Here is a 57,671-nt window from a genome sequence, read left to right as displayed (position 1 = left end):
TTGTCGACACGCTGGTTGACGCGGTGCGGAAGAACGTTTCGGATATCGTGCTGCTCGGCGTGAAGCCAACGCGCCCCTCCGAGTCGTACGGCTACATAGTGCCCGATCCCCGAAGCTTTGCGGAAGCGGGAGCTGCGATGCGCGTGGCGTCGTTCAAGGAAAAGCCCTCGCGCGAGGATGCCGAACGGCTTATCTCCGAAGGCGCATTATGGAATTGCGGCGTCTTTGCGTTCAGGCTCGGCTACATCCGCGCCATCACCGCGCGCTACACCGAGGCGACATCGTATGACGATCTCGCTGCTTCGTACGGCGATCTTCCGAAGAGAAGCTTCGATTACGAGGTGGTCGAACAGGCCGATTCGGTGTCTGTTGTGAGCTACGACGGCATGTGGAAGGATCTCGGCACCTGGAATACCCTGGCCGAAGAGATGCGCGATTCCCAAGCGGGAAGGGTTGTCAGCAACGACATCCCGAACACCCACGTTATCAACGAACTGAACATACCGCTGGTCGCTTTGGGAATAGAGAACGCCGTGATCGTGGCAACGCCCGACGGGATACTGGTTTCGGACAAGGCGGCAAGTGCGAGCATGAAGCCCTACGTCGAGCACGCAGCCGAAGGCCGTGCCATGTACGAAGCGCGCAACTGGGGCGATTACCGCGTGCTCGATCACGCCGTGTACGGTTCGGGCGCCCGCTCTCTTACCAAGTATCTGAGGATTAGCGCGGGAAGCCAGATCAGCTACCAGCGCCACCGTCTTCGGGAAGAGATATGGACGGTGGTCGATGGTACCGGCGAGGTGGTTGTCGAGGGTGATGTTCGCCCCGTTCGCCAAGGCGATGCGGTGAGCATTCCTCGCGGCTCGCTGCACGGTATCAGGGCTTTGAGCGATCTACATATCATCGAGGTGCAGATCGGCTCTTCGCTGACGGAAGACGATATCGAGCGATTCGGGTTTTACTGGGATTGAGCGCGCCGAAGGCGAGCGTGTCCGAGCGGCCGCATGCGCTTGTCCGCTTTCCGAGGCGTCGGAAAAAGGGAATGTATTAGGTGGTTGTTCTCGCTTCGGTTAGTCATGCTATAATCCGATGCAAAACGCACCCGATCAAACACACGAGGCTGAAATGAACCGAAAACGCAAAAGCAGCTTCTTCGCAGCTGCATTATCCCTAACCGTCGCATTTACCCTGGTAGTCGGTATCCAGCCTGCGTGGGCTGTGGTCGAAGGCGACCAATCGCTTCTCTCCGACGAGGAGATTGCCGCCGCCATCGAAAGCGGTGATGTGGTATCGCCCGAAGACCAGGAGGCCGCATCGCGCTCGGCGGAGCCGCTCGCGGCGGTCGAGGGCGGCGCCATGAAGTCGTTTTCCGGTGCAAACCGCTATGAGACCGCCGCTCTTCAGGCAACTTACGGATGGCAGACGTCCGACTACGTCGTCATTGCCGGGGGAGAGGGCTGGCCCGATGCTCTGACGGCATCGAGTTTGGCGGGGGCACTCGACTGCCCCGTTCTGCTTGCGCCCAAAGCGGCTCTCGATTCGGGTACGGCCAACGTCCTTTCTTCGCTTCAGGTTAAAAATGCCATCATCGTCGGCGACGAGAACTCGGTGTCGAAGGCGGCTTCCGACGCCATTGAGGGGCTCGGCATCGCCGTCGAGCGGCTCGGCGGCGCCGATCGTTTCGAAACCCAGATGCTGATCTACGACTACGGTTTGGATCGCGGGTTCTGGAAGGGCGACTACGTTGTCGTTGCTTCGGGCGTGTCTCCCTCAGACGCGCTATCCGTCTCGCCGATCGCGTTTCGGTCGTGCGCCCCGGTGTTCCTGACCGATGCAGCCTGCTCGTTGAACGACAGCCAGCAGACGGCCCTTGCAGAGGCGGGCGCGCAGGGCGGATTCGGCTCGGCGCTCATCATGGGCGATACGAACCGCGTATCGAAGGCGGCTGAGAGCCTCGTCTCATCGGTTTCGGCGGGATCTGAGCGCTTTGCGGGAGCCGATCGCTACGATACGAGCGTTCGGGTTGCGAAATGGGGCGTGTCCGCGGGGGTTTTGGCGGGCTGGAACGGCGTTGCGTTCACGACGGGGCAAAAGCCGCTCGATGCGCTTGGCGGCGGCGCCCTGCAGGGTCGGGAGGCATCCCCGCTCGTTCTCGTCGATGACGGCTGGTGCGGCTATGCGATGCAGAACATGGGAGCGGTGAGCTCGGTCAAGGTGTTCGGCGACCGCTATTCGGTATCCGGATCGATCAGGATGGAAATAGCCGACAATGTGAGCGGCATGACCTATGCGGACATCCCCGGGCTCAAGGTGTACATCGATGCCGGCCATGGGTGGAATTCGAGCAACAACGGCGTGATGGATTACGGCGCAAGCGGCAACGGCCTGACCGAATGGTCGCTGACCGAGGATCTAGCCAAACGGGTCGGCGCGAAGCTCGAAAACGATTACGGCATGGATGTGTACGTAAACACCACGGGGGGCTGGTACAAGCTTCGCCAAACCGATGCCTACAACCGCGGGTGCGATCTGTTCATCTCCATTCACTTCAATGCAGCCGGCGGTTCGGGCACTGAGTCTTACATTCACACGTACAATGCGAATTGGAAATCAGCCGATTTACAGGCGAAGGTCCATCCTGCTCTCGTCAAGGCGATGGGCTTGAAGGATCGGGGGAAGATGCGTGCCGAGTTCGCCGTGTGCGGAGGCAAGCTGCCGGCGGTTCTGCTCGAGGTTTGCTTCATCGACAATGCAGGCGATATCGGCAAATACCAGGGAAGAAAAGATGCCGTTGCGTCGGGAATCGCCGCGGGCATCGCCGGTTAACGAATGTGTGGGAGGGATACCCGATGACGAATCGGAGTGCAAGCTTTTTCGGTCGCAAACCGCTGCAGGCGCTGCTGGCATGTCTTTTGATCGCAGGCGCAGTGCCTGCATCGGCATATGCCGACGACGGCTTCCCGTCTGCCGAATCGGCACCGGAAGGCGTTGAATCGGGTGCCTCGGAAACATCCGACGAGGCGTTCGGCGGCGAGGCCGATCCGTCTTCCCCGCGCGAACCCCTCGATCAAAGCGATGCTGAGAGCGGTTTTTCGTCTGACGAGCATGCCTACGATCAGAGCGAGGAACATCCCTATGCAAGCGAGATAACCGACGAGGAGATCGCTTCGCTCCTTTCGGATTCCGCCACCGATCGGGAGAATCGGGTTTCGCCGCTCTCCCTCGATGCGCTTGCCGTAAACGAAGTGGCCGCTGCGGGTGCGGTGCGACCCTTCTCGGGCGCCGATCGCTACGAAACCGCAGCCATGCAAGCTGCCTACGGATGGCAGAGTTCCCGCTTCGCCGTCGTGGCGGGGGGAGAGGGCTGGCCCGACGCGCTCTCTTCGTCGAGCCTTGCCGGCGCTCTCGATTGCCCTGTTCTCCTGACGCCGAAAACGGGTCTCGCGACAAGCACGGCCGAGGCGCTTGTTTCGCTCGGCGTCGAACGAGTCGTTATCGTCGGCGACGAGAACTCGGTGTCGAAGGCGGCTTCCGACGCCATTGCGGGACTCGGCATCGCCGTCGAGCGGCTCGGCGGCGCCGATCGTTTCGAAACCCAGATGCTGATCTACGACTACGGCCTCGATGCGAGCCGCAACGCCAAGGGCGAGGTGCTTTGGAAGAGCGATCTCGTCATTTTGGCTTCGGGCGTATCTCCCTCCGACGCTTTGTCTGTTTCCCCTGTGGCGTTTCGCGCCCGAGCGCCGATTTTCCTGACCGACGAATCCTGCTCGATGAACGATGTCCAGAGGGCAGCGCTCACGCAGGCCGCAGCCCGTGCGCCCTTCGGCGCCGCGCTCGTCATGGGCGACACGAACCGTGTATCGCGGGATGCCGAGGCTTTCGCTTCGTCGGTCGCCGGGGGCGCGAAGCGCTTCGCGGGGGCCGATCGCTACGATACGAGTGCGCAGGTTGCAAGCTGGGGCGTTGCGAACGGCTATCTGAAATGGGATGGCGCTTCCTTCGCAACCGGCGGCAACCCCGCCGACGCGCTCGGCGGCGGAGCCCTGCAGGGCAGGGAAGGCTCCGCTCTCTTTCTGGTCGATGACGGCTGGTGCGGCTATGCGACGAGAGCGCTTTCGGGCAAGGGCGTGGGCTACGTGAAGTTCTTCGGGGGCACGCCGTCCGTTTCTTCGGGCGCACGCGTTGCGATCGTTTCGAGCTTGAACCTTGCGAAGATATCCTATACCGATTACGGCATCACGCTGAGCAGGCTTGCCGATCTCGAAGTTGCCGCAGTGGCGGGATACGCGTCGAGGTACAACAAAGCCGAAGCGCTTGAAAGCCTGGATCCTAACAACTTCGCCTTCGGCACGAGATACTACTACCAATTCGCCGTCCTGACCGACGGGTATTCGGGAATGGTTTCGGCCTCCCAGCTCGATTCTTTCATCGCTTCGCAGGCGAAGGGCAGAAACGGCATGCTGGCCGGATGCGGAGAGTACTTCATCGAGGCGGCGAACGCGTACGGCATGAACGAGGTGTACCTGCTGTCGAACGCCATCCTCGAAAGCGGCTGGGGCACGTCTGATTTGGCGAAAGGCTATTATTACGGCGGCGGCACCATCGACGGAAAGCGCTATGCCGCGGGAACGTACTACAACTTCTTCGGCATCGGGGCTTACGACAATTCCCCCTTGAGCGGGGGAAGGAAGATGGCCATCACCCAGGGGTGGAACTCGCCGAGAAAGGCGATCCTCGGCGCCGCGAAGTGGATATCCAACAACTACCATAAGCCCACGGTGGCTTCGGGGGCTGTCTCGGGACCCCAAAACACCCTGTACCGCATGAAGTGGGATGTCCAAAGAGCGGTTTCCACGGGAGCCGTCTGGCACCAATACGCGACGAGCCGCACTTGGGCTACCGGCATTTCGAGCGTCATGTACGATTGCTACACCCACAACCGCATCCCCATGGATAAGGCGGGCCTCCGCTTCGACGTGCCGCGGTATCGCTAGCGGAGTTGCGGAAACGCTTTAGGGCGCTGCGCCCGAAGCGGCTGATTCGAACCGGCGCCGTGCCGCTCTTGCCGGGCATCGATTGCGGGTATGGTATCCTAACGATGCCATGTAATAGCATGATTTTCAATGACTGGCGCGGTACTAGAATCAATATTCAGATGGGGTTTTATGGATTTTCCAGAAGCGGGCATGCGCAACGATCGGTTGAAAAACGGCATACTCTTTTCGCTGTACTTCCTATGCATCGTCGTCGGGGAGGCGGGGCTTCTCGCTTCGATCTGCTTTCACTACGGGGCGGGATGGTTTACCTTCGACACTGCTTTGGCCGTTGTGTTCTTGGCTTTCGCCATAGTGCTGTTTTTCATGCTGTGGGGCAGGGCATGCAGAAAAGACCAAACGTTGTTCGTGCTTGTCGCAGCTCCTCTTTTGGTTGGATTTGCCCTGTTTATGATGCCTTTTGCAGTGCCGGATGAGTTTACTCACATCAATAGGGTTTTCGACAACCGCTCCACGTGTCCCCTGACGACGCCCGCCCAGCTGCTCGATGCGTATACCTGGATCGGTTCCTACGACGTCCTCGGTGGATTCATGTCTGCCGATTTCGACTATTCCCTTACCAAGGAGACGGAGTATTGCGCCGCCTCGTATTCGACGGTAAACTACCTCCCCCCTGCCTTGGTTGTTGCCGTGGGCAAGTTCTTCGGCATAAACGGTTACGTTTTGATTTTTGCGGCTAGGTTGTCCAATGCGGCCCTGTACCTGGTCGCGTGCTACTGGATGATCGGCAAGCTGCCGTTCGGCAGGAAGTTCGCATTCGTGTTCCTGCTCAATCCCATGCTTCTCCAGCAGGAGGCGTCATGCTCGGTCGATGCGCTGTGCAACATCGCCATCTTCGGGTTCGTCGTTCAGCTCATCGCCATGCGCTTCGACGAGAGGTCCTCTCTGCCTGTTCGAGAATGGGTTGTGCTGGCTGCCTTCATCGCTTTGGTCACCGTGTGCAAATACGCGTATTTGCCGTTGGTTCTATCCTCGGTGGTGCTTTACCCCAAGATCAAGACAAGGGCGGTGAGGATCGCCGTACCCATTGCCGCCTTGGTGCTTGCGGCGGGGGCCCTTGCCTTCATCTCGCTCAGATACGGTACGCTTGTAGCGAAAGCCGCTCAGGCGATTTGCTCCGATTCGTTCCTCGGCGTTTTGGGGGCAACCGTTTTCGAAGAGGGCATGACCGTCGTATGGCAGTTCTCGGGAGGCAACCTTGGCTGGCCGTACATGAACCATGCCGGCACGATCGTTTCCGTGTACGTTCCCGTGTGTTGGATTGTTTTCTTGGTTGCATTGGGCCTTTCGGTTTTGGCGAGCTTCGACGAGAGGATTCGCTTCAAACGTTGGGAGCGCGCGGGTCTTGTCGTGCTCGGCCTGCTCGAGTCGCTGCTTCTCTACATTGCGCTGGGGGAGGGCTTCTCCGGACCCGGTCCGATAACCTGGCTGCAAGGACGCTACTTCATTCCTCCGGTGTTCCTGATGCTGTTCGCCCTTATGCTAACGAGGAAAACGCCGTTCGAAAAGATTCCCATGAAGGCGTTCGCGGTGGTCATGCTTGCTATCAACGTCGTGTCGCTCATGTTCGTCATTCGCTGGTTTTGGTAGAGGCGTTCGGAACGCGAAGCGCAAGAAGGCTCTGGTAGAATGCATCGAACTTCAAACGTCGAGCCCTCATGTCCTTGCGTGCGAGTCATGGATTCCTGAAAGGCCGTGCGGGTTGCATGCTATGATTGCTTGGTTATTCTTTTTCGAGGGTCGGATGAAAGCGAAGGCTTGCAGCGTTTATGAATACCGCAAACTTCAATTTCAAGCGGGACAGCTTCGTCTTGTCTTCGCTTGTGACGAAGGATTTCAAACTAAAATACCGTCGAAGCGTCTTGGGCGTGCTGTGGTCGATTCTCAATCCCTTGCTCATGATGATTGTGCTTTCGGCGGTGTTCTCGTTCGTCTTCAGGGCCAACATCGAGAACTTCCCACTCTATCTTATTCTGGGAACAACGCTGTTCAACTTCATGTCGGCAGCAACCAACGGCGGCATGATGTCGATTCTCGACTCGGCGTCCCTCATTAAGAAAATCCGCATCAACAAGATGGTTTTCCCTCTGGAAAAGGTCATCTTCGAGCTGGTGAACTTCGTCATCTCGCTTGTTGCGGTCGTTATCGTCATGCTGTACTTCCAGGTTGTTCCCACGTGGGATATCCTGTTTCTCCCGCTGCTGCTCGTTTATATGATCATGTTCTGCACGGGGCTCGCTCTGATCCTTGCATCCCTCGCCGTGTTCTTCCGCGATATCATTCACCTGTGGGGCGTCGTGCTTACCGCTTGGACGTATGCGACGCCGCTGTTCTATCCTGTCGAGGTTCTTCCCGGGCTTGTGCGCACCCTTATGGAGTTCAATCCCATGTACCAGTATGTGACCTACTTCCGGCAGATCGCGCTTTGGGCCGAGGCGCCGAGCCTTGAAACGAACTTGCTGTGTCTGGCCATGGGCGCGATAACGCTCGCGGTCGGCGTTGCGGTGTTCAGCAGGTCTCAGAAAAAATTCATCCTCTATGTCTAGTCGTATGGGGCTGCCGATATGAAAAAGAACAAGAATACAATTCGTCCGCTGAATGCTGCGGAAATGGATGCGCTCGATCTTGCCGTTAAGGTTGACGACGTCACCATGGTGTTCAACATGGCGAGCCAGCAGCTCAACAGTTTCAAGGAGTACTTCATCGCATTCGCGAAGCGCGAGTTGTTCTTCAAAGAGTTCGTTGCGCTCGATTCGGTGAGCTTCGAGGTTCGCAAGGGCGATGTATACGGCATCGTGGGAACGAACGGATCGGGTAAATCGACTATGCTCAAGATCGTTGCCGGCGTGCTCGATCCCACGAAGGGCGCTTGCAGCATCAACGGCAACATCGCTCCCCTGATCGAGCTTGGGGCAGGTTTCGACCTCGAGCTTTCTGCGCGCGAGAACATTTACCTCAACGGTGCGTTGCTCGGGTACCGAAAGCAGTATATCGACGAGCATTTCGAAGAGATCGTCGATTTCGCCGAGGTGAGGGATTTCCTCGAGCTTCCGATGAAAAACTATTCGTCGGGCATGATCGCGCGCGTCGCATTCTCGGTGGCCACGGTCATCGTCCCCGATATCCTCATCGTGGATGAAGCGCTTTCGGTTGGCGACATGTTCTTCCAGGAGAAATGCGAGAAGCGCATCAGCGAGCTCATCGAGGAGCACAATACGACGGTTTTGTTCGTATCCCATAGCATCGAGCAGGTCGAGCGTGTATGCGACAAAGCGATCTGGATAGAGAAGGGCCACCTGCGCATGAACGGTCCTGTTGAGGAAGTTTGCGCTGCATATCGCTCCATGAGGGAATAACATGGCGGACTTTCCCGTTGTCAGCGTTATCGTTCCCGTGCACAATGCGGCCGCTTATCTCGAGCGCTGCCTGGATTCGATCGCCGCGCAGACCTTTGCCGATATTGAAATCGTGCTGGTCGATGACGGATCTACGGACGGATCGACGGCTTTGTGCGAAGCCTTTGCGGCGAGGCGGGATCGCACGGTCGTCATACGCCACGGCCATGCCCTGGGAGTGTCTGCGGCCCGCAATGCGGGCGTTGCGGCCTCGACGGGGCGCTACATCGGATTCGTCGATGCCGACGACTGGGCGGCTCCCACCATGTTCGAGACGCTTTTACGCGCCATCGAGAAAACCGAAAGCGACGTAGCGCAGGTTCAGTATCTGCTGTGCTCGAAGCCTCAGCCGATCGAAGACGTGGTGGAATCCCTGCGAGTGCTCTCTTCCGAAGAAGCGCTTGCCGAAATGCTTTTTCGGGAGGAATACGCGGTGTGGAACCGCCTGTATCGGCGCAGCCTGTTCGATGCGTGCATGCCGGGCTGTTTTCCCGAAGGGCTCACCTGCGAGGACCGGGTGGGCAACTTCAAATTGCTTGCGAAGGCGAAGCGCGTAGTCGTTTCGAATCGCGTCGAATACTTTTATTTTCAGAATCTCGGAAGCATATCGTACAACGGGCTCGATGGGCGCGGGTTCGATCTGATTGAGGCGGACCGTCTCATGGTTGGATTCGCCCAAGATTTCGGTAGTGGGAAGGTGCTCGAGCTCGCGCGGGATCGAGCTGCGAAAAGCTCGTTTTCCCTTCTGGTGAAATGGGCTCGCTTCGGCGTGACGGATCCGCTGCTCGACGAATCCTCGGCTCTCGATCGGCTTTTCGGCGATTTCAAGGACAACTATCCGCGATTGATGAAATCCCCCCTGTCCTTTGCCAGAAAGGCCGCTGCCTGGCAACTCGCGCATTGCCCCGGCTTGCTGAGGTTCGAATTCGGCGTGCTGAACCGCATGAAGGGATACGATCGAAAGGAGGCGAAGCTGTGAGCAAGCTTCTTACGGTGGCCATGCCCTGCTACAACGTCGAGACGTATCTCGAGCGAGGGCTTTCCTCTTTCGCTGATCCCCGTTTTTCCGATGACGTCGAAGTCCTGATCGTCAACGACGGATCGACCGATTCGACGAAAGAGATCGCCGAGCGTTTCGTTGCTGCGTACCCCTCGATTTTTCGCCTCATCGACAAGGAGAACGGAGGACACGGTTCGGGCATCAACGCGGGCATAGCGCACGCGACGGGGAAGTACTTTCGCATCGTCGACGGCGATGACTGGGTTGCAACCGAAAACCTTGTCTTGCTGCTCGAGCGCCTTCGCGGCATCGACTCCGATATCGTGGTCGATGAGCGGCGCGAAGTCGACATGTCTTCGATGGAAGGCGATGTTATCCGCTTTCCCGATTACATCGAGACCGACCGCGAGCTTCGGTTCGAAGACGTGTGCAACGAACGCGATACCGAATCTTCGATTACCATTCACACCCTTACGACCAAGACGGAACTGTTGCGAAAGAGGGGCATCCGCATACGCGAAGGCATCTTCTATGTTGATTACGAATACATCGTCAAAGCGACGAGCTTTGCGAATACGGTCACGTTTCTGCCGATCGAGCTGTACCAGTATCTCGTGGGCAATGCGAACCAGAGCGTTGCCGCCGAGAACTGGGTGAAGCGCTACGCGCATCACGAGACGGTGGTCAGGGAAATGCTTTTGTTCGCCGAATCCGACGGCTTCAGCGAGCCTGTCGGGCGGTATGTGACGAGGAAGGCGCAGCTGATCGTCAATACGCACTATAACGTCCTGCTGATATTCGACAAGGATCGAAAGCGAGGCATGCGGAGGGCTCGGGAGTTCCGCCTGTGGCTCGAAAAGAGCCACCCTCGGTTCGCGGCGCTGACTGCTCGCCGGTACCGTCAGGCTGCGGTTTTGCATTACCTTGGCGTTGACGCGGATAAGCTTGCTCGAATCAAGGGGAGATAGCATGGCCGATCCGCACGCTCCCCGTATATCGGTAATCGTTCCCATCTGCAACGTCGCCGCTTTTCTCGACCAGTGTTTGGAAAGCATCGAGTATCAAACGGCGCGCGATATGGAGATCATCTGCCTCAACGACGGATCGACCGACGATTCCCTTGCCATCATGAAGCGCCACGCCGCCGCCGATGCCCGCATCCGCGTCGTCGACAAGGAAAACGAGGGGTACGGCGCCACATGCAATCGTGGGATCGAGCTTGCTTCGGGGGACTACGTCGCCATCGTCGAACCCGACGATTACCTCCTTCCAACCATGTTCGAGGATTTGCTCGCGTTCGCCGATTCCTTCGAGCATCCGGCGGACGTCGTGAAGGAGGCATGGTTCGATGTGGTTGGCTGGGACGATCCCCTAAGCGAACGGGTCGTTCCCGGGTACCTGTACAAACGGCTGAAAACAACCAGAGAACCGCAGTCCATCGAGGGCGTCCCCGAACTGCTCGAAGGGCATCCTTCGATATGGTCGGCTCTGTATCGGAAAAGCTTTTTGGACGAAAACGGCATTCGCTTTCACGAGTACCCTGGTGCGGGGTGGGCCGATAACCCGTTTTTGGTCGACACGCTTTGCCGGGCGAAGCGCATCATCTATCTTGATTCGATGCACTACTGCTACCGAAACGAACTGCCCCGAAAAGGCGATGCGCCCCTTGATGAGAAGAAGCTGTCTTTGCCCTTGCTTCGCTGGATGGAGATGACGGAGAGCCTGCGTGCTTGCGGAATCGAAAACCGGGATGTTTGGCATGCGCACTACCAACGCGGCTTCAACTACATCGATATCGTAGTCGAGCAAGGTGGCTGGGAGGTTCCGACGGTGCGTGTTGGCATACGGGAGCTGCTCGGTGCGATGCGTGCGGATCTCGTGCTCGATCATCCGAAGCTTTCTCCGTCGAAGAAGCGATTCTACCTTGAGCAGACCGGTGGCGACGGGAACGCCCGCATTTCGCCTGTGCCCTATGCGCGGCATCTCGCGCATGAGCTCATCGTTCGCTTGCGGGCGCAGGGCCCTATAGGCGCTCTTGGCGCTCTGGGCAGGTTCTCTCGGAGGACGGTATCGCCTGAGAGTGCTGAAAAAGTGAAGTAGGCGATTCCCTGTGCGTTTTGGTTGGCTGCAAGCGGGCGAATTGATAAGATCGTACTTCGATGCGTGGTGCAGTTTTCGGTACCGCGCGCGTTTCACACTGTTGGTTGATTGAGGAGCTGGTTTGGCGGATAAAGTGTCGGTGATCCTAACGGTGTACAACATGGAATCATGTTTGCGTGAAACCATGGATACTGTTTTGTCCCAGACGTATCGCGATCTCGAAGTCGTATGCATCGACGACGGGTCGAAAGACGGATCTCTGCAGATTCTCGAAGAGTATGCGGCAGGCGATGAACGTGTTGCCGTATATACCCAGGACAACGCTGGACCGGCGTTGTCGCGCAATCGGGGAATCGATCTCGCCACGGGCGAGTATCTTATGCTGCTCGACTCCGACGATATATACGATTGCGAGATGATAGAAAAGCTTCATGGTCGGGCGGTCGAATCGGATGCCGATATCGTCGTATGCCGATCGGTCGAGTACGATCATGCCACCGGTGCCGTTTCGAAGGCTCCTTGGACTGCGAAAGTCGACCAGATTCCCGCAAAGGATCCGTTTTCCTGTGCAGATATGTACGACTACATCCTGACGGCGTTTATCGGGTGGCCCTGGGACAAACTCTACAGACGGTCGTTCGTCGAAGACAACGCCCTCCGGTTTCCTCCTATGAGCAACAGCGAAGATCTGTACTTCGTATTTTTATCGCTTGTGCTTGCGCGGCGAATCAGCTTCTACGACGAAGTGCTCATCAAACATCGCATGAACCGTTCGGGATCGGTTTCGAATTCCCGCACTGCGAACCCGACCGAGTTCTACCATGGCATTTGCCTGCTGAAAGAGAAGCTGCAGGAGGATCCCGTGCGCTACGAGCGCATGTCGTGGGGGTTTCTCAACTGGGCGTTCGACTACACTCTTTGGAACATCGAAACCCTGCCTGCGGGACCTGTGCGCCGCGGGCTGATCGAGCGCCTCGTGAACGGGGGCTTCCCTGAAATCGAGCTTGCGCACCACGGCGTCGGATACTTCACTCTTACGGCCGATTGCCACGAGCGGTATGCGAGCCTTGCCGCCGAGTTGGGCGGAGCGGTGCCCTGCGATCCCCGGAGAAACGATAAGCATCCCCGTCTCAGCTACGTGGTTGCCTTTTTCGCCGAAGCGCAGAAACGCGGATACAAATCGGCCTTTGGAGATATGGTTTACTGGGCGATACGAAAAATAAAGGGAGAAGAGGAAGACGGGAAACGCCATGCGAAAGACCGCGGCGCCCTTCTTTCCTATGTTGGTGCCGGCGCCGTCGAGAGCGGTTGCAACGAGAGCGAGGAACAGAGATGAGCGTAAGCAGCCAGTCGGTGCGTCCGGCCGTTTCGGTCGTGATCCCCTGCTACAATGTCGAAGCCTTTCTACCCGAGGTTCTTGACAGCGTATTGGGACAGACCCTGCGCAACATCGAGGTGATTTGCGTTAACGATGGATCGACGGACTCTACGCTCGATGTGATCGAGGAATACGCTGCACGCGATGAGCGAATCGTGGTTATCGACAAGCCCAACGGGGGGTATGGGCACAGTATGAATCGGGGCATGGATATCGCGAAGGGCGAATATATCGGGATCGTCGAGTCGGACGATTTCATTTTGCCTACCATGTACGAGAAACTTTACGCGGCTGCTCGGGAGAATGACGTCGATTTTGTCCGCTCCGATTTTACCAAGTTCAAAACGGGGGCAGACGGGGAGCGGATTTTCTGGGAGGAAAAGCTTACGCCGCATAGCGAGTATTACAATACGGTCTTGAATCCGGCCGACAACCTCGATGTATTCAACATGCAGATGCTCAACTGGACGGGCATTTACCGGACCGATTTCATTCGCAAGCATAACATCAGGCATCACGAGAGCCCTGGAGCCTCTTACCAGGATAACGGATTCTGGTTTCAGACGTTTTGCTGGGCAAAGCGGATATATGCTCTGCCCGAGGCGTTTTACTGCTATCGGCAGGATAACGCCGCGTCGTCGATCAACCAAAACAACAAGGTGTTCTGCATGCCTGACGAGTATGCGTGGATCAGGGGGTTTCTCGCAGAAAACCCTGCGCTCGAACAGCGCTTCATAGGAATCTTCCACTATAAGAAAATGCACAATCTGAATTTTTCCTTCTCGCTTTTGGCTCCCGAATTCCAGATGCCGTTTCTCGAGCGGTATTCGAAGGAGTATCGCGAGGCCGAAGCCCGAGGCGAGTTGGATGAATCGCTGTTTTGGCCCGAGGAATGGGCGGATCTGCGGATGATCATGGAGGATCCGGAAGGCTATTGCAACAACTACAATTATCATGTTGAAAAGCAGGCTGCGTACGAGAAGGCGCAGGCTGCAGGTGCGTTTGATCTGCTGCGGTTCCATATGCGCTATGACGGGCTTCTCGATACGCTGAAGATCATTGTCAGAAGAGTTTTGAAAAGGTAGGTAAAAAATGCGAGGGGAGCGAGCGGGAGTTTCGCCGGAGTCGCTGGTATCGGTGGTCGTGCCGGCTTACAATGCCGCCGAATACATCGATCGGTGCCTGGATAGCATCCGACGCCAAACTTATTCGAACCTTGAGATCATCGTCGTCGATGACGGATCGGCCGACGATACGCTCGATCGGATTCGCGAGCATGCGCGCGAGGACTCCCGCATAACGGTTCTTACCCAAGAGAATCGCTATGCGGGGGTTGCCCGCAACGAAGGGTTTTCACATGCGTCCGGCGAGTACGTCGCTTTTCTCGACGCTGATGATTTCTTCGATTCCGCGATGATCGAATCGATGGTGAAGAGGGCTTCCGATACGAAAGCCGATGTGGTCGTGTGTCGCTCCAATTTTTACGATAATGTGACGGAGCGCGTCGAACCGATCGATTTTTCGCTGCTCTACATCGAGGAAGGATCGGTCTATTCGGGGGTGGCGCTTCAGGATGTGATGTTTCGATTCTGCGTAGGGTGGCCATGGGATAAACTGTACCGGTCCGAGTTCGTGCGAAAGCACGACCTTCGGTTCCAAGATCTGAGAACCTCAAACGATGCGTACTTCGTGTTCATGTCCCTTATACTGGCCGAACGAATCGCCTTTGTCGGCGATGCGCTCGTCATGCATCGTACCAATAATGCCGATTCGCTTGAAAGAACGCGGTCCCGGTCTTGGGAGAATGCGGGAAAAGCCGCCCTTGCCATCGGTCGGGGCCTTAGGGATAAGGGCCTATACGAGACGTTCGAGCGCAGTTACGTCAATTGGTTTCTTGATTTCTCGCTCTGGAACCTCGACACGCTCGATGGCGATGCGCGTGATGGCTTGCTCGAGGATATGGAGAAGAACCTTACGCCGCTTTTGCCCGATGATGCAGAAGAGGGGTTTTACATTGACGAGCGGGGGCGAACTGCCGCCGAAATTCTGCGGTCCGGCCGCTTCGAAGCCATCCGTCGGGGTCTGCTGCTCGATATAGACCTTGCGCGCGCGAAAAGCGATGTTTCGTGGCTCAAGGGGCATATCGAAAAGCTGGAGCGAGAACTCGCCTGGCGCGACGAGGCGATCGAGCGGATGGAACAGGAGAAGCGCGATATTATCCAGTCGAGAACGTATGCTGTAGGAAAGGCCGTAATGGCTGTTCCCTGTGCGGTAAAGGACGCGTTGGGAAGAGGGAAGCGAGACAGATGAACATCACTGTATGCGGTACGGGCTACGTTGGGCTGGTGGCCGCGGTCGTATTCGCCGCAAAGGGGCATAAGGTTGTCGGGCTCGACATAGACGAGGCCAAGATCGCCATGCTGAAAGCCGGCAAATCGCCGCTTTTCGAACCCGGACTTGAAAAGCTCATGGGGGAGTCGGCGGAAAACCTTCGCTTCACCGTGGATTACCGCGATGCGTACGCCGATGCGGATATGGTGTTCGTGGCGGTGCCTACGCCGGAGAAGGCGGATGGGTCGGCCGAGCTGTCTTACGTCATGGCGGCCTGCGACCAGATCGCCGAAAGCAGGAGCGAGGGCTGTCCCGTTGTCATCAAATCGACGGTTCCCCCGGGAACGAACGCGCGCATCCAGGAGTACTTCGACGAAATGGCGGATGGGTGTGCGAACCGGAGCTTCGAGGTCGTCTCGAACCCCGAATTCCTTTCGCAGGGAACGGCTCTGCGCGACATGCTCTATCCCTCTCGCATCATCGTCGGCGTGCAGAGCGAGAAGGCCGCCTCTCTCATGCGCGAGCTGTACCGTCCGTTCGACGCCCCTGTTATGGTGATGGATCTTTGTAGCGCTGAACTGGTTAAATACGCGAGCAACGACTTTCTCGCCCTCAAGATATCCTATATCAACGAGATAGCGAACCTCTGCGATGTGGTTGGCGCCGACATCGAGAACGTTGCGGCGGGCATGGGGGCCGATCCGCGCATCGGGGAGAAGTTCCTGCGTGCGGGCATCGGGTACGGGGGATCGTGCTTCCCGAAGGACACGAAGGCGCTTCATTGGCTGAGTACCTGCCACGGCCATGAAATCAAAACCATAAAGGCGACCATCGAAGTGAACACCGCTCAAAAGACGCTGCTCGTGGCCAAGGCGGAGGATCGGCATGGCTCGCTTGCGGGCAAGAGGATCGCGGTGCTCGGCCTTACCTTCAAACCGAATACCGATGATCTGCGCGATGCCCCCTCGCTTGATGTGGTTGGAATGCTGCGCGACAAAGGTGCTGTATCGGTGCTGTTCGATCCCTGCGGCATGCCGGCGTTCGAACGCCGCTACCCGGCGCAGCCGGGCGTTGTCGAATACGCCGAAAGTGCGCGAGCGGCGCTTGCGGGCGCCGACATGGCATTCATCCTCACCGAATGGGAGGAGTTCTCATCGATCGAGCCGGAGGAATACGCCGCCCTCATGGGGGCGGCGGAAGTCTACGACGGGCGCAACGTGTACGAACCGGCGGCGTTCGGGGGGTCGGGAGTGCGCTATATCTCGATAGGGCGCCCCGTCGTCGAGTAGGGCGCCGATCTGCGTTCGAGAGGTTGCCGTGCCGTAGATGCCGACGACGATTTCGCTTGCGGCCGTCAATCGGATAGCTGAGCCGCCTTGCATGCCTCGATGGCTCTCTCGGCGGTTTTCTTCCACGAGAATTCGGTTCTGACGAGCTTTCCGACGCATGCCCCTTGCGCAGCGAGCGCTTCGCGATGTTCCGCCGCCTGGCGCACGGCTTCGGCAACGGTTCGCGGTTCGGCGTTTTCGATGACGGTGCCGAATCTGGCATCGGGAATCAGCTCGTCGACCCCGCCGACGTCGGTGACGATCGAAGGCGTGTAGCATGCCGCCGCTTCGAGCAGCGAGGTGGCGAAACCCTCGGAGCGCGAGGGAAGGCAGAAAAGATCGGCTTGCGCCAACAGGGCCGATACGTCGCGCGGCGAGAGCTTTCCGAGAAGGTGCAGCTTTTCGGAAGAGCGCTTCTCCATCTCGTCGAACAGGGGTCCGTCTCCCGCGAGGACAAACGTCACGCCGCTGTCGGCGCCGAGCATGCGGGCCGCTTCGGCTATGGCTTGCACCCCTTTTTCAGGTACCAACCGACCGACGAAGGCTGCGATGAGGTCGGTTTCAGGTATGTCGAGTTCGTCCCTGAACGATCGCGCGCTTGCCTGTTTCAGGTATGCGTCGGCATCGATCGAGTTGTACAGTTCGCCGTTCGAGACGAGCCCGAAATGCCCGAGCCACCTGCTTGCCTTTTTCGACACGGCGTAATAGGATGCGCCGTGTCGTTTGCCTGCCGCCGTTAGCAGGTGCTCGACGAATTCGACGCCTTTGTCGACCAGCGGGCTTCCCATCGTGAGGTGAGCCGATCCGTGTTCGATGAGCACAGGCGCGATACCTTGGGATCGGGCAAACGAAAGCCCTGATTGCGAATGGAGGTAAAAGCGCGTGTTGACGATGACGTAATCGACGGCTTGCGATCGAAGCCATGATTGCAGCTTTCTGTGCTCGCTGTTCTTGCGGGCGATGGGGTAGCGTCCCCCAAGAAGAGCACGGCAGGGAAATCTCACCACGTCGATGCCGTCCGCCGACTCTCGAGCCGCAAGACCTTGGCTGTTCAGGGTTGCTACGATAACACGGTAGCCCAAATCGCGCAGCGCCTTGGCGAGATTTGCCGTGTAGGTTTCCACGCCTCCGACGGCGGGGGGGTACAGTGCCGAGAAGATGCAAACGCAAGGTTTTCTTTCGCTCGGCATGGGCTCCTCCTGAAGGTCGTGGGGTTCTTTTCTGCGGCCTGGCGTTCGATGGCCGAATCGGTATTATACTTGTCCATCGGCCCTGTTGCACCGTTCCGATGACGTCGGCGAATCCAATCTGCACAGATCTGCGCAGATGCGCGACCGATGCATCATATTAGATTATAATGGAGACCATGAAACTACTAGCGATCATACCAGCATACAACGAGCAGGATTGCATTGTTGGAACAGTGAGGGAGCTGCAGCGCGTAGCCCCGACGGTCGACATCCTTGTCATCAACGATGGATCGACTGACGATACGGGGAAGATATGCCGCCAAGAGGGGTTCAATTTCCTCGATCTTCCCGTGAACGTGGGCCTTTCGACAGGTTTTCAGGCGGGGATGAAATATGCCGATCGCCACGGCTATGACTGCGCGATCCAGTTCGACGCGGATGGCCAGCATCGCCCCGAATACATTCAGCCCATGCTCGATGCGCTGGTGAGCGAGGGTGCCGATATCGTTATCGGTTCGCGTTTCGTGTCGAAGAAGAAGGGCGCCTCGGCACGCATGGCGGGGTCGGCCCTCATTTCTTTCCTCATTAAGCTGACGACGGGGAAGAAGCTGTTCGATCCGACTTCGGGCATGCGCATGTACAACAAGCGGGCAATCGCCGAGTTCGTTAAGCGCTCTGATTTCGGCCCCGAGCCGGATACCTTGGCTTTCCTCATACGCAAAGGGTTCAAGGTCGTTGAGGTGCAGGCCGAGATGCGGGATCGCGAGACGGGCGAAAGCTATCTGAGCTTCTCGAAATCGATTATGTACATGGCGCGCGCATTCGTTTCGATAACGATCGTGCAATGGCTGAGGTGACGTGCCGATGAGCATCAACTACCGTATAGTTCTCGTGCTTGGCGCGGTCATCGTTTTCATTTTCGTGCTGCGCAAGCTCAAGAAAACCGAAATGAGCATTGCGAATTCGGTTTTCTGGCTGCTGTTCGCAGCGGCTCTCGTCGTCGCGGCGGTGTTTCCGAGCGTTGTGTTCTTCTTCTCGAACTTGCTCGGCATCGAGTCGCCGTCGAATTTCATCTTCCTTTGCGTTATCGCTTTTTTGTTCATTAGATGCTTCACGCTTACAGTGGAGGTTTCGAATCTGAAAGAACGGCTCGACGTGCTTGCCCAGGAAGTTGCGCTGAGGGATCACGAGCGGCACGAACGGTATAAATCGAAGGAGAAGAGCACGCGGCGATGATGTATGACGACGGCGTGCTGAGAAAGCTGCAGCTCGAGCAGCTTGACGTTCTCAAGAAGATCGACGAGCTTTGCAGGGCGAACGGGATCGAGTATTTCCTCGATTCGGGGACTGCTTTGGGCGCCGTTCGGCATCGGGGGTTCATCCCTTGGGATGACGATATCGATATCGGGATGAAGCGTGACGATTACGAACGGTTCATCGAGGCGGCAAAGCGCGAGTTGGGCGAAAGCTACGAGGTTGGCATTCCCGGCGAGACGGCGGGGTATGCGCCCATGTTTGCGAAAATTTGGAAACGGGGAACGAAGTTCTATACTCAGGAAACCATAGAAGCATCGTTTGACCAGGGAATTTTCGTCGACGTGTTTCCGTACGATCCCGTGTTTGCCGACGAGCGGGAGCGAGGCAGGCAATTCTCGCGCTGCACGTTCTGGCAGCGGGTATCGTATCTTTACCACGCGAAGAGCGTGCATGTTCCCCACAAGGGGGCGCTTGGCGCAGTTGAGCGCGCGGCTTGCGTCGTTGCCCATTATGCATGCCGCATCCTGTTCGATCCGAAGCGCATGGCTAAATCGTTCGAGCGGTCGGCCCGTTCGGCATCCGGTATCGCCGATGGCGATTTGTTCGCTGCAATGGCGTATCCGCCGGATCCCCCGTTTGCGGCATCCACACTTTGGCCGACGGTTCCGTGCGAATTCGAGGGGGGCAGCTATCCTGTGCCCCATGATGTCGAAACCTATTTGAAGACCTGGTACGGTCCTTCGTATATGGAGATGCCTCCTCTCGAGCTGAGAACGAATCATGCGCCGATGGTCCTTGATTTTGGAGAGGGCCCCGTTGATCCGCATGGGAAAAACGGGGGTTGGCGATAGCCGGGTACCGTTGAATTTGAGATTCGCCGACCTGCCGTTCCCCGTTTTTGGGCGTTGGGTTTTGGGTGGTTTTGGTGGAGCTTGAGCCAAGCGAATTGCGTGGAATATAATTAACGCCGATTGCCGTCGAGTAGGCAACCGCTGGATTCTGAGACATTTGCGGTTCGTTCTCATGTGCGAGCCAGAAGGAACACCTATGGAGAAAATCACCATTGACGATATGAAATGCATCGAGCTCGAAATCATGGACGAGATAGATCGCATTTGCCGAAAAGAAGGGCTTTCGTACTTCCTCGGATACGGCAGCTGCCTTGGCGCGGCGCGGCATCAAGGTTTTATCCCCTGGGATGACGACATGGACATCATAATGCCGCGCGATGATTACGAGCGTTTTGTCGGAGAATGCTTTGATTCCTCGAAAATCGTCGAGCGCTACAAACTTGCCACTTATCGCGACCGGAGCGGGATATATCCGTTTACGAAAGTCGTTGACTCGAGCACGATCGTGTACGATACGTTTACGCAGAGGCGATACGCAACGGGGGTTTGGGTTGATATTTTCCCGCTTGACGATGTCGCCGATCCTCACGACAAGGCTTTCTCCCGAGGTTCCCGGATGGCCTTGATGCGCAGCCTGATGGTTGCGGATCCGTCTCTGGGTTCGACGATGCTTGCGAAGCTGGTTAAACGCGTTGCCCATCCCGTATTCTCGCGCATGGACCCTTATAAGGCGGCGCAGAAAATCGATGAGAACGCCCGTAACGCGTATACGGGCGAAACCGACTACTACACCGATTTCATCGGCGAGGATAACCCTGGAGTGCTTCTTCCGAAGACGTGGTTCGAGCCGCTTGAGGTGCCGTTCGAGGATCGCCGGTATTTTGTTCCCAAGAACTACCGAGAGTATTTGGCAAAATCATATGGCGATTGGGAAACGCCTCCTGCGATAGACAAGCGCGACATTCATACCTGCGAGGCGTTTCGCCTGTGATGACAGCAGCGTCGTTGGACTTCGCGAAGACAGCCGATCCGTTATTCGAGAGGGGCCCCTATGGGTGTTAAGCCTCTTTCAATCAAGGCGAACATGATCTGGAATTCTGTCGGATCGCTCACGTATCTTGCCTGCCAATGGCTCATGACCGTTCTGATAGTGCGGCTTTCGTCTGGCAGCTTCGATGACGCAGGGTTGCTATCGCTTGCCATGTCGGTTGTTGGCATTTTCGGTACTTTCGCCAATTACAAAATGGGCACGTATCAAATATCGGATATCAAGCACGAAAACGAGCTCGGAGAGTACTTCGGATTTCGCTGCATTACGCTTGGATTGGCTTTTGTCGCCTGCATGGTGTATGCGTGCCTGACTTGTCCACCCTACGCTCTCATTACCATCGCGTTGTTCTTCGTATATAAAGCGGTTGGTCTTCTGATCGATATTCTGCATGGTCTCGACCAGCAGAATCGCCGAATGGACTATATCGGAAAATCGTTCATCATCCAGGGCGTCGCGTTGATCGTTGGCTTTTTCGGCGCATATGTGCTTACGCGCAATCTCAACATCGCCATTGTGGCGATGACGGCGTTGTCCCTTGTCGTTCTGTTTGCATACGATATTCCGAAAGCAAGTCAATTCGAAAAGCTGAGAATACGCATCAGCTGGAAAAAGGCTGCCTTCTTTTTCAAGACCTCGCTTCCGGCGGTAATCGCCTCTCTGGCGGCGAGCGCGCTGTTTACCATCCCGAAGCAGTATCTTTATTTCGTATTCGGCGATGCGTCGCTCGGCATCTATTCTTCAGTCGCTTCGCCTGCGCTCATCATTCAGATGGGGGCAATGTATTTATATGGACCTCTGCTCGATATTTTTCCAAAACTGTATTTTAGCGGCGACAGGAAAGGCTTCAGAGGGCTTCTTCTGAAAACCGTTGCCGGGATTGCGGCTGTCGGCATTGTTTGCTCGATCGTCCTCGAATTCATTGGCTCATGGGCGCTGCAATTGTTGTTTGGCGAGAGCATCGCCCCGTACGTTTATCTGCTCCAGCCCATCATTCTTTCGACGGCTATGACCGCGTACCTCTGGTTTTTTGGAGATCTGCTTATCGCGCTTAGAGATTTCAGAGCTAACTTCATTGGGAACATCGCAGCTTTTGTCGTGGTTATCCCATTGAGTTTCATCTGCGTGAATACCTGGGATATGAACGGCGTCAGTTTTGCGGGGGCGGGCGCCTGTGCGGTGGGCGTTGCCGTGCTGCTTGCGCTTCTGCTGTGGAGGATGCGTTCGGGCGCGAATTCGGAAAAAGCGGATATTCCTTCAGAGACCGAGTTGGGTGCGCTTCGGTCGGAGGAGCAGGCTGAAAAGATGGAGCGTTTATGATGCGGGTGCTGCATGTTATCGGCGCGATGGATCGCGGTGGCGCTGAAACCATGATCATGAATCTGTACCGCGCGATCGATCGAGACGTCGTGCAGTTTGATTTTGTGGTGCATGAAGAAAGGCCCTGCGACTACGACGAAGAGATACAAGACCTGGGCGGTAGGCTGTATCGCGTGCCGCGGTTCACCGGATCGAACATGCTGTCGTACCGCCGCGCGTTTCGCGAGTTCTTCGGCGAGCATGGGGAGCATCGTGTTGTGCACGGGCATATCGGCAGCAGCGCGGCAATGTATCTTTCCGAGGCAAAGCGGGCAAAGCGGTATACGATAGCGCACAGCCATGCGCAAAACTACCCGCTCAGTCTCGAGCAGCTTGCATTCAGGGTTTTGTCGTATCCCACCCGATTTATTGCGGATTATTACATGGCGTGCTCTTCCGAGGCGGGTCGCGATCGATTCGGCAGCCGGATAGTCCAAGCAGAGAATTTCAAGGTGCTGAAAAACGGCATAGCCCTTGAACAGTATCGATGCGACCAGGCAGCTCACTTGGCATGCAAAAAAGCATACGGATACGACGTTTCGGTTCCGCTTGTGGGTCATGTTGGCAGGCTCGATTCGGTGAAAAACCATCGATTTCTGCTTGAGGTGTTTTCTCTTGTCAAAAAGGAAATTCCCAACGCTCGTCTCGTTTGCGTTGGAAGGGGCCCTTTGGCGGATGACCTCGAGCATGCGGCATGTGAACTTGGCATAGGCGAATCGGTCGATTTTCTCGGCGTGAGAGAAGACATTCCGAATCTGCTCAAGGCGTTCGATGCGTTCGTGTTCCCTTCGTTCAAAGAGGGGCTGTCGATAGCCGTAATCGAAGCCCAGTCTTCCGGCTTGCCGGTATTGGCCTCAACGGGGGTGCCGGAGGGTGCGATACTGGTGGAAGACGCTACCCGCTTGCCCTTGTCGCAAGGGGCTGCGGCATGGGCATCGAAATGCCTGTCGATATTGGATTCTGCATGCGATCGGCGGGATAACGTCGATGAGGTTCGCTTGCAGGGGTTCGATATCGATGACTCTGCTCGTTGGCTCGAACGCTTTTACCTTTCGCGTCAACCGTAGCGATTCGAGCAATATCCGCTGTTCTCCCATAGTGTTCAAAAAAATAATCATCTTTACAAATTTGAACACAAAGAATAAACTGAGCTAATCAGTCATTAATTCGTCGCAGCGATAGAGGCGAAAAGCGGGGAGCGGCAAAGATCATATGTTGACTAAGAATCAATTCGAAGTATTGAATTCCATCGAGGGGAATCAGGGCCAGACGCAGCGGGAGATCGCGAAGGATTGCGGTATCTCCCTCGGCTCGGTGAGCGCAGCCGTGCGCGAGCTGAGGGATATGGGATGTCTGGAGAACGATCGGCTCTGCGTAACCGAGGAAGGCTTGAAAAGCCTTAAGCCGTACAAGGTGGATAACGCCATCATCATGGCGGCGGGATTCGCGTCGCGGTGCGCTCCCTTGTCCTACGAACGCCCCAAGGGGCTTTTCAAGGTGCGCGGCGAAGTTCTGATCGAGCGGCAGATCAGGCAGCTGCAGGAGGCCGGCATCGAGGAAATATACGTCGTCGTCGGCTACATGAAAGAATTGTTCTTCTATCTTGAAGATAAGTTCAACGTGAAGATTCTGGTCAACCCCGATTATTATCGACGCAACAACACGTCGTCGCTCTATGCAGCTCGGTATTTTATCCGCAATTCGTACATCTGCTCATCCGACAACTACTTCACCCTCAATCCCTTTTCGAAATACGTGTACGATTCGTACTTTGCCTGCGTGCGGGCAGACGGCGAAACCGACGAGTGGTGCGTTGACACCGGTACGCACGATCGCATTGTCAAGTACGGCGTCGGCGGCACTGCGGGGGACTGGTATCAGGTGGGCGAGTTTTACTGGACGAAGGATTTCTCGCGTTGCTACATGGATCTTCTGGAAGAAGAATACGACGATCCCGATGTTGCCGATATGCTGCTCGACGCCTTTTTTGCCAAGCACGTCGACGAGCTGAATGCTCGGGTGAAGCGCTATGAGCGGGGGGATATCCTCGAGTTCGATACCATCGACGAGATCAAGCGTTTCGACGACCGGTTCATCGACAACATGGATTCGCATATCATCGAGAACATCTGCAGCTCGTTGGCCTGCGGCGCCGAAGAGGTCGGTGAGTTCGAGCAGATCAAGCGGGGGAACACGAATGTCATTTTCTCGTTTACATGCAGAGGCGAAAAGTACGTCTATCGCCATCCTGGAAAAGGCAGCGACAAGATCATCGACCGCTATTGCGAAGCTTTCGCCCAAAAGGCGGCAGACGAATGCGGCATCGACGGAACGACGGTTGCGATCGATCCGTCGAAGGGCTGGAAGCTCTCTCGCTACGTCGATGGATGCTATGATTTCGAATACCATAACACCGAAGATGCGCTTCGGGCCTTCGATCTGATGCACCGATTGCACGAGGCCGATATCCCTTGCCCTTGGCGTTTCGACATTGCAGCTAATTGCGAGCGATTTCGCGAGCTTGCTCAGGAGAGCGAGCATCACAGCCAGTTCGAGCTCGAAGAGCTCGACAAAGCGATCATGCGGGTGTATCACTACGTCGAGGCCGACGGCGTCCATAAGGTCATGTGCCACAACGACATGTGCGACAGCAATATCATAGTGTCGGGCGACGGCGCATGCGTGATCGATTGGGAATACGCCGGGTTGGGAGACCCTGCAAACGACGTATGCTCCTATATCGTCGGGGGGGGGCATTCAGAGCGCGAGGTTCTCGAACTGCTTGAGCTGTATTTCGGACGGCCGCTCGAGCCCACCGAAACCAGGCATATGTTCGGGTCGATCGCCCTGATCAGCTACCATTACCTTCTGTGGGGCATATATCGGCAAAGCACCGGCCACGATGTCGGCGACCTTCTTTACTACTGGTACCGATACGCAAACGTGTACTCGAAGAAAGCCCTCGAGCTGTATGCTCCCGCGGGCCGCCTGGCTATTCCGTAGGAGCGATCATGGGAAAAGAGAAACTGAAACGCGTGCTTGGGTTTGCTCCTGCTTTCGGGGCTGCGGTGGGTTTGGTGGTATCGGGAACGGCTATGTTTTCCGTCGGGAATCTAGCTGGAACGACGGGCTATGCGACGTTCATCATTGCCGCCATCGCGCTTGTTCCGATGATGGCAGCCGCTTTCGCCTTCGGCGAACTATCCGCCATGCTTCCCGGGGGAGGCATGATATCCGACTATACGCTGCCGGCCCTTGGCCGGTTCTGGGCCATGTTCGCCCTCCTTTCCGGATACGTTTTGCTTATTGCGTGCGACGGGGGAACCCAAATCATGATGGGCGGCGCTTCGGTCGAGTCGATTACCGGCATTCCTCAGATTCTTGTAGCGGTTGTGCTGTTCTCGGTTGTGATTGCGATCAATGTCGTAGGGGTAAACGTATACGGCATGGTCGAGTCGTGGATAACGGTTGGCATGGTGGTGACGTTTGCCGTCTTGGGCTTGCTTGGATTCTTCCATGCCGGCGAGCTCGCCGGCGTTGCGGCACCTGTTGGGGAGGGCCTTTCGTTCTGGCCCGAGGGAGGGCCTGCGGTCGCGCTTAGCTCGGTTGGGACGGCGATCTGGTTCTTCATAGGCTTTGAATTCGCCTGTCCGATGGCCGAAGAGAACAAGAAGCCTTATCGCAATATTCCGTATGCGCTCATATTCGGTCTGCTTGCAATATATGCCGTCGATGCCGTTTTCGCCACGGCGGCGGTCCGCTACACCGATGCCGCCACGCTTTCGACATCGGCGGTGCCCCATATCGAGGCGGCGAGCGCCATGCTCGGATGGGGAGGGTCGATCGTTATGACGCTGCTGACCATCCTCGCATCGTTCACGACGGCAAACGCCTACTGCGCCGCTCTGCCGCGCATGCTCTACGGCATGGCTCGCGAAGGCTTGATGCCGAAGCTGTTCCTGAAGATCAGCCCCCGATTCAGAACGCCGATCTGCGGAATTGTGTTTACCGGCGCGCTTATGGCGGTTACCATCGTATACGTGGGCCTGAATGGAACCAATGCCGACACGGTTCTTTCCCTTATTTCCGTCGCCTGCATAACGTGGATGATCTCCTATGCCATTGCCATGATCGATGTGCTGGTCCTTCGCCGTCGATACCCTGATTTCCCCCGTCTTTGGAAGGCGCCGTTTGCCAAGCTGACGCTCCCCATCGGCTTATGCGGTGTTGCATATGCTATCTGGACGTTGTCGGACTACTGGCTCGCCGCCGTTATCGCCATGGCGGTCGTTGCCGTTTACGTTACCGTATGGATGAAGATCAAGCACATCGATATGTGGGAGAAAACTCCCATAGGAGAGATGGCTCAAAGCATTCGCGATACCTCTGAGTATCTTCCCGTATGGGACGAGGCCGTCGAATCGTGGATTAGCGATCAAACGGGCAGGCCGTTGGGGGGCGCCGAGAGCCGTAGGGCATATCGGGCATGACGAAACGGACCGGCCATCGGGGCTATAGTGCCGTCAACAAGAGGGCTGAGCGAAAGCTCGATTGCGTTGGGCAGGGCCTCGTGGCCGCTTCAGGCGAAGCTGGCGTCTGCTTTCCAGTCGCCCCCGAGCCGCTTGTCCGCGTTTTGGACCTGCGGTGCTGCTCCGAAACGGGCCCCCTTACCCTGCGATACCGCCCCCAGAGCAAGCTATTCGCAATCTTGTATGATCTCGTATGCGAGTTTTCGGTTGCCGGGCCATATGCTCCTGGCTGCATGATGGAGATGGTCTCGGGTTCGGCGAAGCTCATTGGCGACAGCGCGAACGCGGGGGGCGATCCCCTTGCGCTGTTCCCCGCGCTGGTCGAGAACGATCTTATCGAGGAACGCTTGCGTCTGCTGGGCGTCACGCAGGCAAGTGCCGCATACGATAGTTGCTCGGGTGCATGGCGCGTAAGCGTGTCTTTGATGGTCGGATCGGCAACGTGGAATCTCCTGCCGCCGATTATGCACCTGATCGAACCTTCCGCAGATGAGTGCTTGCGCATGATCGAACTGTTCAGGTTGCTGGCGGTTGGGATTCGATCCGCCTAGACGAGCGTTTCGGGTTTTCTTCCAACGGCATGCTGTTATGAACGCCTGTCTGCTTCTAACGTTCAAATGATAAGATTGTTTATATAATTTGAACAAAAACTATGACTTATGAAAATGCCAATCTCGGTTTAAGTAAAGTCTGTTTATTGGCTCAAATTGAACAACTATGGTATTTATCAGGTGAGATACAAATACGGCGGCTAAAAAACTGCTGTTGAGGGAAAACATATCAAGTTGTTTTTTCTGTGAATATCGAGTTTGCTCATTTTACCTTCCTTTTACAAGTTCAAAATATCCGATGCTAGATACGAATTTGAACACTAAAGCAATGGGATGGGTGGAATGCTTACCAGACATGAGTTTCTCGTTCTCGATGCGTGCCGCGATGCCGCTGCGGTTTCGGGCCAGCGCGATGTGGTTCGCCTTACCGGATTGTCGCTCGGGACGGTTAACGCCGTGTGCAAGCGCCTTATCGGCGAGGCTCTGCTCGACGAGTCCTATCGCGTGACGCCTGCGGGCATGGAGGCGCTCGAGCCGTACAGGGTCGAGAACGCGGTCATTATGGCTGCGGGGTTTGCTTCGCGCTTCGCTCCCATTTCCTACGACAAGCCCAAAGGGTTGCTCAAGGTAAAGGGCGATATCCTCATCGAACGCCAGATCCGCCAGCTCAAAGAAGCGGGCATCGAAGATATCACGGTGGTCGTCGGGTATAAGAAAGAGCAGTTCTTCTATCTAGAGGAGAAGTTCGGCGTTTCGATCGCCGTGAACAGCGAATACACGGAACGCAACAACCATTCGTCGCTCTGGCTTGTTCGCGAGAAGCTCGGCAACACCTACGTGTGCTCGTCTGACAATTACTTTCCCGAAAACGTGTTCTCCCGATACGAATACGAGGCTAACATTCCCGGCGTGCTCGTTCCCGGCCAGGTGACGGAATGGGTTATGGAAGTTGGGACGGCGAACCGCATCGTCAAATACGGCGAGACCACATGCGAAGATCGCTACGTCGCGCTCGGTCAGGTGTATTTCGACCGGGCATTCAGCGAGAAGTTCATCGAGATACTCGAAGACGAATACGATTTGCCCCAGACCAAGCCGAAGCTGTGGGATCAGATCTTCGCGGAGCATACGAAGGATCTGTACATGGTCATGAAGCCGTTCGAGTCCGGCTCGATTCTCGAGTTCGACTCACTTGACGATCTGCGCTCGTTCGACCCCGATTTCATCGTCAACGTCGACTCCTCCATTCTCGACAACATTTGCGCGACGCTCGGATGCACGCGATCCGACATCGGGCACATCAAGCCGATCAAAGAAGGGCTTACCAATCTCTCGTTCAAATTTTCCGCATGCGGGCAGGATTACGTTTACCGCCATCCCGGAAACGGCAGCGAAAACCTCGTAGACCGTCCGAGCGAAACCGAGGCCGAGAAGATCGCGTTCGAACTGGGGCTCGATCGCACCTTCATTTACGAAGACCCCAACCAAGGATGGAAGATAAGCCGCTTCGTTGAAACAACCGAAACGTTCGATTACGGCAATCGCGAGCATATCGACGCGGCTATGAAGATGGTACGTGCGCTTCATGATTCGGGAAAGACCGTGCCGCGCTGCTTCGATGCGTACGAAGAGGCGCGAAAGCTGGCCGACTTGATGTATGGAAGCAGGGACAACTATCCCGAGGGTTTCATCGATCTGTTCGAGTTGGCTGAAGAGACGAAGCGCTATGCCGACGCCGACAACGTGCCGCCCTGCTTGGTCCATGGAGATGCGTGGGGCAACAACATCCTCGTATCCGAAGATGGTTTCGACCTTATCGACTGGGAGTACGCGGCTACAGGCGATTACGGGCTCGACATGGGATCGTTTTTGCAGCATTTCATGACGGAGGAAGAAACCCGTTATGCGATCGATCGGTATTTTGGCGGAAAGGCGACCGACGAAGAGTACCGCCATAGCATAGCGGGCACGGGGCTCAGCAAGTTCTATTGGACGGTTTGGGCAGGCTACGAAGCTTATCTCGACCAGCCGATCGGCGAAGACGAATTCAACTGGTATCAATTCTGCAAGCGGATGATGAAGCAGGCGCTTGCTTTGTACAAGCAATAGTACGGAAAGCGCATCGTCCGGCGGGATCGCCGCCGACGGCTTGGTGCGCTTCGAAGAGCGGCGAGGGGCCGCTGGGAAAGGTGTGGTTTTCCATGGAGATGCTCGGCACGGTAGTCGTGTACATTGTAATGATCTGCGCGATTGTCGGTTGTGCCGCTTCGGTTATCAAACCCGAAAGCGAGCTCGGCCAACAATGGCAGTTCGGCATCGAAGCGATCGGATCTTTGTTTCTGTCGGTTGCCGGCGTATGGGCGTCGATTCCGTATCTGAAGGCGTTCATCAGCGCCGTGTTCGGACCTGCGTATGCGGCGATAGGTGCAGACCCTGCGCTTGCGGCAACGACGTTCATCGCTTCCGATATGGGCGGCTATCAACTTGCCGAAACGCTGGCTCAAACCTACGAAGGCTGGATCATGGCCATGACGACCGGCTATATGGCTGGCGCTACCATCGTATTCACCATACCGGTGGCGCTTAAGATGATCCCCAAGAAAGATCAGAAGTACCTTGCACTCGGTGCAATGAGCGGATTCCTGGCGATTCCGATCGGCGTGCTCGTGACGAGCGTTATCCTTGCGTTCACGAACCCGTTCATCCGCGAAACCGCCGCAACCAATACCGAGGCGACCTATCAGCTTGCGCTTACGTTCAGCCAGATAGGAATCAATCTTGTGCCGCTCATTATCATCTGCGTGGCCCTCGCCCTGGGTCTGCGGTTTAAGCCCGATGCGATGATCAAGGGCTTCATGGTGTTCGGCCGCGTGCTCGAATCTGCTCTGAAGATAATCCTCGTCCTGTGCGTGGTCGAGTACTTCACCGGATTCTTCTCTTCGACCCTTGGGTCGGCGTGGGGATTCGATCCGATCCTTGCGACCGAAGACGACCTCATGCGCTGTCTCGAAGCATGCGGCGCTACGGGCATGATGCTGTGCGGCGCATTCCCGATGGTATGGCTGATCAGGAAGTTCCTTGCCAAGCCGCTTGAAAAGCTCGGCAATACCGTAGGGCTTGACTCCGATGCAATGACGGGCATCCTCGCGGCTTCGGCAAACCTGCTCGCGCTGCTTGCGATGTTCAAGACGATGAAGGCGCGCGACAAGGTTATCACCCTTTCGTTTGCGGTCTGCTGCGCCTTCGTGCTTGGCGATCACCTTTCGTTCACGGCGAACTTCCAGCCTACGCTCATCGTTCCGATCATGTTCGGCAAGCTGGTTGCCGGTATATGCGCTATCGCCTTTGCCCGGTGGCTGTCGGTTAAGAAGGCCGAAGAGCTTGAGGCGAAGGACAAGCTCCTCGAGGACAAGGGAGCCGCTCGAAAGACGGTGGATCCGGCGCTCGAGACCGCATAAGGATTCTGATTGCACATCGTCGCGCCCGGCCGTTTCGGTCGGGCGTTTTGCCATGGCGAACCCTGCGTCTTGGCTGGCGGATCAGAGCGGCGAACTGCGCTTTGAACGGATTTACGGATACGGATTGGAAGGATGTCCATGTCTCTCGATAAGAAGGAATTCCTCATTCTAAGAGCGTGCGCTTCGGGGGGGGGTGTTTCAACGCAGCGGGATTTAGCTGAAGCAACCGGTCTTTCGCTCGGGTCGGTGAACGCTACGTGCAAGCAGCTTCTGGCAGGCGGCTTGCTCGAGGCGGGCAACCAGGTGACCGAGCGGGGTTTCGAGAGCCTTGAACCTTATCGGGTGGAAAACGCCATCATCATGGCGGCGGGTTTCTCTTCTCGGTTCGCTCCCATATCCTACGATAAGCCCAAAGGGGTTCTCAGGGTGCGCGGCGAGGTTCTCATCGAGCGCCAGATCCGTCAGCTCAAAGAGGCCGGCATCGATGACATCACGGTAGTTGTCGGCTATATGAAGGAAGCGTTCTTCCACCTTGAAGACAAGTTTGGCGTGCGCATCAAAGTGAATGCCGAATACGCCGTGCGCAATAATAATTCGACGCTCATGCTTGTGAAGGAGCTGCTCGGCAATACCTACATTTGCTCGTCGGACGATTACTTCACTGAAAACGTTTTCGCGCCCTACGAATACAAAGCATTTTATTCGGCGCAGTTCTTCGAGGGGAAAACGGATGAGTACTGCCTGACGGTGGGTGCAGGCAACCGTATCGTGGGCGCTACGGTTGGGGGATCGGATGCCTACGGCATGCTTGGGCACGTGTATTTCGATCATGCGTTTTCAAGCCGTTTCATCGAGGTGCTGGAAGAAGACTACGATAAGCCCGAAACGGCAGGCAAGCTCTGGGAAGACGTGTATATCGATCATATCAAGGATTTCGATATGGTCATGCGCCCCTATGACCCCGGCATCATCTACGAGTTCGATTCCCTTGACGACCTGCGAGCGTTCGACGGCGATTTCATCGACAACGTCGACTCTGAAATACTCGATAACATTTGCTCCGTTCTCGGGTGCCCCCGGTCGGCCATCGTCGACATCGTGCCGATAAAAGAGGGGCTTACCAATCTTTCCTTCAGGTTCGCCTGCGATGGCTCGACCTACGTGTACCGCCATCCTGGAGCAGGCACCGATGAGATCATCAACAGGAAAAGCGAGGCGCACTCTCAGGGCGTTGCGAAGAGGCTCGGTATCGACGACACGTTCATTTACGAAGATCCCGAGAAGGGTTGGAAGCTGTCGCGCTACGTATTCGATTGCGTCGATTTCGATTACCATAACCCCGAACACGTTGAGCGGGGTCTTGCCCTTGCCCGCAAGCTTCATACCAGCGGGGAGGTCTCCAGCTGGTCGTTTGACGTTTACGAGAAGGCTTGCGAGCTTGTGGGTTTGCTCGGGCAGCGGTCGGACCCGTCTTTCCCCGATTTCGATGAGCTGACGGCGCGTGCGGGAAAGCTCGATCGACTGGTGAAATCGGACGGCATCGAGCCGTGTTTGTGCCATAACGATTTCTACAATCCGAATTTTCTTGTACGCGACGACCTTATGTATCTCATCGATTGGGAATACTCGGCGATGTCTGACTACGCGAGCGATCTCGGGACCTTCATCTGCTGTTCGGATTACACGGTCGAAGAGGCGAAAGGCGTAATCGCTCTCTATTTCGGCAGAACGCCGACCGACTCCGAGATGAAGCACTGCCTCGCGTATGTGGGAATCAGCGCATACTACTGGTTCGTTTGGGCGTTGTTCAAGGATTCGGCGGGCGATCCTGTGGGGGAATGGCTGTACCTTTGGTATCGAGCTGCGAAGATATACGGAAATCTTGCGATCGAGCTCTATGGGGATTCGGCCCGTTAGCGGCTTCGCCAGCCCTCGTTTTCCTCGACGAAGACGCATTCGCGGGCGAATACGGCCGCGAATGCGTTGAAGCGCGTTTTCGCGTCGGGCGGATGCGCTCCGCTTGCGATGAGCTTCGGGAATGTACAACCGTTCGTATCATGTTCGAAGCCCATCGTATGCGTTTGCGCTATCATTATGTGCGATAGAGGGCGAGTAAAGGGGAGAAAATGGGTCTCAGCAGAGAAGCGTTTTATGTGCTTCGCGCATGCGTGGACGCGAGCGAAAATCCGCGCACGTATCAACGGCTGGCTGTTGAAAGCGGGCTTTCGCCCGAGTCGGTCGAAGCGACGTGCGACCGGTTAAGGGAAAGCGGATTGCTCGACGAGGGCTTTAGGGCAACTTCGCACGGGCTAGAATCTTTGGAACCCCATAGGGTCGATAACGCAATTATCCTTGCGGCGGGTTTTGGTTCCAGATTCGTTCCCCTCACCTATGAAAAACCCAAAGGATTGCTTGAGGTTCATGGAAAGCCCATGCTCGAGCATCAGATAGAGCAGCTGATCGATGCGGGCGTTTCCGATATCGTAATCGTAGTCGGCTACATGAAAGAGGCGTTCGAGTATCTTGTGGACAAATACGGCGTGAAGCTTGTCGTTAATCCCGATTACGCCGTAAAGAACAATCTTGAGAGCCTGCGGTGTGCGGCATCGTATCTGGGGAACTCGTATGTGCTTGTTGCGGACAACTGGATCGATCGGGCGATATTCAATGCGTATGAATTCGACAGTTGGTTTTCGTGCTTGCGATTCGACGGACCGACGGACGAGTGGTGCGTCGATACAGACGAGGCGATGCGGATAACGGGTATCGAAATCGGGGGTGCGGATTCGCTTGCCATCGTAGGGCCGGCGTTTTTCAACGCGCGGTTCTCAGCCCGATTCGTTGAGCTCATGGGGGAGTACGAGGATCGGGCGGATGCCGATGATTTTTACTGGGAGCAGATTCTCAAAGACCATATAGACGAATTGGCTATGTATGCGAGCGATCAAACGGGCAACGTGCATGAGTTCGAGTGCCTCGAAGAGCTGCGCGCTTACGATATTTCTTACGCAATCGATTCCCGCAACGAGATCATGCGTTTTATCGCCGAGTCGTTTGGCGTCGAGGAGGCGTCGATCAAGGATATCTTTCCTCTTAAAGAAGGAGTCACCAACAACTCGTTTCATTTTTCCCTCGGCGCCGAAGAGTACGTGCTGCGGGTTCCCGGCATAGGAACCGACAAGCAGATCGATCGGCGCAGCGAGAAGCTCGTGTACGATTCGATAATGCCGCTCGGCATATCCGATGAAGTCGTTCGCTTCGATGCCGATACGGGCATTAAGATCACGCGCTACTGGCGAGATGTTCGCTCGGCGGACCCCTTCGACGATCGCGATCTCGAAATCTCGATGCGGCAAATCAGAAAGATGCACGACCTTGCCATCGAGATACCGCACCGCTTCGATATCGGGCGCATGACGGCCGATTATTACGAGCTTGCCGAAAGCGCCCATGCGATCCTGTTCCGCGATATCAACGAGACCAACCGCAAGGTTCGTCGCTTGTTCGAATTGAAAAAGCGTCTTGGCGTTCCCGAGATCCTCTGCCACGGCGATTACGCCCACATCAACATCCTCATGCTTCCCAGCGGCGAGGGGAGGATCATCGATTGGGAGTATGCCGGCATGGGCGATCCGATAATGGACGTTGCCATGTATGCTATTTTCGCCGAGTTCGATAAAGAGCGGATCGACCTCGCCCTGCGCCTGTACGTTGGGGAAGAGCCTTCAGAAAGCGAGTGGCTGCGCCTTTACCTCTACATTGCCCTCGGGGGTTTTCTCTGGTGCATGTGGGCGGAGTACAAACAGGCTCTCGGCCAGGAATTCGGAGAGTATCCCATGACAATGTATCGGTATACGAAGGATTTTTACCGAGAACTTGAAAATCGCGGCGCATTCGACGGGATAGCCGATAAATGGGATCCTTTCGGAGTCGAATGAGATACCGCTAAAGCGCGTTACCGTTGCCGGTCCTCGTTTTCCTCGACGAAGACGCCTTCGCGGGCGAAGACGACCGCGAAGGTCTTGAAGAATATCTTCACGTCGAGGGCGAACGAGATGTTGCGCACGTAGTAAACGTCGAGGGCAAGCCGATCGTGCCAAGGAAGGGAGTTGCGGCCGCTGACAGCGGCGTATCCGGTGATGCCAGGTCGCACAAGGAGCTTTTCGTGTTCGTATCCCTCGTAGAGTTCGGTTTCTCGTTCGAGGTCGGGGCGCGGGCCGATCAGGCTCATATCGCCTTTGATAACGTTGAGGATCTGGGGCAGCTCGTCAATGCTCGTTTTACGCATGAACGTACCCATACGCGTCATGCGCGGATCATCCGCCCCGTTGTAGGTCGAGCCGTCGGGCATCGTGAGATCGGGTGCATCCACCTTCATGGAGCGGAGCTTGTACATCTTGAACTCGCGGCCGCCCTTGCCGATGCGCGGCGCGTTGTAAAACACCGGTCCCTTGTCCTCGAAATGGATGAAGGGGGCCATGATAAGCAGTATGATGGCGACGAAGGGCAAAGCGACGATTCCAAGCAGAATGTCGAGCAGCCTCTTCCCGAAGCGGGCGTACATCAATCGGACTCCCGCTTCGTCTGATCGCTCGCACGCGCGAAGGCACGCTTGAACGAACCGATCGTGTAATCGACGTCGTCATCGCTTAAGAGCGTGTGAAGGGGCAGCGTGATCTCGCATCGGTACTGGTTGTAGGCATTGGGGTAGTCGGCGATATCGAACCCGAGGTTGCGGTAGGCGGTGAACATCGGCAGGGGTTTGTAGTGAACGTTCGTTGCGACGCCGTCTTCGGCCATGAGTTCGATGACCCTGTTGCGGAACGCCTCGTCTTTGCCGGGCATCCGCACGAGCATGAGGTGCCCGCTCGAATTCGCCCAATCACCGAAATGCTTGACGAGGGTTACGTCGGCGTCGGCAAGCCCCGCTTCGTAACGGGCGATGATCTCGCGCCGACGGGCGAGCAGATTGGGATACCGATCGAGCTGCGCGAGGCCGATCGCGGCTTGGATGTCGGTCATGTTGCACTTCCAACCCGGGAAGGCTATATCGTATTCCCAGGAGGAGGCTTGCGTTTTGGCGAGGGCGTCCTTCGTCTGCCCATGGAGCGATTGCAGCATGATGCCCCGATAGAACTCCTCGTTGTCAAAGCCTCCGTTGCGCCAGGCGAGAGCTCCGCCTTCGGCGGTTGTGAGGTTTTTGACCGCATGGAACGAGAACGCGGTGAAATCGGCGACCGATCCGCTCGGACGTCCGTGGTAATCGGCTCCCAGCGAATGGGCTCCGTCGGCCACGATGACGACCCGGTCAAAAAGCCGCTGCAGGTCGTTTTGCGGGCGCCAGAGAGCTTTTTTCGAGAGGAGCACGCCCTCGAGTCTGTCGTAATCGCACATTCTGCCTGCAATGTCGACGGGAATGACCGCACGGGTCCGCTCGGTGACGAGGTCGCCGAGTTCGGCATAGTTCATCTCGAACGAGCCTGGTGCCGTGTCGATGAGAACGGGCGTTGCGCCTACGTGGCAGATGGGCGAGCAAGAGGCGGTGTAGGTGTAGGCCGGCACGATGACTTCGTCTCCCGGGCCTATGCCGAGCGCCCGTAAAGCGCATTCGAGCGCTGCGGTCGCCGATGAGAGGCACGCGACTCCGGCGGCCTTCGTGAGATCGGCAAGCCGATGTTCGAGTTCCTTCGTTTTCGGTCCGGTGGTGATCCAGCCCGAACGCATCGCCTCGGCGACTGCGTCGATTTCAGCCTGGCTGATATCGGGTGGTGAGAAGGCTATGTGTCGCTTGTCGTCCATGGACACTCATTATAGGGCAAAGGGGCCGTATCGGTTTGCATCCTGCAAAGAAATCAAATCAGCTTGCGGATGAGGTCGACGATGCGCATGTAGGAGCGGGGCTGGTCGAATTCGCTTTCGGCGACGGCGCGCGCCCGCGCGCCCATGATTTTTCGCAAACTCGGGTTACCCGCCAGCTTTTCGATCGCCTCGGCAAGGGCGGCTGCGTTTTCGGCCTCGACGTTCACGCCGAAGCCTCCCTCGCTGACGAGGTTTCTGAATTCGGGGCTCGTGCCGGTGTTGATCAGGGGGTGTCCGCTTGCAAGGTAGTCGCCGATTTTGGTGACGATGCTCTGGACGGCCGATTTCACCAGCGAGTTGACTGTGATGTCGGAGGCTGCAAGGTAGGCTGCCATATGGGGATAATCCATGTAGCCGAGGAAATCGACGGGTGCTGCAAGCCGTGCGGCGATTTCTTCGAGCTTTTCCCGATCCGGTCCGTCTCCGAGGATCTTCACGCGGACGGGTGCGGCTTTCGCCGCGCATGCCGCCGCCGCTTCGATAAGCGTTGCGAGGTCGTAGCTTGCTCCCAGAGTGCCCGCGTAGGTTACCCATACCTCTCCATCGGGCTTGCTTATCCCGCTTCGGTACGCGGCGATGCCCCCGTCGAATTCGGACAGCACGTTGCCTACGTACACGGTGGCCTTCGGATAGGGCTCTTTTCGGTCTTGGGCGGGGCGCATCGCGTATTCGTCCGAGGTGCCGACAGCTCCCGAAAGCAGGGTGTACACGCGCTTCGCGTCACGTGCGAAGGGATGGAAGGCGATGTCGCTGACGATGGGCACGTCGACGACCATGCGCATGGCCTCGGGCCACAGATCGTTGATGTCCGCAACGAAGGGAATGTCGTGCTCGCTTGCGTATTCTGCGCACACGCGGGCGACGTCGTTCGGCGGGATTTCGGCGTAGACGAGCGCGTAGTCTTCGCCGTGCTGAGCGAAGTGGGTGCGAAGGTTCTTTGCGGCGACGGCATGGCTTCTGATACGTGCGAGGTCGAGGTTTTTCTTATATCCCGGTTCGTCTATGAACACGATCGAGTAGGGAAGGTTCCGATAGCATTCCCGAGACGTGTCACGGGGGGCTTTGTCCCAATGCTGGAAGCTCGAGGTTATGAGATCGACGGAGAATCCTTCTCGAACGAGGAGCTCGGAGAGAAAGCGGAAACGGGTGTAGCCCCGCGTCTCGTCACCGAGTTTCACTCCCATGGTTACGACTGCTATTTTTTTCCTTGTGCTGTTCATTCGAACCATTATACACAGATGCACGGCAATGCGAAGGATAGGGAACATGCCGGTCGAATCGGCCCATGTTGCGATTATCGCGTCTTCGCTTCCGATCCGAAAACGCGTTTCCGATTGCGACGGGGGCCGGGGTCGGGTGTCGAGGCGCATGCAAGTATGAGGGGTCAACAAATCGTTGCGAGTCTGCATGCCTGCTTGTTTATGTCCTCGGGATTAGCCGCCTGTCAGAATGGTGTTTGAAAGCGGCCGAGTTGCGCCGTCGCGCGATGAGGCGTGACCGAGGGGTTCGGTCGGACATTCATCAGGATAGGGGGATCTATGGCAACATCCGTTTCTCGTTACGGCGTGCAAAGCCGCCAGCTCAATTCGACGGAGCGCTGGCTGTGCTTCGCCGCGCTGTTCTTCCTCGGTTTTACCGCGACGTTCAACCAGTTCAAAGCCGCGCCTGCTATCCAGTTCATCGGTGCCGATTTAGGAATGTCCGTTGAAATGCTCAGCCAGATCATGGGGGTGTTTTCCATTGCCGGCATGCTGCTGGCCTTTCCGGGAATGTTCGTCATGCAGCGCCTGGGCATAAAATTCTCCATTGTCGTCACGTCGGCGTTGCAGCTGGTCGGCTCTCTCATTTGCGTGTTTGCTCCCGACACGGCGCTGTTTTTGGCGGGGCGCACGCTTGAGGGCGTGGCGTACGGTTTGATTTGCGTCATCGGCCCCAACATCATGCCCCGCCTGTTCCCCCTGAAAGACCAGGGTTTGTGCATGGGCATTTGGTCTCAGTGGACGCCTGTCGGCGTGGTCATAGCGTTCTTCACCGCTCCGATGATATTCGATGCCGCCGGCGGCGCCGCGCTTGCGTTCTCGTGGAGGCCCATCTGGTACGTTTCCATTGCCATGGAAATCGTATCCATCGTGTGGCTGCTGGTCAGCTGCAAGATGCCCGCCATTCCCGAAAACGAGTTGGTCGACGGTGACCCCTCGCGTCGAAAGAAGCCGGGTCGCAACTACATGCTGGCCGGTTTCGTTGTGTGCGCGTTCTTTTTCGTGTGGGTGTTCGATTACGTTGCGAACATCAACACCCTGTATCCGACGTTCCTTCAAAACGTCAAGGGCTTAAACGTATTCGATTCGGCCATGCTTCCCAATTGGACGGCTCTCATTTCCATACCGCTCGGCATCGCATTCGGCGTGGTTGCCGACAAGCTCAACTTCCGCAAGTGGATGATTGCGGGCGGCTATCTTCTAGTGGCTTTGTGCATGGCGTTCTTCTACTTCACCCCCGGCACCGATATGACGGGTCCCTGGACCGCGAGCATTCTCATGGGCCTGTGCGGTGCGCTTGTGCCTACCGGCACCCGCGCCATCGCTCCGGTGCTCGTTCCCGAGCCGAAGAAAACCGACCTCGTGCTGGCCACGATGGCGTTTGCCACGGGTGTCGCGCAGGTTGTGGGAGGCTACATCGTCTCGCCTATCGTCGCGAGCGTTGGCTGGCAGGCGAATGCGCAGTTCGTTTTGGCGCCGCTTGCCGTGCTCGCTGCCGTGGCGGTCATCGTATTCGTGAAGTCCGACAAAAAGATTTCCGAGGTGCGCGCCGAAGAGCGTGCGCGCCTCGAGCAGTAGCCGCATGCCGCTATCAAGCGAGAAAAGAGAGAAAGGGAGCAGACGTTGAAAATCACCGAGAAAACCGTCGTGCACAACCTCGGGTTGGAGTCGTTCGGGGGAGGTGCGAACATTGTCGCCGCCGATGTTCTGGATGGCAAACTGGCGCGCATTCGTCCCGTTCACTTCGAAAACGACTACACGAAAGAGGAGTTGAACTACTGGACCATCACCGGGCGCGACGGTAAGACGTTCGAGCCGGGAATGAAATCGTATACGCCGCCGTTTCCGCTAGTCTACAAACGTCGCACGTATTCCAAGAATCGCATTCCGTATCCGATGAAGCGCATTGACTGGGATCCGAACGGCGATCGGCATCCCGAAATGCGCGGTACGAGCAAATACGAGCGAATCAGCTGGAACGAGGCGTGCGAGATCATCGCGAGCGAGATCAAGCGCGTGCACGACGAATACGGTCCGAATTCCATTCTCTGCCAAGCGGACGGCCATGGCGAGAGCAAGGCGATCAACACCCCGCATGGCTGCATGACGCGTCTTTTGGGCGAATGCGGCGGGTTCACCATCCAGAACCGCAATCCCGATAGCTGGGAGGGTTGGTATTGGGGCGCGAAGCATGCGTGGGGCATGGATCCCGTCGGACAGAACACCCATTCCACGAATACGGCTCAGGATATCGCTCAGAATTGCGATGCGCTTCTGTACTGGGGTTGCGATCTTGAGACCACCACGTGGGGCTGGGGCGGCCAGATGGCTTCCCGGATGGCGTTCTGGTTCGAGGATTGCGGCATCAAGAACTTCGCCATCGCTCCCGACTGCAATTACACGGCTGTCGTTCATGCCGATAAATGGTTCCCCGTATTTCCGAATACCGATGCCGCGCTGCAGTTGGCGATCGCGTATGTGTGGATGACCGAGGACACGTACGATCGGGAGTACATCGAAACGCATTCCGACGGCTTCGATTGGTTCGAGTACTACGTGCTCGGCAACGAGGACGGCGTGCCGAAAACGCCCGAATGGGCCGAGCCCATCTGCGGTATTCCCGCGTACCGCATCAAGGCGCTTGCTCGTTACTGGGCAAGCCATGCGGTATCGATCGCGCACTGCAACGGAGGATCGTTCATCCGGTCGGCATTCGCCCACGAACCCGCCCGTTTGGAGGTGTATCTGCTGGCCATGCAGGGCGTAGGCAAGCCGGGCCGCATTTCCATCAAGTACATAGAATGGGTGTTGTTCGGCATGTCTTCGTGCAGTCCGCTGCCGCTTTCGAAGGTTATTCCCAATACGGCCGCCTGCTACAACGGCCCCCTCATCGGTCAGGGCGGTGACAGCTTCGTTCCGAAAGTGCATATTCACAAGGCTCTGCGCGGCGAGGAATTGGAGTGGTACGGCCATGGGACGGCCGCCGATCCGCGTGCGGATCAGTTCAAGCACTTCCGGTTTCCGCTTGACGGCGATGCGGGTGTGAAGATGCTGTGGTCGGACAATCCGGCGTTCACGACCAGCCTCAACGGCGGCTATGAATTCCAGGATGCTCTGAAAAGCGAAAACCTTGAGTTCTACCTGGTGCAGGCACCGTGGTTTGAGGACGACGCCCGTTTTGCCGATATCGTGCTGCCCATCTGCACGAAGTTCGAGGTCAGCGATTTCGGTACGGACAACGATTCCGGCCAATGGAGCGCCGTCACGTTCGAAGAGGCCGCCATCGATGCGGTGGGGGAGGCGAAGTCGGATTGGATCGCCGTGCAGGAGATCGGCCGGGCGCTCGAGAAATTCGGCGGCGTGTACGAAGGCATCGTGCAGCGCATGACGAAGGGCAAAACCATCGAACAGCAGGTGAGGGAAGGTTACGAGGCGTGCGGCATTCCCGAAGAGGACCGGGATTTCGAGGCGTTTAAAAAGCGGGGTTACCAATTGATTCCCACCGAAGAGGGATGGGAAGACCAGCCGGTTGGCCTGACGCCGTTTGCGGAGGATCCGGCGGCTAATCCTCTCGAGACGCCGACGGGCTTGATCGAATTCTACTCGCAGCCACTGGCAACGATGTTTCCCGATGACGAGCTCCGCGGCCCGGTTGCGCATTGGCGCGAATCCGGCGATGGCCATGATGATCGCCGCAGTTCCGATCGCGCGAAGAAGTATCCGTTCCTCATCGTATCGAACCACCCGCGTTGGCGCGTTCACGCCGAATTCGACGATGTCGAGTGGTTGCGCGAAATCCAAACGTGCAAGGTCATCGGTCCCGACGGATACGCCTACGAGCCGCTGTGGATGCACCCGACGGATGCGGCGAGCGTGGGCGTGGTCGACGGCGATGTAGTGAAGGTCTACAACGAACGCGGCAGCGTGCTCGGCGGCGTTCGCGTGACCGAGCGAATCCGTCCCGAGGTCGTGTACATGGATCATGGCGCGAACTCCGACGTTATCGTGTCGGGCATGGGCGGGCTCGACCGCGGCGGTGCCATCAACCTCATTTGCCCGACGGCAACGACATCGAAAAACGCCGACGGCGAAGTGACGAGCGGCTATTTGGTGGGCGTGGAGAAGGTCGATGTGTTCGAACTCGCCGCGAAGTATCCCGAAGAGTTCAACAGGAATCGGTACTACGACGCTTCCTACGGCCAGGACGTACGTGATTACATCGAGGAGGCATAAAGGGCATGAAAGCACTGATAGTAGATCTGAACAGGTGCAACGGCTGCTACAACTGTCAGCTTGCTTGCAAGGACGAGCACTGCGACAACGATTGGGCTCCCATTGCCATCGCGCAGCCGCAGACCGGGCAGTTTTGGTGCCGTGTGGATGAGGAGGAACGCGGCCGAGTGCCGGTTGTGCGCGTTGCGTATACGCCCGTGTTCTGCGGGCACTGCGATGCATGCCCCCTGATCGAGTTGGCACCCGATGCGGTCTATCGCCGCGAAGACGGTTTGGTGGTCATCGACCCCGAGAAGGCGCGCGGACGTCGTGAACTCGCCCGGGCGTGCCCGTTAGGCATGGTGTACTTCAACAGCGAAGCCCAGGTTGCCCAAAAGTGCACAGGCTGCGCCCATTTGCTTGATAGTGGCTGGTCGCAGCCGCGCTGCGTCGATGCTTGCGCGACCGATGCGCTGCGTTGGGGCGATATGGAGGATTTCGCCGACGAGATTGCCGAAGGCGAAGCGGATGAGCGCCTGAAAGATTTGGGCTCGCATGTGTACTACCTCAACCGTCCGAAACGTTGGATCGCCGGCACGGTGGCGAATCGCGGCGAGAACGAGGTGATCGTCGGCGCACCGGTAACCATTTTCGATGCGGATGGCAGGGCCGTCGCGCGGGTGGAGACCGACGAATTCGGCGATTTCCGTTATTGCGAATGCGAAAAGACGTCGTATCGCGTGCGTATCGAGGCTCCTGGCTACGACGCGATCGAACTCGATGCCGATTGCGCTGCCCGAGATGTTGTGCTGGACGACGTGTTCGTGGACATGCTGCGCTAGCGGTTGTCTGAAACTTTCATTGGCAAACGATCAAAGGGGAAGAAATGAAGGAGAAGTCGGCGGCTGTCCGCCTTGGAATTATCGCGTTGGGGATCATCGCGCTCGTGGCGCTTGGCGTGACCCCGACGCCGGATGGGTTGAGCTGGGCCGGGAAGATGTCGCTGGGCATTTTCGTTGTGGCGATCGTGTTCTGGGTTACCGAGGTCATGCCCATTGCCGTGACGGGTTGGGCTATGGTCGGTCTCGTTCCCTTGTTGGGTATTTTGCCGGCGGCTGATGCTTGGACGGCCTCGATCAACAACGCGATCATCTTCTATTTGTGCTGCTTTGCATTCGCGTGTTTCGTGGCGCGGTCTTCGTTCGCCGTGCGTTTGACGGGCTTTATCCTCAAATGGGCCGGCACGAATTCTTCGCGCGTTCTGCTGGGGTTCATGGTTGGCACGGCGCTCATATCAACGCTTATGGATAACTTGCCGCTGACGGCGGTCATGCTGCCGATCGCGTATGCGGTGCTCGATGCCAACAACACCCCGACGGGCGGTAAATCCGCATTTGCCAAATGCATAGCAATCGGCATTCCGTGGGCTGCCGCCTTGGGCGGCGCCATGACTCCTTCCGGCTGCATCATCAACGTGCTGGCGATGTCTCTGATCGAGCAGAATTTCGGCGTGCACATCAGCTTTGTCCAATGGATGGCTTTCGGCGTGCCGCTCGCTGTCATCACCATCCCGGCCGGCTGGTTTGCGCTCATCAAGATATTCAAGCCCGAATCCTTGAGCCAGGAAGCGGTGGATGCCGGCATCGCCCGCGCTTCTTCGCTGGGCAAGCTGCCTCGCCACGAGATTGCCGGTTTGGTTGTCATGCTGGCTACCATGGTCATATGGATCGCGAGTTCGTGGGTTACCGCTATCGACATCACGGTAGTCAGCCTGCTCGCGCTCGGCCTCATGTTCTTCCCGGGTGTCGAAGCCATCAAGTTCAACCACTTCTTGGAGGATTCGCCTTGGGGCATGATGCTTCTCATGATGGCCGTCAACGTTTTGGTGGCTGCGTTGATGGGCACGGGCGCCACTGCGTGGCTCGTAAGCGTCGTGATGGCTCCGATGACCGCGTGGCCGCTCATCGTTACGCTCACCGCCTTGTCCGTGCTTGGCTGCATTCTGCACAACGTCATTCCCGCAGGTCCCGCATGCGCCGGCCTCATCGCCGTACCGTTTGCGACCATCGTGGCAAGCATGGGCGGCTCCATTGCCGCGACGTGCGCCATGGTCGGTTTCTGGTCGGCCATCGCGCTTATGCTCCCGCTTGACGGCGTGCCTCTTCTGTCCTATTCGAGCGACCGCAAGTACTTCAGTTTCGGCGATATGGTGAAAGTCGGCTGGGCTCCCAGTCTCGTGATGGTCATCATCACGGTGACCATCACTCCGATGACCGCCGGCTTGCTCGGCCTTCCGTAGGCGTTTCGGTTTTCCGTGGATAACCTGCGCAAGCGGGATATCCGTTTGCGGTGTTGCTTCATGCCCGATTGCGGTTATAATCGCAATCGGGCGTTGGGGTATCTGCGCGCGAGTTGTTTGCCCGCCTTGGGTGAAAGGCTTTTCGGTGCAATTTCTTCGCGTATGGACAGTGGTTCTCAGGGGGTTGTCATGCAGACGAACTATCTGAAGTACTTTGTCGACGTTGCTCGTCACGGGTCCATTTCGGCGGCGGCCAATATCAACTTCATATCTTCGCAGGGGATGAGCCGATCGCTTGGGGTGTTGGAAACGGAGCTGGGTTGCAAGTTGTTCCGGCGTACGTCGAACAAGATGGTGCTGAACCGCTACGGCGAGGCACTGCTTCCGTATGCCAGCGAAATGCTGCGCGCGCAAGCGGATATGCTCGCATGCGTTGCCGAGCTCAATGCAGACGAGCAACGCGGCGAAGACGATGGGGTGGTGGCCTATCTGAACAACGTGTGTTTCGATTCCGCGTTTTTCGGTCCGCTCGTAGACAGTTTCGACGAGGTGTCGGCACGTGCTCGGTACTATCAATGTGATAACGACGAAGTGGTGGAAAAGCTCCTGTCTTCGGACGAGGGCGACCCTGTCATCGGGCTGCTGTGTCTGTTCAGCACCGACGAGGATCGGAATGCGCGCTTCGTCCACGCACTGCAACAGCAGGGGTTCAAATACCAGCCGTACCTGCATTCCTACGATGAGGTGCTGGTATCGAAAGGGTCCGATCTCGCCAAGCGCCCGTCGTTGTCGAGAGCCGATATCCTATCCAAGCGATTGATCGTACCGAAGGGCGACATTCGCCGCGTTGTGGAATCAAAATTCGGAAGCGACGCGATTTCGATGGTGACGAGCGACAACTCCTTCCGATTCAAAGTGGTGGCCGCCGACGAGGCCATTACGGTGGTGCCTGCGTTTTACAAGCTGCTCGATCCTCTCAACCTAATGCGCGACAACGATTTGGCCACCGTCCCCATGAAAGATCCGTATTATCTGGAGATAGGGTTTGCCGCTCGCCCCGAGGTGCTCGACAGCCTGTTCATCAAAGATTTTTTCTCCAAGCTCAACTCGTATTACCTTGCGTGTTCGAATTCTCAGTACATGACGCTGATCACCAGCGATTTGACCGTGTATCGCCCGGATGGGACGTTCGACGAACGATCGGATGCCGAATCGCTCAATGCCATCGAAGACCGATTCGGGATATCCCCGCGCGAGCGCGACGTATTCGAGTGTTTGGCCGAAGGCGATACGGCTATGGCCATAGCCGATAGGCTGTACATATCGACGGCTACGGCCAAAAGCCATATCTACAGCATTTACAAGAAGCTCGGCATCCATTCGCAAAACCAGTTGCTCGCGATCGTGGAAGAGGCGAAGCGATCCTGAGCTGATTCGAGAGGCTGGGCGGCAAGCCTCTCGAATTCAGGCGCGTCGGGCTGGCCAAGGCCTTTCCTTGCCGCCCATTGTTCGCCGCTCGCCGTCCTGATGGTTTTCGGCATCGGTCCCGGATCAGGTCGGATCGCTCCGAATTGCGGTTTAACGCTTGACATCCCGAGAGCTTCGACTAATATTAACCCGTTATGAGTTTCGAATTCGTACATAGCATGATGATGTGCATGCCCAAGCCTGGGTTCGTCGGCGTGCGCGCGGACACTCAGGCCTAGCTTTCGCGCGGCCATATCTCAACCATGTACGGCCGCATATCATGTTAGTTATTCTGTACGAGGAAATCTGAACAATGATCCAGATAGAGCATCTGTCTAAAACATACGACGGCGTATCCGAGCACCATGCGCTGACCGACGTGAGCCTCACGATCGAAGATGGCGATATTTTCGGCATCATCGGAGAGTCTGGCGCGGGCAAATCGACGCTCGTTCGCTGCATAAACCTTCTTGAGCGCCCGACATCCGGCCGCATCGTCATCGATGGCGAGGATGTGACGGGTTATTCGGGCAAGCAGCTTCTCAAGCTGCGCAGCTCGATCGGCATGATCTTTCAGGACTTCAGTCTGTTTCAGCAGCGGACGGTGCTGAAGAACGTAACGTTCCCGCTTGAGCTGCGTCGCGATAAGAAGGAGCATCGGGAGCAGCGCGCACTCGAGCTGCTTGAACTTGTGGGGCTTTCCGAAAAGGCGAAAAGCTACCCAAGCCAGCTTTCGGGCGGCCAGCAGCAGCGTGTCGCCATCGCCCGCGCACTTGCGAACAATCCGCGCGTCATGCTCTGCGACGAGGCGACGAGTGCGCTCGACACGCGTACGACCGTTTCGATCCTCGGGCTTTTGCGCGACATCAACCGAGAGCTCGGCGTTACGATGATCGTCATCACGCACTCGCTTGCGGTGGCTGAAAAGATCTGCAACAAGATCGCGGTCATCGATAAGGGCCGTATCGTGGAGACGGGAGAAACCGCTGCGGTGTTCTCGAATCCGCAAAGCGAGGTTACCCGTGAGCTTTTGGGCACCGATTCCTTGTCGGGCGATTGCGGGGCAACGGCGTCGCGCGCTCCCCGGCAGGTGCGTCGCGAACCCGCCTCGGCCATCCTTGCCGATGCCCTCGATGCCGCGTCCGCTCCCCTCGTCAATGCGGGCTGTCCCGATGAAGTCTGTCAGGCGACGCGCGGGGGAGAATCTGTCGAAGGGCGGGTGAGGTAGCATGGGCGAACTGCAGGTGTTTTTTGCGGAGTACGGCGCGCTGCTCGCCGCGGAAACCTGGAATACGGTTCTCATGACGCTTATTCCGACTGTTGTGGCCTATCTCGTGGGTATCCCGCTTGGCGTGCTTTTGTTCATATCGGCGCCTGGGGGCCTGAGGCCCAATCGGGTGCTCAATGCGGTGCTTGGTTGGATAATCAACATCGGACGCTCCATTCCGTTTGTGATCCTCATCGTTGTGCTGATTCCCGCGACGCGGCTTGTCATGGGTACGACGCTCGGCGTTCCCGGTGCCATATTCCCGCTCATCATTGCCGCGGTTCCGTTTGTTGCGCGCATGGTCGAGCAGAGCCTCGCGGAAGTCGATGCGGGACTCGTCGAGGCGGCGCAGAGTTTCGGCGCGAACATCTGGCAGGTTGTCGTGAAGGTGTACCTTAAGGAAAGCGTTCCTTCTCTCGTTCGCGGTGCGGCCATTACGCTCATCACGCTGCTCGGCTACTCGGCTATCGCCGGCATGGTTGGAGCGGGCGGCTTGGGCGACGTGGCGGTCAGGTACGGATATATGCGCTACGAAGTCGAAGTCATGGTCGCGGCGCTTCTCATCTGCATCGTGCTCGTGCAGATCATGCAGAGCATCATGAACGTGGTCGCCCGCCGTGTCGACAAGCGGTCGAGATAGCGCGCTTACCGTAAACGTCATCACTTCGAACAGGTTTTTCCTCGTGCATACACTAGAATTCTAAACTCATACGTGCATTCGCGTATTGAAAGAAAAGGGAAGGGCAATACCATGAAATTGAGAAACGTAGTAAAAATCAGTCTTGCCGCAGCGCTTGCGTGCGGCGCCCTCGGCTTGCTTGCGGGTTGCGGATCGGACGGTGCCGGCGATGCCGCCGCGGGCGGTTCGTCCGATGACAAGGTCATCAAGGTCGGTGCTTCTCCTGCGCCGCACGCGGAGATACTCGAGCAGGTTAAAGACCAGCTTGCCGAAGAGGGCTACACGCTTGAGATCCAGGAGTTCTCCGATTACGTCCAACCGAATCTCGCGCTTTCCAACGGCGAGCTCGATGCGAACTACTTCCAGCACATCACCTATCTTGAGGATTTCGATGCCGAGCGCGGCTTGGACCTCGTTTCGGCGGGCGGCATCCATTTCGAGCCGCTATGCGTCTATCCCGGTAAATCGGCAAGCTTCGAGGATCTTGCCGACGGCGCGCAGATCGCCGTTCCGAACGACGCGACCAACGAGGCCCGCGCCCTGCTTCTGCTGCAGGATCAGGGATTGATCAAGCTCAAGGATGGCGCTGGTTTGACGGCGACGAAAAACGACATCGTCGAGAACCCCAAGAACATCGAAATCGTCGAGGCTGAGGCTGCCGTGCTTCCGAGAACGCTTACCGATGTTGATCTGGCTGTGATAAACGGCAACTACGCCATCGGTGCGGGACTCGATCCGTCGACCGCCATCGCGAGCGAGGAAGCCGATTCCGAAGCGGCCGAGAAATACGTGAACGTTATCGCCGTGCGTCCCGCCGACAAGGATTCCGAGAAGATCCAGGCGCTCGTCAAGGCGCTCCAGAGCGATACCGTCAAGCAATACATCGATTCCACGTACGACGGGGCAGTCGTCACGACGTTCTAAGTGCGGCGCAGGCGATCCTGCATACCGCAAACCGCAGCCTCCGAGCAGGCTGCCCTGCATACCGCAAACCGCAGCCTCCGAGCAGGCTGCACGAAGATTCATCGGGAAAGGTCAGCTTACGGGCTGGCCTTTCCATATCGGCGGCTGCNCGATTCCGAAGCGGCCGAGAAATACGTGAACGTTATCGCCGTGCGTCCCGCCGACAAGGATTCCGAGAAGATCCAGGCGCTCGTCAAGGCGCTCCAGAGCGATACCGTCAAGCAATACATCGATTCCACGTACGACGGGGCAGTCGTCACGACGTTCTAAGTGCGGCGCAGGCGATCCTGCATACCGCAAACCGCAGCCTCCGAGCAGGCTGCCCGGCATACCGCAAACCGCAGCCTCCGAGCAGGCTGCACGAAGATTCATCGGGAAAGGTCAGCTTACGGGCTGGCTTTTCCATATCGGCGGCTGCTGCCAGGCGTAGCTCGGGCAGGCTGTATGCATCGGCGGTGCGAGAGCATCAAACCCCCGCCGGTCTCATTTCGACACGATGGCAAATCTGTAGTACATTACATTTTTGTGCCATGGAAACTGTTTCTTTTCTAGCAAACCAAAGCGTTGCGGATTTGACTTCGTGGTTCCTTGGACGACGTAATCGAGGCGCGTAATCAACTTGAAATAAAGCGCAGTATAATGAAAACATCACAGAGTATTCCGCCGAACAAGAGGCGGCGCGCCGTACCGCGACCGAAAGAAGGCATCGATGACGACGAATCCCGATCAGGATTTTGTGCTTAAGACAATCAAGGGCCGCGACGTCCATTTCGTGCGTTTTTGGTTCACCGACGTGCTCGGCACCATGAAATCGTTCGCCGTCATACCGAGCGAGCTTGAAAACGCGTTCGCAGAGGGGATGGGCTTCGACGGCAGCTGCGTCGAGGGCTTCTGTCGCACGCAGGAGTCCGACATGCTCGCGTACCCCGACGCATCGACGTTTCAGGTGCTGCCATGGCGTCCCGATTCGAACGCGGTCGCGCGCATGTTCTGCACGATCAAGACGCCTTCGGGAGAGCCGTTCGAGGGCGATCCCCGCACCGTGCTCAAACGCATTGTCGATCGGGCGGCCCAGATGGGATACGTCTTCAACGTGGGGCCCGAACTCGAGTACTATTACTTCAAGGACGCCGAGGGAACCGAAGTGCTCGACCGCGGCGGCTACTTCGATCTCACCTGCCTTGATTCGGCGAGCGATTTGCGCCGCGATACAGTGCTGACGCTAGAGAAGATGGGGATACCCGTCGAATACTCGCATCATGAGAACGGCCCCTCTCAGCATGAGATCGACCTGCGCTATTCCGATGCGCTGTCCATGGCCGATGCGGTGATGACCTACAAGCTCGTAGTGAAGGAAATCGCCATGAAGCATGGCGTCCACGCATCGTTCATGCCCAAACCCATGGCAGACGAGGCGGGAAGCGGCATGCATGTGCATCAGAGCCTGTTCGATATGGACGGTAACAACGCGTTCTTCGATCCGGAAGACCCTCAGGGCTACAACCTTTCGAAGGTGGCGAAGCACTACATCGCAGGCCTTTTGAAGTACGCCCCCGAATTCTGCGCGATCACGAACCAGTACGTTAATTCCTACAAGCGCCTGGTCGACGGCGGCGAGGCCCCCATATACATCTCGTGGGCGCAGCGCAACCGATCGACGCTGGTGCGCATACCCGGCTACAAACCCGGCAAGGAGAGCGCGTGCCGCATCGAGCTGCGCAGCCCCGATCCCGCCGCGAATCCCTACCTTGCATTTGCGACGATGCTTGCGGCGGGCCTCAAGGGCATCGAAGACGAGCTCGAACTGCAGGCGCCTGCCGAGGATCGCGATCTTTTCAGATTGTCGCGCCAAGAGCTGCGCAAGCAGGGCTTTGCGACGTTGCCCGACAGCCTTGGCGAAGCAGTCGAACTGTTCGCGTCCTCCGGTTTCATGCGCGAGGTTCTCGGCGAGCACATCCATGGCTACCTGGTCGAAGCGAAGCGCGAAGAGTGGAACAGCTACCAGCGCAACGTGACCCAGTGGGAGCGCGATCGCTATCTGGCTGCTCTCTAGGAGGCGCGCATGCAGAGGAAACAGGTTATATTCATAGCGGACAGCCTTGATAACGCCCATAAGTTCCAAGCGGTGCTCTCGGCGCTCGACGTTGACGTTTCGGCGGGATCTTCGGTGCAGTTCAAACGCCTGCTCGAGCAGCACCCCGGGTGCGATCTCGTCGTCTACGAGGCGCGGGGGGACGGTCTGCAAAACGTGTCGCGCGTCGAATCGACGCTGCTCGAAGACGGCTGCGGCTCGCTGCTTGTGATCGTCAACGACGACCAGCTTTCGGAATTCAGACTGCCTGTGCAGGTGAAGAGCGATTTCGTCGTGCACGGCGCCACGGCCGACGAGTGCTCTGCTCGCATCCGGCAGCTCCTGTGGCCCGGAAACGAGAGTTCGACATCCGACTACATCGCGATCGATGCGATGACCATCAATCTGGCGACCTATCAGGTGAAGGTAAACGGCGAACCGCTCGACCTCACCTATCTCGAATACGCGTTGCTCGCATTTCTCGTGACCCATCCCGGCCGCACGTATTCGCGGGATGCGCTTCTTCGCCGCGTCTGGGGCTTCGACTACTACGGTGGGTCGCGCACCGTCGACGTGCACGTGAGACGCGTGCGAGCGAAGCTCGGCCCCGAGTTGGCCCAACGGCTCGAAACGGTGCGCGGGGTGGGCTACCTTTGGTCTATGTAGGACCTTCGCAAACGATGGGCTATGGTATAATTCCAATCTTACTGCCCCCTGCGACAACGTCGCGTGCGACCTTGAGGATCAATGGAGCCTGAGAACAACCTGCCAGATGCCGACGGGCGTGCGTTCGCTCGACAAAAGCCGAGCCTCGGCATCGTCGTGCCTTGCTACAACGAGGAAGAGGTGCTCGGTGAAACCGCGGCTCGCTTGAAGGCGCTGGTGCGCGGCCTGCTCGACTCCGGCGTGATCCGAGAATGCCGCATTCTGTTCGTCGACGACGGCTCGATCGATGCAACGTGGCAGATCGTGTGCGATCTCCATGAATCCGATCCCCTTTACGCAGGACTCAAGCTCAGCCGAAACCGAGGCCATCAAAACGCGCTCTTGGCGGGTTTGATGCATGCAAAAAGCCGATACGATGCGGTGGTTTCGCTCGATGCCGATCTGCAGGACGACATCGGCATCATCCCCGATATGCTCGCCGCCTTTCAAGGGGGAAGCGATATCGTTTACGCGGTGCGCGAGTCTCGCGCAACGGATTCGTTTTTCAAACGCACGTTTTCGCAGGGGTACTACAAGGTTATGGAGAAGCTCGGATCCGACGTCTTGTACAACCATGCCGACTATCGTCTCATGAGCCGTCGCGCGCTGTGCGCCCTATCGGAGTTCGACGAGGTCAACCTGTTTCTGCGCGGATTGGTGAGGCTCGTCGGGTATCCGAGCAGCGTCGTGTACTACAAGCGCGCGGAGCGCTACGCAGGCGAGAGCAAGTATCCGCTCGGCAAGATGCTGTCGTTCGCATTCGAGGGGATTTCGTCGTTCAGCACGAAGCCGCTCAAATTCGTAACGATTGCGGGGGGGGGCGTCTCTGTGCTTTCCCTTGTCCTGTTCGTGTACTTCATCGTCCAGTACGCGCTTGGCAATACGGTTGCCGGATGGTCGAGCCTCATCGTTTCGGTGTGGTTTCTCGGCGGTCTCATGCTGCTTTCCCTCGGCATCGTCGGTCAGTACGTGGGAAAGATATACCTCGAGGTGAAGCATCGGCCTCGCTATATCGTCGAGGACGTTGTGGAATAGCATGGGTGCGTTGCGCAATCTCGGCGAGGCGATCTCGCGGTGGAACAACCCGTTTTGCGATCCGCGTACGCGCAGAGCGGCCCTGTTCGCAATCGTTGCGATCGGCGCTTTGCTGCGGGTGACGATGTGCTTCGTGGGCTATCCGCATCAGCTCCATGCCGACGAGATGAACGTCATCGAGCCGGCGGTCGAGATGATCGAACGCGGTTCGTATCTGTCATACGTTTATTTCCACCCCGATCACTTTCAGATCAAGATATGCGCGTTTCTGTTCAACGCGTATTCGCTGCTGCGCTACGGTGCCGATGCCGCAGCCGTCGGTGCCATTCCGGCGTTTTACGTGATCGCGCGCCTGGTGACTGCCGTCTGCGGCATCGCGATGATTCCGGTTGCGCATTGCCTACTCGAGCGGATCAAGCGGGGCACCGGCGTGTTCGCGGCATTCTCGGTCGCGTTCTTTCCCGCTTACATCACGCACTCGGGGTACGCTTCGCCCGACGTGCCCCTCTCTCTTGTCATTCTCGTGCTGATATACCTGGGCGTTCGCCATCTCGAACGCGGCGGCATCGGAACGGTCGTTGCCATGGGCGTCGCCACGGCGATCGGCATGACGACGAAGTACCCGGCGGCGATCTGCTGCTTCTACGTTGCGGGAATCATCGTCGTCGAAGGCTTCCGCACGCGCAGCGCGAAGGAGATCGCGCTTCGGATCCTGCTTGTTGCCGCTGTTGCGTTCGTCTGTCTGTTCGCAATATCGCCGAATCTGGTGACCGACCTCCCTTCTGTGCTCGCATCCTTGCGAAACGAGGCGCGCACGGTTCATCTGGGGGCTGACGGCCTGGGATTTTTCGGAAACCTCTGGTTCTATGCGACAGGGCTTTTCTCCATCCCCGATGCAACGTACAACGATACGCCCTACACGAGCCTCGAGTCGATCGTTTTTTTGGCGGCCGGCATCGCCTTGCTCGCACGCCGCAAAGCGCGCTATCTGATACCGTTTTCTCTCTGCCTCTTGCTGTGGGTTTGCCTAAGCGTGTTCGGACTGCACTGGCTTCGATGGGGGCTTCCCATGTATGCGGGGCCGCTTGTCCTGATGGGTTTGGGCCTTTACGCGGCGGTGGCTGCCTCGGCGACGCTTCTCGGGAGGACGCCTGCCGCGCCCGATGGCGCAAGGCGGAGTCGCGGCGGCTTGTTCGCGTTCGGCGGGATTGCGATCGCCCTTCTTGCGGCCGTGTTCTCGTTGAACGCCCTTGCAAGCTCGGTTGCGCTTGCAAAGAGCGCCGTTGTTCCCCAGACGAGAGTCGAGGCGCTCGCGTACTGTGAAGAGAACGGCATCACGCCGCAGAACAGTGCGTTCGACGGCTACACCCCGTTCAATCTGCGGCTTGCCGGATCGGCTGCCGATTCGTTTGCCGATGCGGCTTCCCTGGAGACCGCTGAAAACGAAGGCATCGACTACATCGTCATCAGCAGCTACATGTACGAGCGCTACGATCCGTCCAACCCCGATCACATGGATGCGATACGCTTCTACAGCACCGTGCGAAGCGAGTGCGAGCTCGTCGGCGAGTGGAAGGCGACCGAAATAGAGCAGACCCCGTTCGGACTCGTCAACCTGATGGCTAAAATCGGCTACCTCGCCGCTCCTGCGAACGAATGCCTCGCGGGTCCCGACATCGCGATCTATCGCATTTCCGAATAGGCGAGGTGGCCCCTGCGGCGGATCGCGGCTTTCTGCGGGCTGCCGCATGCAGAAACGCCGCCTTGGGTCGTGTGATCGCGGTCCTTTTCGGCAACGCGGCACCGCCCTGATTCGAATCTGTTCTATACTTTCTCGGAACACGAAATAACGGAGGATGCACAGATGCCGAAAAAGATCGCCGTCATCGACGGAAACTCGCTGATGCACCGAGCCTACCATGCGGTGCCCCCGACTATGAACGCCCCCGACGGCAGGCCCACCAACGCCGTATTCGGGTTTGTTTCCATGCTGCTGAAATTCGTTGAAACCGAGCAGCCCGATGCGATCGTGTGCGCGTTCGACGAGGGCCGGCCTGCGTTTCGCATGGAAGCCATCGAGACGTACAAGGCGCAGCGTCCGCCGATGGACGATGACCTCAAAGTGCAGTTCCCCATGATCGAAGGGCTGCTTGAAGCGATGGACATCCCCGTCGTGCGCGTCAAGGGTTGGGAGGGCGACGACATACTCGGCACCATCGCCTCGCGCGACGAGGCGCTCGGGTACGAGACGCTGCTCGTGACCGGAGACAAGGATGCCTATCAGCTGGCGAGCGACCTCACGCGCATCGTGACCACCAAGAAGGGCATATCCGACGTTGCGGTGTACGGTCCGGCCGAAGTCGTGGAGCGCTACGGCATCGAGCCGTCGCAGGTGCCGGATTACCTCGGCCTCAAAGGCGATCCGTCCGACAACATCCCCGGCGTGCCCGGTATCGGCGAGAAGACCGCTTCGAAGATCTTGCAGCAGTACGGATCGCTTGAAGAGGTGTATGCCAACCTTGACAAGTTCCGCGGCAAGCAGCTCGAAAACCTTCGCGATAACGAGGATGCGGCGTTTGCAAGCCGCAAGGTTGCAACCATCGTGCGCGATCTCGATTTCCCGCTCGACCTTGAGGCGGCGTCTTTCCCTTCGTTCGACGAAGCGAAGGTGTCGGAGGCGTTCGGCGCTCTGCGCTTCAACGCTCATCTGAAAAAAGTTCTCGCCCTTGCGGGCGGCGGCCGCAGCGAAATCGATCTGAACTGGGAGCCGGTTGCGCGCGGTGCCGAGGCGCTCGGTCTTTTCGAGGAAGCTCTCGAAGCAGGGGAGCGCCTCGGCGTCGCTTTCGAAGAGAGCGATCAGGCGTCGCTGTTCGACGCGGGGCTGACCTTGGCGGTGAGCACGTCGAAAGGAACGGCTCTGTTCGAACGCGACGATGCGCTTACCATGTTCGCCCGCATCGTGCGCGAAGGGTCGTTCGCCGCGCTCGATGTGAAGAAAACCGTCCAGTACGTCTATCCCGCCGACACCTCGTCGAAGGGGCTTGTCGGCGATCGGGATCTGCTCGCCATGGATGCTTTCGATTTAGGGCTTGCCGCCTACGTCATGAACTCGTCGGTGAGCGAGTACACTTACAACGCGCTCCTTGACGGGTACTGCGGGGGCGTGCTGCCCGAAGCGGAGAGCGAAGAGCAGGCTGCCGTCATGAACGCGGCTGCAGCCCGCGTCCTCGTCGATCCGCTCAAGCGGGCGCTCGAGGATGACGGGGGATGGCAGGCCTGCGGAAACATCGATTTCCCTCTGGTCGGAGTGCTTGCAATCGTAGAGCGCACGGGAGCGAAGATCGATGTGGGGCGTCTCAAGCAGCTCGGCGAGGGCACCCAAAAGGATCTCGACGAGCTCTCTGCCCAAATATTCCGATCGGCGGGCGAGGAGTTCAACATCGATTCGCCCAAGCAGCTGGGGCATATCCTGTTCGACGTCATAGGCCTTACTCCGACGAAAAAGACGCAGCGCGGGTATTCGACCAACGCGGCCGTCCTGAAGGAGCTCGCCAAGGTCCACGAGCTGCCCGACCTCATCATCAGGTACCGCGAGCTTGCCAAAATCAAATCGACCTACATCGATGCGTTGCCCCGCATGCGCGGCGGCGACGGGCGGCTGCACACCTCGTTCAATCAGACGGTGACGACGACGGGGCGCCTTTCGTCATCCGACCCGAACCTGCAGAACATTCCCGTACGAACCGAATTCGGCAGGCATATTCGCGAGTGCTTCATTCCCCTCGAACCGTCGCACAAGTTCCTTTCGGCCGACTATTCGCAGATCGAACTTCGCCTGCTTGCCCACCTGTCGGGCGATGAAGGGCTTATCGAGGCGTTCTGCTCGGGTGAGGATTTCCATGCTCGAACCGCATCGCGCGTGTTCGACATACCGGTCGATGAGATAACGCCCGAACTGCGCAGCAGGGCGAAGGCCGTCAATTTCGGCATCGTGTACGGGCAGCAGGCGTTCGGCCTCGCGCAGAGCCTCGATATTCCCTACGGCGAAGCGAAGGAGATGATCGATCGTTACTTCGCTGCCTACCCGGGCGTCAGAACCTATCTCGACACGACGATTCGCGATGCATCGTCGACGGGCTATGCTGTTACGATGTTCGGCCGCAAGCGCCATATACCCGAGTTGACATCGGGAAACCAGGTTCAACGCGGGTTTGGCGAACGCACCGCCATGAACCATCCCATGCAAGGCTCGGCGGCCGATATCATCAAACTTGCCATGAGCAGGGTCGAACGGCGGCTTGTCGATGAGGGTTTCCAGGCGAAGCTCCTTTTGCAGGTGCACGACGAACTGGACTTTTCGGTACCCGAAGACGAGATAGAGGCGCTGTCGGATATGGTGCGCGAGATCATGGAGGGCGCTGCTGATCTCAGGGTTCCGCTCGATGTCGACATCTCGTACGGGGACAACTGGGCCGAGGCTCACTGAGATGGTTGCAGAAAAGGTGCGTCGATCTGTGCCGGCGTGTCCATATTGTGCTGCTGGCTTTCTGGCGTTGCTCCCGTGCGCCCAACTGGTATGATAGGGGGCGCTCTCAGGGTGGCGAGCGCTTGTCGGCCGATTTCGAAGCCGAACGGAGCCGATCTTCGTTTCGTTTTCGCAGTTTTGTGGGTCTTCGGAATAAATGCAGATCGTTTTATTGACTTGGGCGTAGACGGCTGATAAGATATCGCCTTGCGTTTTGACACATTTCAAGGAGAAATAACTAATGTACGCTATTGTGAAAACCGGTGGAAAGCAATACAAAGTTGCTCCCGGAGACATTCTGGAAGTTGAGAAACTCGAAGTCGAACCGGGCAAAAAGGTCGAGCTCGAGGCCATCTGCATCGTTGACGGCGACAAGGTCGAGGCTGATCCTGCCAAGGCTGCCAAGACCAAGGTCGAGGCCGTTGTGCTCGAGCAGTTCAAGGGCGAAAAACAGCTCGTCTTCAAGTTCAAGAAGCGCAAGAACTACAAGAAGATGCG

At 57.5% G+C, this 57,671-nt stretch carries 45 protein-coding genes (2 of these 45 running past the window's edge); 41 read left to right on the top strand and 4 right to left on the bottom strand.

Annotation, left to right across the window (positions count from 1 at the left end):
- The 13 genes from C1719_RS10210 to C1719_RS10150 form a co-directional block, all read left to right on the top strand.
- Positions 1 to 971, top strand: the 3' portion of a protein-coding gene (locus C1719_RS10210; RefSeq protein WP_102375009.1) for a sugar phosphate nucleotidyltransferase. Its footprint begins 382 nt before the window's first position; only the last 971 of its 1,353 coding nucleotides appear in the window; its start codon lies beyond the left edge, outside the window; the stop codon is at positions 969 to 971.
- Positions 972 to 1,125: 154 nt separating this feature from the next.
- On the top strand, positions 1,126 to 2,826 hold the full coding sequence (locus C1719_RS10205; protein ID WP_180963559.1) for a cell wall-binding repeat-containing protein: 1,701 nt from the start codon (positions 1,126 to 1,128) through the stop codon (positions 2,824 to 2,826).
- Between the two features lie 23 nt (positions 2,827 to 2,849).
- Complete coding sequence (locus tag C1719_RS10200) at positions 2,850 to 4,997, top strand: cell wall-binding repeat-containing protein (RefSeq protein WP_102375007.1); 2,148 nt, start codon at positions 2,850 to 2,852, stop codon at positions 4,995 to 4,997.
- Between the two features lie 171 nt (positions 4,998 to 5,168).
- Positions 5,169 to 6,647, top strand: coding sequence for a DUF2142 domain-containing protein (locus C1719_RS10195; protein ID WP_180963558.1), 1,479 nt, complete (start codon positions 5,169 to 5,171; stop codon positions 6,645 to 6,647).
- A gap of 179 nt (positions 6,648 to 6,826) precedes the next feature.
- Positions 6,827 to 7,603 (top strand): ABC transporter permease, encoded by a 777-nt coding sequence (locus C1719_RS10190; RefSeq protein ID WP_102375005.1) that lies wholly within the window; start codon positions 6,827 to 6,829, stop codon positions 7,601 to 7,603.
- A gap of 18 nt (positions 7,604 to 7,621) precedes the next feature.
- Positions 7,622 to 8,413: an ABC transporter ATP-binding protein gene (locus C1719_RS10185; protein ID WP_102375004.1), complete on the top strand. Its 792-nt coding sequence runs from the start codon at positions 7,622 to 7,624 to the stop codon at positions 8,411 to 8,413.
- A 1-nt stretch (position 8,414) separates the two neighbouring features.
- Complete coding sequence (locus tag C1719_RS10180) at positions 8,415 to 9,431, top strand: glycosyltransferase family 2 protein (protein WP_102375003.1); 1,017 nt, start codon at positions 8,415 to 8,417, stop codon at positions 9,429 to 9,431.
- Positions 9,428 to 10,420, top strand: a complete 993-nt coding sequence (locus C1719_RS10175; RefSeq protein ID WP_102375002.1) for a glycosyltransferase — start codon at positions 9,428 to 9,430, stop codon at positions 10,418 to 10,420. Before C1719_RS10180 ends, C1719_RS10175 begins: the two co-directional genes overlap by 4 nt.
- 1 nt (position 10,421) lies before the next feature.
- Positions 10,422 to 11,552, top strand: a complete 1,131-nt coding sequence (locus C1719_RS10170) for a glycosyltransferase (protein WP_102375001.1) — start codon at positions 10,422 to 10,424, stop codon at positions 11,550 to 11,552.
- Between the two features lie 121 nt (positions 11,553 to 11,673).
- Entirely contained in the window at positions 11,674 to 12,888 is a 1,215-nt protein-coding gene (locus C1719_RS10165; protein WP_146007887.1) for a glycosyltransferase family 2 protein, read from the top strand.
- Complete coding sequence (locus tag C1719_RS10160) at positions 12,885 to 14,015, top strand: glycosyltransferase family 2 protein (protein WP_102374999.1); 1,131 nt, start codon at positions 12,885 to 12,887, stop codon at positions 14,013 to 14,015. The genes C1719_RS10165 and C1719_RS10160 overlap by 4 nt, the downstream gene beginning before the upstream one ends.
- Positions 14,016 to 14,022: 7 nt before the next feature.
- Positions 14,023 to 15,240 (top strand): glycosyltransferase family 2 protein, encoded by a 1,218-nt coding sequence (locus C1719_RS10155; RefSeq protein WP_102374998.1) that lies wholly within the window; start codon positions 14,023 to 14,025, stop codon positions 15,238 to 15,240.
- Entirely contained in the window at positions 15,237 to 16,550 is a 1,314-nt protein-coding gene (locus tag C1719_RS10150) for a UDP-glucose dehydrogenase family protein (protein ID WP_102374997.1), read from the top strand. The genes C1719_RS10155 and C1719_RS10150 overlap by 4 nt, the downstream gene beginning before the upstream one ends.
- A gap of 65 nt (positions 16,551 to 16,615) precedes the next feature.
- Here C1719_RS10150 and C1719_RS10145 read toward each other — a convergent pair whose 3' ends face one another.
- The gene (locus tag C1719_RS10145) at positions 16,616 to 17,779 is read right to left on the bottom strand and encodes a glycosyltransferase family 4 protein (protein WP_102374996.1); all 1,164 of its coding nucleotides are present in this window, start codon (positions 17,777 to 17,779) and stop codon (positions 16,616 to 16,618) included.
- A gap of 176 nt (positions 17,780 to 17,955) precedes the next feature.
- Between C1719_RS10145 and C1719_RS10140 the strand changes: the two genes are divergently transcribed.
- The 13 genes from C1719_RS10140 (at position 17,956) to C1719_RS10080 (ending at position 34,770) form a co-directional block, all read left to right on the top strand.
- The gene (locus C1719_RS10140; RefSeq protein ID WP_102376029.1) at positions 17,956 to 18,636 is read left to right on the top strand and encodes a glycosyltransferase family 2 protein; all 681 of its coding nucleotides are present in this window, start codon (positions 17,956 to 17,958) and stop codon (positions 18,634 to 18,636) included.
- A 7-nt stretch (positions 18,637 to 18,643) separates the two neighbouring features.
- Positions 18,644 to 19,015 carry a DUF2304 domain-containing protein gene (locus tag C1719_RS10135; protein WP_102374995.1) on the top strand — a complete coding sequence of 124 codons (372 nt, stop codon included), beginning with the start codon at positions 18,644 to 18,646 and terminating at the stop codon, positions 19,013 to 19,015.
- Positions 19,012 to 19,887: a LicD family protein gene (locus C1719_RS10130; protein WP_102374994.1), complete on the top strand. Its 876-nt coding sequence runs from the start codon at positions 19,012 to 19,014 to the stop codon at positions 19,885 to 19,887. Before C1719_RS10135 ends, C1719_RS10130 begins: the two co-directional genes overlap by 4 nt.
- A gap of 196 nt (positions 19,888 to 20,083) precedes the next feature.
- The gene (locus tag C1719_RS10125; RefSeq protein WP_102374993.1) at positions 20,084 to 20,878 is read left to right on the top strand and encodes a LicD family protein; all 795 of its coding nucleotides are present in this window, start codon (positions 20,084 to 20,086) and stop codon (positions 20,876 to 20,878) included.
- A 60-nt stretch (positions 20,879 to 20,938) separates the two neighbouring features.
- On the top strand, positions 20,939 to 22,255 hold the full coding sequence (locus C1719_RS10120; protein WP_102374992.1) for a lipopolysaccharide biosynthesis protein: 1,317 nt from the start codon (positions 20,939 to 20,941) through the stop codon (positions 22,253 to 22,255).
- Positions 22,252 to 23,361 (top strand): glycosyltransferase, encoded by a 1,110-nt coding sequence (locus C1719_RS10115; RefSeq protein ID WP_102374991.1) that lies wholly within the window; start codon positions 22,252 to 22,254, stop codon positions 23,359 to 23,361. The genes C1719_RS10120 and C1719_RS10115 overlap by 4 nt, the downstream gene beginning before the upstream one ends.
- 145 nt (positions 23,362 to 23,506) lie before the next feature.
- Positions 23,507 to 25,297: a phosphotransferase gene (locus tag C1719_RS10110; protein ID WP_102374990.1), complete on the top strand. Its 1,791-nt coding sequence runs from the start codon at positions 23,507 to 23,509 to the stop codon at positions 25,295 to 25,297.
- 8 nt (positions 25,298 to 25,305) lie between these two features.
- A complete protein-coding gene (locus C1719_RS10105) occupies positions 25,306 to 26,784 on the top strand; it encodes an APC family permease (protein ID WP_102374989.1) in 1,479 nt (492 codons plus the stop codon).
- A complete protein-coding gene (locus C1719_RS10100; RefSeq protein ID WP_102374988.1) occupies positions 26,781 to 27,374 on the top strand; it encodes a DUF3156 family protein in 594 nt (197 codons plus the stop codon). The genes C1719_RS10105 and C1719_RS10100 overlap by 4 nt, the downstream gene beginning before the upstream one ends.
- Before the next feature lie 333 nt (positions 27,375 to 27,707).
- Positions 27,708 to 29,483 (top strand): phosphotransferase, encoded by a 1,776-nt coding sequence (locus C1719_RS10095; protein ID WP_102374987.1) that lies wholly within the window; start codon positions 27,708 to 27,710, stop codon positions 29,481 to 29,483.
- Between the two features lie 92 nt (positions 29,484 to 29,575).
- The gene (gene eutH, locus C1719_RS10090) at positions 29,576 to 30,832 is read left to right on the top strand and encodes an ethanolamine utilization protein EutH (RefSeq protein WP_102374986.1); all 1,257 of its coding nucleotides are present in this window, start codon (positions 29,576 to 29,578) and stop codon (positions 30,830 to 30,832) included.
- A 138-nt stretch (positions 30,833 to 30,970) separates the two neighbouring features.
- Entirely contained in the window at positions 30,971 to 32,749 is a 1,779-nt protein-coding gene (locus C1719_RS10085; protein ID WP_102374985.1) for a phosphotransferase, read from the top strand.
- A gap of 209 nt (positions 32,750 to 32,958) precedes the next feature.
- Positions 32,959 to 34,770, top strand: a complete 1,812-nt coding sequence (locus C1719_RS10080) for an NTP transferase domain-containing protein (protein ID WP_102374984.1) — start codon at positions 32,959 to 32,961, stop codon at positions 34,768 to 34,770.
- 17 nt (positions 34,771 to 34,787) lie between these two features.
- Here C1719_RS10080 and C1719_RS10075 read toward each other — a convergent pair whose 3' ends face one another.
- From C1719_RS10075 to C1719_RS10065, 3 genes are read right to left on the bottom strand one after another with little or no spacing between them, the layout of a single operon-like run.
- A complete protein-coding gene (locus tag C1719_RS10075) occupies positions 34,788 to 35,396 on the bottom strand; it encodes a sugar transferase (protein WP_102374983.1) in 609 nt (202 codons plus the stop codon).
- Positions 35,396 to 36,631 carry a DegT/DnrJ/EryC1/StrS family aminotransferase gene (locus tag C1719_RS10070; protein WP_102374982.1) on the bottom strand — a complete coding sequence of 412 codons (1,236 nt, stop codon included), beginning with the start codon at positions 36,629 to 36,631 and terminating at the stop codon, positions 35,396 to 35,398. Before C1719_RS10070 ends, C1719_RS10075 begins: the two co-directional genes overlap by 1 nt.
- 53 nt (positions 36,632 to 36,684) lie before the next feature.
- Entirely contained in the window at positions 36,685 to 37,875 is a 1,191-nt protein-coding gene (locus C1719_RS10065; RefSeq protein WP_102374981.1) for a glycosyltransferase, read from the bottom strand.
- Between the two features lie 354 nt (positions 37,876 to 38,229).
- On the opposite strand from C1719_RS10065, the gene C1719_RS10060 reads away from it, so the two are divergent.
- The 15 genes from C1719_RS10060 to rplU form a co-directional block, all read left to right on the top strand.
- On the top strand, positions 38,230 to 39,528 hold the full coding sequence (locus tag C1719_RS10060) for an MFS transporter (RefSeq protein WP_102374980.1): 1,299 nt from the start codon (positions 38,230 to 38,232) through the stop codon (positions 39,526 to 39,528).
- Positions 39,529 to 39,573: 45 nt separating this feature from the next.
- Positions 39,574 to 42,183 (top strand): molybdopterin-dependent oxidoreductase, encoded by a 2,610-nt coding sequence (locus C1719_RS10055; protein WP_102374979.1) that lies wholly within the window; start codon positions 39,574 to 39,576, stop codon positions 42,181 to 42,183.
- A 5-nt stretch (positions 42,184 to 42,188) separates the two neighbouring features.
- Positions 42,189 to 43,004 (top strand): 4Fe-4S dicluster domain-containing protein, encoded by an 816-nt coding sequence (locus C1719_RS10050; RefSeq protein ID WP_102374978.1) that lies wholly within the window; start codon positions 42,189 to 42,191, stop codon positions 43,002 to 43,004.
- A 44-nt stretch (positions 43,005 to 43,048) separates the two neighbouring features.
- Positions 43,049 to 44,461, top strand: coding sequence for an SLC13 family permease (locus tag C1719_RS10045; RefSeq protein ID WP_102374977.1), 1,413 nt, complete (start codon positions 43,049 to 43,051; stop codon positions 44,459 to 44,461).
- A gap of 189 nt (positions 44,462 to 44,650) precedes the next feature.
- Entirely contained in the window at positions 44,651 to 45,889 is a 1,239-nt protein-coding gene (locus tag C1719_RS10040) for a LysR family transcriptional regulator (RefSeq protein ID WP_180963557.1), read from the top strand.
- 352 nt (positions 45,890 to 46,241) lie between these two features.
- Complete coding sequence (locus tag C1719_RS10035; RefSeq protein WP_102374975.1) at positions 46,242 to 47,156, top strand: methionine ABC transporter ATP-binding protein; 915 nt, start codon at positions 46,242 to 46,244, stop codon at positions 47,154 to 47,156.
- Position 47,157: 1 nt separating this feature from the next.
- Positions 47,158 to 47,835 (top strand): methionine ABC transporter permease, encoded by a 678-nt coding sequence (locus C1719_RS10030; protein WP_102374974.1) that lies wholly within the window; start codon positions 47,158 to 47,160, stop codon positions 47,833 to 47,835.
- A 111-nt stretch (positions 47,836 to 47,946) separates the two neighbouring features.
- Complete coding sequence (locus C1719_RS10025) at positions 47,947 to 48,798, top strand: MetQ/NlpA family ABC transporter substrate-binding protein (protein ID WP_102374973.1); 852 nt, start codon at positions 47,947 to 47,949, stop codon at positions 48,796 to 48,798.
- The gene (locus C1719_RS16220) at positions 48,799 to 49,107 is read left to right on the top strand and encodes a MetQ/NlpA family ABC transporter substrate-binding protein (protein ID WP_102374972.1); all 309 of its coding nucleotides are present in this window, start codon (positions 48,799 to 48,801) and stop codon (positions 49,105 to 49,107) included.
- 439 nt (positions 49,108 to 49,546) lie between these two features.
- Positions 49,547 to 50,890 carry a glutamine synthetase family protein gene (locus tag C1719_RS10015; protein WP_102374971.1) on the top strand — a complete coding sequence of 448 codons (1,344 nt, stop codon included), beginning with the start codon at positions 49,547 to 49,549 and terminating at the stop codon, positions 50,888 to 50,890.
- Positions 50,891 to 50,899: 9 nt separating this feature from the next.
- The gene (locus C1719_RS10010) at positions 50,900 to 51,574 is read left to right on the top strand and encodes a winged helix family transcriptional regulator (RefSeq protein WP_102374970.1); all 675 of its coding nucleotides are present in this window, start codon (positions 50,900 to 50,902) and stop codon (positions 51,572 to 51,574) included.
- Positions 51,575 to 51,655: 81 nt separating this feature from the next.
- The gene (locus C1719_RS10005) at positions 51,656 to 52,648 is read left to right on the top strand and encodes a glycosyltransferase family 2 protein (protein ID WP_102374969.1); all 993 of its coding nucleotides are present in this window, start codon (positions 51,656 to 51,658) and stop codon (positions 52,646 to 52,648) included.
- 1 nt (position 52,649) lies between these two features.
- Complete coding sequence (locus tag C1719_RS10000; RefSeq protein WP_102374968.1) at positions 52,650 to 54,350, top strand: ArnT family glycosyltransferase; 1,701 nt, start codon at positions 52,650 to 52,652, stop codon at positions 54,348 to 54,350.
- 162 nt (positions 54,351 to 54,512) lie between these two features.
- Entirely contained in the window at positions 54,513 to 57,134 is a 2,622-nt protein-coding gene (gene polA / locus C1719_RS09995) for a DNA polymerase I (RefSeq protein WP_102374967.1), read from the top strand.
- A 280-nt stretch (positions 57,135 to 57,414) separates the two neighbouring features.
- On the top strand, positions 57,415 to 57,671 hold the 5' portion of the coding sequence (gene rplU, locus C1719_RS09990; RefSeq protein ID WP_102374966.1) for a 50S ribosomal protein L21. Its footprint extends 316 nt past the window's final position; 257 of the gene's 573 nt are visible here — the first part of the coding sequence; its start codon is at positions 57,415 to 57,417; its stop codon lies off the right edge, out of view.

Origin of the sequence: Raoultibacter massiliensis, assembly GCF_900199545.1 — a bacterium.
In the GTDB taxonomy this organism is placed as follows: domain Bacteria; phylum Actinomycetota; class Coriobacteriia; order Coriobacteriales; family Eggerthellaceae; genus Raoultibacter; species Raoultibacter massiliensis.
Note: the sequence above shows the minus strand (reverse complement) of the source record. Positions and strands in the feature narration are given on the sequence as shown.

Excerpts from the sequence above, each read along its gene's own strand:
- C1719_RS10085 (WP_102374985.1), top strand. The coding sequence starts at position 30,971 with ATGTCTCTCGATAAGAAGGAATTCCTCATTCTAAGAGCGTGCGCTTCG.
- C1719_RS10035 (WP_102374975.1), top strand. The coding sequence starts at position 46,242 with ATGATCCAGATAGAGCATCTGTCTAAAACATACGACGGCGTATCCGAG.
- C1719_RS10050 (WP_102374978.1), top strand. The coding sequence starts at position 42,189 with ATGAAAGCACTGATAGTAGATCTGAACAGGTGCAACGGCTGCTACAAC.
- C1719_RS10010 (WP_102374970.1), top strand. The coding sequence starts at position 50,900 with ATGCAGAGGAAACAGGTTATATTCATAGCGGACAGCCTTGATAACGCC.
- C1719_RS10145 (WP_102374996.1), bottom strand. The coding sequence starts at position 17,779 with ATGCCGAGCGAAAGAAAACCTTGCGTTTGCATCTTCTCGGCACTGTAC.
- C1719_RS10160 (WP_102374999.1), top strand. The coding sequence starts at position 12,885 with ATGAGCGTAAGCAGCCAGTCGGTGCGTCCGGCCGTTTCGGTCGTGATC.
- C1719_RS10170 (WP_102375001.1), top strand. The coding sequence starts at position 10,422 with ATGGCCGATCCGCACGCTCCCCGTATATCGGTAATCGTTCCCATCTGC.
- C1719_RS10065 (WP_102374981.1), bottom strand. The coding sequence starts at position 37,875 with ATGGGAGTGAAACTCGGTGACGAGACGCGGGGCTACACCCGTTTCCGC.
- C1719_RS10205 (WP_180963559.1), top strand. The coding sequence starts at position 1,126 with ATGAACCGAAAACGCAAAAGCAGCTTCTTCGCAGCTGCATTATCCCTA.
- C1719_RS10095 (WP_102374987.1), top strand. The coding sequence starts at position 27,708 with ATGGGTGGAATGCTTACCAGACATGAGTTTCTCGTTCTCGATGCGTGC.
- C1719_RS10070 (WP_102374982.1), bottom strand. The coding sequence starts at position 36,631 with ATGGACGACAAGCGACACATAGCCTTCTCACCACCCGATATCAGCCAG.
- C1719_RS10015 (WP_102374971.1), top strand. The coding sequence starts at position 49,547 with ATGACGACGAATCCCGATCAGGATTTTGTGCTTAAGACAATCAAGGGC.
- C1719_RS10155 (WP_102374998.1), top strand. The coding sequence starts at position 14,023 with ATGCGAGGGGAGCGAGCGGGAGTTTCGCCGGAGTCGCTGGTATCGGTG.
- C1719_RS10200 (WP_102375007.1), top strand. The coding sequence starts at position 2,850 with ATGACGAATCGGAGTGCAAGCTTTTTCGGTCGCAAACCGCTGCAGGCG.
- C1719_RS10195 (WP_180963558.1), top strand. The coding sequence starts at position 5,169 with ATGGATTTTCCAGAAGCGGGCATGCGCAACGATCGGTTGAAAAACGGC.
- C1719_RS10025 (WP_102374973.1), top strand. The coding sequence starts at position 47,947 with ATGAAATTGAGAAACGTAGTAAAAATCAGTCTTGCCGCAGCGCTTGCG.
- C1719_RS10130 (WP_102374994.1), top strand. The coding sequence starts at position 19,012 with ATGATGTATGACGACGGCGTGCTGAGAAAGCTGCAGCTCGAGCAGCTT.
- C1719_RS10120 (WP_102374992.1), top strand. The coding sequence starts at position 20,939 with ATGGGTGTTAAGCCTCTTTCAATCAAGGCGAACATGATCTGGAATTCT.
- C1719_RS10060 (WP_102374980.1), top strand. The coding sequence starts at position 38,230 with ATGGCAACATCCGTTTCTCGTTACGGCGTGCAAAGCCGCCAGCTCAAT.
- C1719_RS10075 (WP_102374983.1), bottom strand. The coding sequence starts at position 35,396 with ATGTACGCCCGCTTCGGGAAGAGGCTGCTCGACATTCTGCTTGGAATC.
- polA (WP_102374967.1), top strand. The coding sequence starts at position 54,513 with ATGCCGAAAAAGATCGCCGTCATCGACGGAAACTCGCTGATGCACCGA.
- eutH (WP_102374986.1), top strand. The coding sequence starts at position 29,576 with ATGGAGATGCTCGGCACGGTAGTCGTGTACATTGTAATGATCTGCGCG.
- C1719_RS10080 (WP_102374984.1), top strand. The coding sequence starts at position 32,959 with ATGGGTCTCAGCAGAGAAGCGTTTTATGTGCTTCGCGCATGCGTGGAC.
- C1719_RS10030 (WP_102374974.1), top strand. The coding sequence starts at position 47,158 with ATGGGCGAACTGCAGGTGTTTTTTGCGGAGTACGGCGCGCTGCTCGCC.
- C1719_RS10110 (WP_102374990.1), top strand. The coding sequence starts at position 23,507 with ATGTTGACTAAGAATCAATTCGAAGTATTGAATTCCATCGAGGGGAAT.
- C1719_RS10135 (WP_102374995.1), top strand. The coding sequence starts at position 18,644 with ATGAGCATCAACTACCGTATAGTTCTCGTGCTTGGCGCGGTCATCGTT.
- C1719_RS10000 (WP_102374968.1), top strand. The coding sequence starts at position 52,650 with ATGGGTGCGTTGCGCAATCTCGGCGAGGCGATCTCGCGGTGGAACAAC.
- C1719_RS10115 (WP_102374991.1), top strand. The coding sequence starts at position 22,252 with ATGATGCGGGTGCTGCATGTTATCGGCGCGATGGATCGCGGTGGCGCT.
- C1719_RS10040 (WP_180963557.1), top strand. The coding sequence starts at position 44,651 with ATGCAGACGAACTATCTGAAGTACTTTGTCGACGTTGCTCGTCACGGG.
- C1719_RS10185 (WP_102375004.1), top strand. The coding sequence starts at position 7,622 with ATGAAAAAGAACAAGAATACAATTCGTCCGCTGAATGCTGCGGAAATG.
- C1719_RS10105 (WP_102374989.1), top strand. The coding sequence starts at position 25,306 with ATGGGAAAAGAGAAACTGAAACGCGTGCTTGGGTTTGCTCCTGCTTTC.
- C1719_RS10140 (WP_102376029.1), top strand. The coding sequence starts at position 17,956 with ATGAAACTACTAGCGATCATACCAGCATACAACGAGCAGGATTGCATT.
- C1719_RS10150 (WP_102374997.1), top strand. The coding sequence starts at position 15,237 with ATGAACATCACTGTATGCGGTACGGGCTACGTTGGGCTGGTGGCCGCG.
- C1719_RS10180 (WP_102375003.1), top strand. The coding sequence starts at position 8,415 with ATGGCGGACTTTCCCGTTGTCAGCGTTATCGTTCCCGTGCACAATGCG.
- C1719_RS10125 (WP_102374993.1), top strand. The coding sequence starts at position 20,084 with ATGGAGAAAATCACCATTGACGATATGAAATGCATCGAGCTCGAAATC.
- C1719_RS10100 (WP_102374988.1), top strand. The coding sequence starts at position 26,781 with ATGACGAAACGGACCGGCCATCGGGGCTATAGTGCCGTCAACAAGAGG.
- C1719_RS10190 (WP_102375005.1), top strand. The coding sequence starts at position 6,827 with ATGAATACCGCAAACTTCAATTTCAAGCGGGACAGCTTCGTCTTGTCT.
- C1719_RS10005 (WP_102374969.1), top strand. The coding sequence starts at position 51,656 with ATGGAGCCTGAGAACAACCTGCCAGATGCCGACGGGCGTGCGTTCGCT.
- C1719_RS10045 (WP_102374977.1), top strand. The coding sequence starts at position 43,049 with ATGAAGGAGAAGTCGGCGGCTGTCCGCCTTGGAATTATCGCGTTGGGG.